The 56,853-nt window shown below is 46.3% G+C and carries 65 protein-coding genes and 1 riboswitch (2 of these 66 only partly in view); of the genes, 57 read left to right on the top strand and 8 right to left on the bottom strand.

Features of this window, described 5'->3' with window-relative positions; genetic code table 11:
* From AM231_RS11755 to AM231_RS11745, 3 genes are all read left to right on the top strand, one after another.
* On the top strand, positions 1-946 hold the 3' portion of the coding sequence (locus tag AM231_RS11755) for a 5-oxoprolinase subunit C family protein (protein ID WP_054402772.1). 56 nt of this gene lie to the left of the window's left edge; the window shows 946 of its 1,002 coding nt (coding positions 57-1,002); its start codon lies beyond the left edge, outside the window; it ends in the stop codon at positions 944-946.
* A 6-nt stretch (positions 947-952) separates the two neighbouring features.
* A complete protein-coding gene (locus tag AM231_RS11750; RefSeq protein ID WP_054402771.1) occupies positions 953-1,711 on the top strand; it encodes a LamB/YcsF family protein in 759 nt (252 codons plus the stop codon).
* 141 nt (positions 1,712-1,852) lie between these two features.
* Positions 1,853-2,491 carry a pyroglutamyl-peptidase I gene (locus tag AM231_RS11745; RefSeq protein ID WP_054402770.1) on the top strand — a complete coding sequence of 213 codons (639 nt, stop codon included), beginning with the start codon at positions 1,853-1,855 and terminating at the stop codon, positions 2,489-2,491.
* A 136-nt stretch (positions 2,492-2,627) separates the two neighbouring features.
* Here AM231_RS11745 and AM231_RS11740 read toward each other — a convergent pair whose 3' ends face one another.
* Together AM231_RS11740 and AM231_RS11735 are read right to left on the bottom strand one after the other, a co-directional pair.
* Positions 2,628-3,044, bottom strand: a complete 417-nt coding sequence (locus tag AM231_RS11740; protein ID WP_054402769.1) for an Imm7 family immunity protein — start codon at positions 3,042-3,044, stop codon at positions 2,628-2,630.
* A gap of 229 nt (positions 3,045-3,273) precedes the next feature.
* Positions 3,274-4,407: a phosphodiester glycosidase family protein gene (locus tag AM231_RS11735; RefSeq protein ID WP_054402768.1), complete on the bottom strand. Its 1,134-nt coding sequence runs from the start codon at positions 4,405-4,407 to the stop codon at positions 3,274-3,276.
* Positions 4,408-4,642: 235 nt separating this feature from the next.
* On the opposite strand from AM231_RS11735, the gene AM231_RS11730 reads away from it, so the two are divergent.
* From AM231_RS11730 to AM231_RS11720, 3 genes are read left to right on the top strand one after another with little or no spacing between them, the layout of a single operon-like run.
* On the top strand, positions 4,643-5,011 hold the full coding sequence (locus AM231_RS11730) for a GntR family transcriptional regulator (RefSeq protein WP_053492920.1): 369 nt from the start codon (positions 4,643-4,645) through the stop codon (positions 5,009-5,011).
* Positions 5,011-5,904: an ABC transporter ATP-binding protein gene (locus tag AM231_RS11725; RefSeq protein ID WP_054402767.1), complete on the top strand. Its 894-nt coding sequence runs from the start codon at positions 5,011-5,013 to the stop codon at positions 5,902-5,904. Before AM231_RS11730 ends, AM231_RS11725 begins: the two co-directional genes overlap by 1 nt.
* The gene (locus AM231_RS11720; protein ID WP_054402766.1) at positions 5,901-6,584 is read left to right on the top strand and encodes a hypothetical protein; all 684 of its coding nucleotides are present in this window, start codon (positions 5,901-5,903) and stop codon (positions 6,582-6,584) included. Before AM231_RS11725 ends, AM231_RS11720 begins: the two co-directional genes overlap by 4 nt.
* Before the next feature lie 16 nt (positions 6,585-6,600).
* On the opposite strand, the gene AM231_RS11715 is transcribed toward AM231_RS11720, so the two are convergent.
* Positions 6,601-7,926, bottom strand: coding sequence for a voltage-gated chloride channel family protein (locus AM231_RS11715; protein WP_054402765.1), 1,326 nt, complete (start codon positions 7,924-7,926; stop codon positions 6,601-6,603).
* 72 nt (positions 7,927-7,998) lie between these two features.
* Positions 7,999-8,059: riboswitch (Fluoride riboswitch) on the bottom strand.
* Between the two features lie 232 nt (positions 8,060-8,291).
* Here AM231_RS11715 and AM231_RS11710 point away from each other — a divergent pair.
* The 4 genes from AM231_RS11710 to AM231_RS11695 all read left to right on the top strand — a co-directional run bounded on the left by AM231_RS11710 (position 8,292) and on the right by AM231_RS11695 (position 13,225).
* On the top strand, positions 8,292-9,347 hold the full coding sequence (locus tag AM231_RS11710; RefSeq protein WP_054402764.1) for a FecCD family ABC transporter permease: 1,056 nt from the start codon (positions 8,292-8,294) through the stop codon (positions 9,345-9,347).
* Positions 9,348-10,385 carry a FecCD family ABC transporter permease gene (locus AM231_RS11705; RefSeq protein WP_054402763.1) on the top strand — a complete coding sequence of 346 codons (1,038 nt, stop codon included), beginning with the start codon at positions 9,348-9,350 and terminating at the stop codon, positions 10,383-10,385.
* Between the two features lie 93 nt (positions 10,386-10,478).
* Positions 10,479-12,194 (top strand): ABC transporter ATP-binding protein, encoded by a 1,716-nt coding sequence (locus AM231_RS11700; protein ID WP_054402762.1) that lies wholly within the window; start codon positions 10,479-10,481, stop codon positions 12,192-12,194.
* A 32-nt stretch (positions 12,195-12,226) separates the two neighbouring features.
* The gene (locus AM231_RS11695) at positions 12,227-13,225 is read left to right on the top strand and encodes an ABC transporter substrate-binding protein (RefSeq protein WP_054402761.1); all 999 of its coding nucleotides are present in this window, start codon (positions 12,227-12,229) and stop codon (positions 13,223-13,225) included.
* A 126-nt stretch (positions 13,226-13,351) separates the two neighbouring features.
* Here AM231_RS11695 and AM231_RS11690 read toward each other — a convergent pair whose 3' ends face one another.
* On the bottom strand, positions 13,352-13,756 hold the full coding sequence (locus tag AM231_RS11690; RefSeq protein WP_054402760.1) for a winged helix-turn-helix transcriptional regulator: 405 nt from the start codon (positions 13,754-13,756) through the stop codon (positions 13,352-13,354).
* A 192-nt stretch (positions 13,757-13,948) separates the two neighbouring features.
* Between AM231_RS11690 and AM231_RS11685 the strand changes: the two genes are divergently transcribed.
* From AM231_RS11685 to AM231_RS11635, 12 genes are all read left to right on the top strand, one after another.
* Positions 13,949-15,154: an MFS transporter gene (locus AM231_RS11685; protein WP_054402759.1), complete on the top strand. Its 1,206-nt coding sequence runs from the start codon at positions 13,949-13,951 to the stop codon at positions 15,152-15,154.
* Positions 15,155-15,255: 101 nt separating this feature from the next.
* Positions 15,256-16,101, top strand: a complete 846-nt coding sequence (locus AM231_RS11680; RefSeq protein WP_054402758.1) for an aldo/keto reductase — start codon at positions 15,256-15,258, stop codon at positions 16,099-16,101.
* A 117-nt stretch (positions 16,102-16,218) separates the two neighbouring features.
* Entirely contained in the window at positions 16,219-17,013 is a 795-nt protein-coding gene (locus AM231_RS11675; RefSeq protein ID WP_054402757.1) for an SDR family NAD(P)-dependent oxidoreductase, read from the top strand.
* 536 nt (positions 17,014-17,549) lie between these two features.
* Positions 17,550-17,777, top strand: a complete 228-nt coding sequence (locus tag AM231_RS11670; protein WP_054402756.1) for an RNA polymerase sigma factor — start codon at positions 17,550-17,552, stop codon at positions 17,775-17,777.
* A complete protein-coding gene (locus AM231_RS29035; RefSeq protein ID WP_165593391.1) occupies positions 17,752-17,916 on the top strand; it encodes a hypothetical protein in 165 nt (54 codons plus the stop codon). Before AM231_RS11670 ends, AM231_RS29035 begins: the two co-directional genes overlap by 26 nt.
* Positions 17,894-18,613 (top strand): hypothetical protein, encoded by a 720-nt coding sequence (locus AM231_RS11665; protein ID WP_054402755.1) that lies wholly within the window; start codon positions 17,894-17,896, stop codon positions 18,611-18,613. The genes AM231_RS29035 and AM231_RS11665 overlap by 23 nt, the downstream gene beginning before the upstream one ends.
* Before the next feature lie 225 nt (positions 18,614-18,838).
* Entirely contained in the window at positions 18,839-19,138 is a 300-nt protein-coding gene (locus AM231_RS11660; protein ID WP_054402754.1) for a hypothetical protein, read from the top strand.
* A 203-nt stretch (positions 19,139-19,341) separates the two neighbouring features.
* On the top strand, positions 19,342-20,661 hold the full coding sequence (locus AM231_RS11655; RefSeq protein WP_054402753.1) for a condensation domain-containing protein: 1,320 nt from the start codon (positions 19,342-19,344) through the stop codon (positions 20,659-20,661).
* A gap of 210 nt (positions 20,662-20,871) precedes the next feature.
* Positions 20,872-21,828 carry an acetamidase/formamidase family protein gene (locus tag AM231_RS11650; protein WP_054402752.1) on the top strand — a complete coding sequence of 319 codons (957 nt, stop codon included), beginning with the start codon at positions 20,872-20,874 and terminating at the stop codon, positions 21,826-21,828.
* Between the two features lie 77 nt (positions 21,829-21,905).
* Positions 21,906-22,646, top strand: coding sequence for an alpha/beta fold hydrolase (locus AM231_RS11645; RefSeq protein WP_054402751.1), 741 nt, complete (start codon positions 21,906-21,908; stop codon positions 22,644-22,646).
* A 25-nt stretch (positions 22,647-22,671) separates the two neighbouring features.
* Entirely contained in the window at positions 22,672-23,718 is a 1,047-nt protein-coding gene (locus AM231_RS11640) for an ATP synthase beta subunit C-terminal domain-containing protein (RefSeq protein WP_054402750.1), read from the top strand.
* Between the two features lie 229 nt (positions 23,719-23,947).
* Positions 23,948-24,421, top strand: coding sequence for a DUF3574 domain-containing protein (locus AM231_RS11635; protein ID WP_054402749.1), 474 nt, complete (start codon positions 23,948-23,950; stop codon positions 24,419-24,421).
* 84 nt (positions 24,422-24,505) lie between these two features.
* On the opposite strand, the gene AM231_RS11630 is transcribed toward AM231_RS11635, so the two are convergent.
* Entirely contained in the window at positions 24,506-25,486 is a 981-nt protein-coding gene (locus AM231_RS11630; protein WP_082341606.1) for a DNA-3-methyladenine glycosylase 2, read from the bottom strand.
* 148 nt (positions 25,487-25,634) lie between these two features.
* Between AM231_RS11630 and AM231_RS11625 the strand changes: the two genes are divergently transcribed.
* From AM231_RS11625 to AM231_RS11545, 17 genes are all read left to right on the top strand, one after another.
* Entirely contained in the window at positions 25,635-26,228 is a 594-nt protein-coding gene (locus AM231_RS11625; protein ID WP_054402748.1) for a bifunctional transcriptional activator/DNA repair enzyme AdaA, read from the top strand.
* Positions 26,218-26,763 (top strand): methylated-DNA--[protein]-cysteine S-methyltransferase, encoded by a 546-nt coding sequence (locus AM231_RS11620; RefSeq protein WP_054402747.1) that lies wholly within the window; start codon positions 26,218-26,220, stop codon positions 26,761-26,763. The genes AM231_RS11625 and AM231_RS11620 overlap by 11 nt, the downstream gene beginning before the upstream one ends.
* Positions 26,756-27,469 carry a 2OG-Fe(II) oxygenase gene (locus AM231_RS11615; protein WP_054402746.1) on the top strand — a complete coding sequence of 238 codons (714 nt, stop codon included), beginning with the start codon at positions 26,756-26,758 and terminating at the stop codon, positions 27,467-27,469. The genes AM231_RS11620 and AM231_RS11615 overlap by 8 nt, the downstream gene beginning before the upstream one ends.
* An 87-nt stretch (positions 27,470-27,556) precedes the next feature.
* Positions 27,557-28,375 (top strand): SPL family radical SAM protein, encoded by an 819-nt coding sequence (locus AM231_RS11610; protein WP_054403629.1) that lies wholly within the window; start codon positions 27,557-27,559, stop codon positions 28,373-28,375.
* A 268-nt stretch (positions 28,376-28,643) separates the two neighbouring features.
* Positions 28,644-28,859 carry a hypothetical protein gene (locus tag AM231_RS11605; protein WP_054402745.1) on the top strand — a complete coding sequence of 72 codons (216 nt, stop codon included), beginning with the start codon at positions 28,644-28,646 and terminating at the stop codon, positions 28,857-28,859.
* 210 nt (positions 28,860-29,069) lie between these two features.
* Positions 29,070-29,249 (top strand): hypothetical protein, encoded by a 180-nt coding sequence (locus AM231_RS11600; RefSeq protein ID WP_054402744.1) that lies wholly within the window; start codon positions 29,070-29,072, stop codon positions 29,247-29,249.
* A 157-nt stretch (positions 29,250-29,406) separates the two neighbouring features.
* A complete protein-coding gene (locus AM231_RS11595; protein WP_054402743.1) occupies positions 29,407-30,003 on the top strand; it encodes a histidine phosphatase family protein in 597 nt (198 codons plus the stop codon).
* 40 nt (positions 30,004-30,043) lie between these two features.
* Positions 30,044-30,322: a hypothetical protein gene (locus tag AM231_RS30340; protein ID WP_341271608.1), complete on the top strand. Its 279-nt coding sequence runs from the start codon at positions 30,044-30,046 to the stop codon at positions 30,320-30,322.
* The gene (locus AM231_RS11590; RefSeq protein WP_341271607.1) at positions 30,292-30,768 is read left to right on the top strand and encodes a DinB family protein; all 477 of its coding nucleotides are present in this window, start codon (positions 30,292-30,294) and stop codon (positions 30,766-30,768) included. The genes AM231_RS30340 and AM231_RS11590 overlap by 31 nt, the downstream gene beginning before the upstream one ends.
* A 46-nt stretch (positions 30,769-30,814) precedes the next feature.
* Positions 30,815-31,450, top strand: coding sequence for a zinc dependent phospholipase C family protein (locus tag AM231_RS11585; RefSeq protein WP_054402742.1), 636 nt, complete (start codon positions 30,815-30,817; stop codon positions 31,448-31,450).
* A gap of 64 nt (positions 31,451-31,514) precedes the next feature.
* The gene (locus tag AM231_RS11580; protein ID WP_207383564.1) at positions 31,515-31,976 is read left to right on the top strand and encodes an 8-oxo-dGTP diphosphatase; all 462 of its coding nucleotides are present in this window, start codon (positions 31,515-31,517) and stop codon (positions 31,974-31,976) included.
* Between the two features lie 97 nt (positions 31,977-32,073).
* Complete coding sequence (locus AM231_RS11575) at positions 32,074-32,892, top strand: GNAT family N-acetyltransferase (protein ID WP_054403627.1); 819 nt, start codon at positions 32,074-32,076, stop codon at positions 32,890-32,892.
* A 148-nt stretch (positions 32,893-33,040) separates the two neighbouring features.
* Positions 33,041-34,255, top strand: a complete 1,215-nt coding sequence (locus tag AM231_RS11570) for a vWA domain-containing protein (protein ID WP_165593390.1) — start codon at positions 33,041-33,043, stop codon at positions 34,253-34,255.
* A gap of 341 nt (positions 34,256-34,596) precedes the next feature.
* On the top strand, positions 34,597-35,019 hold the full coding sequence (locus AM231_RS11565; protein WP_054402740.1) for a hypothetical protein: 423 nt from the start codon (positions 34,597-34,599) through the stop codon (positions 35,017-35,019).
* 381 nt (positions 35,020-35,400) lie between these two features.
* Positions 35,401-35,928 (top strand): 2-phosphoglycerate kinase, encoded by a 528-nt coding sequence (locus AM231_RS11555; RefSeq protein ID WP_242615126.1) that lies wholly within the window; start codon positions 35,401-35,403, stop codon positions 35,926-35,928.
* 96 nt (positions 35,929-36,024) lie between these two features.
* A complete protein-coding gene (locus tag AM231_RS11550) occupies positions 36,025-36,510 on the top strand; it encodes a hypothetical protein (RefSeq protein ID WP_341271606.1) in 486 nt (161 codons plus the stop codon).
* A gap of 46 nt (positions 36,511-36,556) precedes the next feature.
* Positions 36,557-37,270 (top strand): metallophosphoesterase, encoded by a 714-nt coding sequence (locus AM231_RS11545; protein WP_054402736.1) that lies wholly within the window; start codon positions 36,557-36,559, stop codon positions 37,268-37,270.
* Between the two features lie 116 nt (positions 37,271-37,386).
* Here the strand turns inward: AM231_RS11545 and AM231_RS11540 are convergent, their stop codons facing one another.
* Complete coding sequence (locus AM231_RS11540) at positions 37,387-39,789, bottom strand: glycoside hydrolase family 18 protein (RefSeq protein ID WP_054402735.1); 2,403 nt, start codon at positions 39,787-39,789, stop codon at positions 37,387-37,389.
* A gap of 299 nt (positions 39,790-40,088) precedes the next feature.
* On the opposite strand from AM231_RS11540, the gene AM231_RS11535 reads away from it, so the two are divergent.
* The 5 genes from AM231_RS11535 (at position 40,089) to AM231_RS11515 (ending at position 43,134) form a co-directional block, all read left to right on the top strand.
* Complete coding sequence (locus AM231_RS11535) at positions 40,089-40,727, top strand: YkoP family protein (RefSeq protein ID WP_207383563.1); 639 nt, start codon at positions 40,089-40,091, stop codon at positions 40,725-40,727.
* A 187-nt stretch (positions 40,728-40,914) separates the two neighbouring features.
* Positions 40,915-41,550 carry a DUF4407 domain-containing protein gene (locus AM231_RS11530; protein ID WP_242615195.1) on the top strand — a complete coding sequence of 212 codons (636 nt, stop codon included), beginning with the start codon at positions 40,915-40,917 and terminating at the stop codon, positions 41,548-41,550.
* A gap of 22 nt (positions 41,551-41,572) precedes the next feature.
* Positions 41,573-42,100, top strand: coding sequence for a MauE/DoxX family redox-associated membrane protein (locus tag AM231_RS11525; RefSeq protein WP_054402733.1), 528 nt, complete (start codon positions 41,573-41,575; stop codon positions 42,098-42,100).
* Positions 42,101-42,109: 9 nt separating this feature from the next.
* Positions 42,110-42,649: a thioredoxin domain-containing protein gene (locus tag AM231_RS11520; protein ID WP_054402732.1), complete on the top strand. Its 540-nt coding sequence runs from the start codon at positions 42,110-42,112 to the stop codon at positions 42,647-42,649.
* A gap of 14 nt (positions 42,650-42,663) precedes the next feature.
* Positions 42,664-43,134 (top strand): hypothetical protein, encoded by a 471-nt coding sequence (locus tag AM231_RS11515; protein ID WP_054402731.1) that lies wholly within the window; start codon positions 42,664-42,666, stop codon positions 43,132-43,134.
* Positions 43,135-43,212: 78 nt separating this feature from the next.
* On the opposite strand, the gene AM231_RS11510 is transcribed toward AM231_RS11515, so the two are convergent.
* Together AM231_RS11510 and AM231_RS11505 are read right to left on the bottom strand one after the other, a co-directional pair.
* Complete coding sequence (locus tag AM231_RS11510; RefSeq protein ID WP_106406066.1) at positions 43,213-44,880, bottom strand: AraC family transcriptional regulator; 1,668 nt, start codon at positions 44,878-44,880, stop codon at positions 43,213-43,215.
* A 111-nt stretch (positions 44,881-44,991) separates the two neighbouring features.
* Positions 44,992-46,005 (bottom strand): ABC transporter substrate-binding protein, encoded by a 1,014-nt coding sequence (locus AM231_RS11505; RefSeq protein WP_054402730.1) that lies wholly within the window; start codon positions 46,003-46,005, stop codon positions 44,992-44,994.
* 472 nt (positions 46,006-46,477) lie between these two features.
* Between AM231_RS11505 and AM231_RS11500 the strand changes: the two genes are divergently transcribed.
* From AM231_RS11500 to AM231_RS11440, 13 genes are all read left to right on the top strand, one after another.
* Entirely contained in the window at positions 46,478-47,644 is a 1,167-nt protein-coding gene (locus tag AM231_RS11500) for a purple acid phosphatase family protein (RefSeq protein ID WP_054402729.1), read from the top strand.
* Between the two features lie 410 nt (positions 47,645-48,054).
* Positions 48,055-48,801 (top strand): GNAT family N-acetyltransferase, encoded by a 747-nt coding sequence (locus AM231_RS11495; protein WP_054402728.1) that lies wholly within the window; start codon positions 48,055-48,057, stop codon positions 48,799-48,801.
* 149 nt (positions 48,802-48,950) lie between these two features.
* Entirely contained in the window at positions 48,951-49,652 is a 702-nt protein-coding gene (locus tag AM231_RS11490) for a class I SAM-dependent methyltransferase (RefSeq protein WP_054402727.1), read from the top strand.
* A gap of 15 nt (positions 49,653-49,667) precedes the next feature.
* Positions 49,668-50,150 carry a GNAT family N-acetyltransferase gene (locus tag AM231_RS11485; RefSeq protein WP_054402726.1) on the top strand — a complete coding sequence of 161 codons (483 nt, stop codon included), beginning with the start codon at positions 49,668-49,670 and terminating at the stop codon, positions 50,148-50,150.
* A gap of 50 nt (positions 50,151-50,200) precedes the next feature.
* A complete protein-coding gene (locus AM231_RS11480) occupies positions 50,201-50,860 on the top strand; it encodes an HAD family hydrolase (RefSeq protein WP_054402725.1) in 660 nt (219 codons plus the stop codon).
* Positions 50,861-50,884: 24 nt separating this feature from the next.
* A complete protein-coding gene (locus AM231_RS11475; RefSeq protein ID WP_054402724.1) occupies positions 50,885-51,082 on the top strand; it encodes a hypothetical protein in 198 nt (65 codons plus the stop codon).
* Positions 51,072-51,770, top strand: a complete 699-nt coding sequence (locus AM231_RS11470; RefSeq protein ID WP_054402723.1) for a YjjG family noncanonical pyrimidine nucleotidase — start codon at positions 51,072-51,074, stop codon at positions 51,768-51,770. Before AM231_RS11475 ends, AM231_RS11470 begins: the two co-directional genes overlap by 11 nt.
* A 65-nt stretch (positions 51,771-51,835) precedes the next feature.
* The gene (locus AM231_RS11465; protein WP_242615125.1) at positions 51,836-51,997 is read left to right on the top strand and encodes a zinc ribbon domain-containing protein; all 162 of its coding nucleotides are present in this window, start codon (positions 51,836-51,838) and stop codon (positions 51,995-51,997) included.
* A 29-nt stretch (positions 51,998-52,026) separates the two neighbouring features.
* On the top strand, positions 52,027-52,674 hold the full coding sequence (locus tag AM231_RS11460; RefSeq protein ID WP_054402722.1) for an HAD family hydrolase: 648 nt from the start codon (positions 52,027-52,029) through the stop codon (positions 52,672-52,674).
* Between the two features lie 328 nt (positions 52,675-53,002).
* Positions 53,003-53,623, top strand: a complete 621-nt coding sequence (locus tag AM231_RS11455; protein WP_054402721.1) for a YqaA family protein — start codon at positions 53,003-53,005, stop codon at positions 53,621-53,623.
* A gap of 80 nt (positions 53,624-53,703) precedes the next feature.
* Positions 53,704-54,927: an MGDG synthase family glycosyltransferase gene (locus AM231_RS11450; RefSeq protein WP_054402720.1), complete on the top strand. Its 1,224-nt coding sequence runs from the start codon at positions 53,704-53,706 to the stop codon at positions 54,925-54,927.
* Between the two features lie 240 nt (positions 54,928-55,167).
* Positions 55,168-56,169, top strand: coding sequence for a Gfo/Idh/MocA family protein (locus AM231_RS11445; protein WP_054402719.1), 1,002 nt, complete (start codon positions 55,168-55,170; stop codon positions 56,167-56,169).
* Between the two features lie 22 nt (positions 56,170-56,191).
* Positions 56,192-56,853 carry the 5' portion of an AraC family transcriptional regulator gene (locus AM231_RS11440; RefSeq protein ID WP_054402718.1) on the top strand. It continues 286 nt past the right edge of the window, so only the first 662 of its 948 coding nucleotides appear in the window; it begins with the start codon at positions 56,192-56,194; its stop codon lies beyond the right edge, outside the window.

Raw genomic sequence — 56,853 nt, 5'->3', positions numbered from 1 at the left:
ATATGGATATGGCAAATTCGGGATAAGTCCGGCGGGAGCCATGGACAGCTTCGCTTACCTCATCGCTAATCGTCTGGTCGGCAATGAAGATGAACAGGCTGCTCTGGAAATTACATGGTCGGGATTCGCCGTGGAATTCGAGCGTTCCTTGTGGGTTGCGATAACAGGTGGAGACCTAACGCCAACCATTGATGGAGAGAGGGTACCGATGTGGCGACCCGTGTTGATCAAGGCTGGCAGCTGCTTGAGCTTTCAACAGCCGGTTGCCGGTTGTCGTGCATATCTTGCCGTGTCGGGCGGATTTGATGTTCCAATCATGATGAACAGTTACAGTACATATCTAAGGGCTGGCATCGGAGGTTATGAGGGGAGAGCACTGAAGAAAGGGGATACCCTGTCTGTGCGCCTTTCCCGGCTTCCACTGGAGGCTCCAGAACGCTTTCTTGATGAATATGGCGGTTTCTTCACTGTGAGATGGTTTGTCTCAGCAGGCGGGTATACGGACTCCAATCGGGAGATAGAGATACGTGTGCTGAAAGGACGTCAATATGATGACTTTGACGAGTTTAGCCAGCAGGCTTTGTTCGATGAATTCTTCACAGTAACTCCGCAATCGGATCGAATGGGTTATCGATTGTCAGGCCCGACGCTACAAGTAATTCACTCCAACGAATATATATCCGAGCCGGTAGCCGTCGGCACGGTTCAGGTACCTGCCGATGGCCAGCTGATCATTCTCATGGCGGATCGGCAAACGCTGGGAGGCTATCCGAAGATCGCACAGATTGCTTCTGTCGATATTCCACTGCTTGCCCAGCTGCCAGCAGGTGGTAAGATCCGATTCAGGGAAATATCCTTGCCAGAAGCAGAACAGCTCAGCAGTGCCCGCATTCGAGAACTTCGACTCATAGAAGCGATGATTAAAAGGAAACTGAAGGAGTGGTGAGTCAGCATGATTCGTGTAGACCTGAACTGCGATATGGGGGAAAGTTACGGTGTCTATTCACTAGGCAATGATACGGAGCTACTTCTCAGCATTACATCGGCAAACATTGCCTGCGGTTATCATGCAGGTGATCCGGCCGTCATGCGAGCAACGGTTCGCCAGGCAATCGAGAAGGGAGTCGCGATCGGAGCGCATCCCGGTTTGCCGGATCTGGCCGGCTTCGGTAGAAGAAGGATGGATATCACGCCCGAAGAGGCTTATGATATGGTAACTTACCAGGTTGGCGCGCTAATGGCTTTTGCGATACAAGAGGGCTCCGGCCTTCAGCATGTAAAGCCTCATGGTGCTCTTTATAATATGGCAGCCGCCTCCAGACCTCTTGCGGATGCGATTGCATCTGCAATCAACCGTCTTGATCCAACGCTTATCCTGTATGGACTGGCAGGCAGCGAGCTGATCAAGGCAGGGGAGGCGGCAGGTCTTCGCACGGCAAGCGAAGTGTTTGCGGATCGTGCATATCAGGAAGACGGTTCACTCACGCCAAGAAATATGCCGAATGCCATCATCACCGAGCTCGAGGATTCAATTGCACAGGTGATCAGGATGGTCAAAGAACGTACAATTGTTACAATGACGGGAAAAATGATTCCGATCCAAGCAGACACGATCTGCATTCATGGGGACGGGGTGAATGCTGCTTCGTTCGCCCGCACTTTAAGAGCCAGACTTGAAGTTGAAGGTGTGAACGTACAAGCTTTTTTCTAAACAATATAGTCTGCAAGATGGCCGACAGCCGTCTAAGCCGGGCGAATCAAGCATCGTGCGCACAGGGAGCAGTACAGAACTTTTTTCGGTTTAAAACAAGATAAGACTAACTTAACATCACAAGAACAGGAGTCAGAATGAATGAAAAAAATATTGATTTCGGGGTTTGAACCCTTTGGAGGAGATTCAGTTAATCCTACGGAAAGGCTTATTGAGGATATTAGATCTCATGCTTTTGCTGGGGCAGAGATTAGATCGATTCTACTTCCCGTTCATTACGATGAGTGTGCCGACATTCTCTTGAAGGAGATGAACCTATACGAACCTGATGCCGTCATCGCTTGTGGAGTCGCAGGTGGCCGTACAGCCATTACGCCAGAACGGATAGCTGTTAATATTAAGGATATACCTCCGGAATCTAGTATTGCGGATAATCGGGGAGCCAAACCGCAGGATGAAATCATTGATCCCAATGGTCCTGATGGATTATTCTCTACACTGCCGATCCGCTCCATGGTGACTCGCCTCAAGGAAGCGGGGATTCCAGCAACGGTGTCCAACACGGCAGGAACTTATATCTGTAACAATACGATGTATGCCGTTCTAAACGAAATCCGGATTCGGCAGCAAAAGACGCTTGGTGGATTCGTACATTTTCCAGCTTCGACCGAGATGGCCGTAGAGAAGCCGTCCTTGCCGACATTATCTCCTGAAATGATGCTGAATGGACTGCGAGTCATAATTGAGACCACGATTGACCAATTAAACGAACACTCGTAGAGCGTGCTATCAGAATTCAAGCACTATCCTGCAATCACAATTTCTGCACTTATATGAATATCATAAAAATCCCGCAATCCGCTCTCCATGAGATCATGGCAGGGCAGGGTTGCGGGATTTATTTATCTTATTAAATTCATTCTGACTTTCGCGAATCAGCGTGATCTTCGATCACCGGAAAGTAAGGGGAGAGGAACGGGTCGCGCTGGTCCTCTAATCGGCCACGGGACAATACCTGGACGCGGAATTCGTTATCGAAACCTTCCATATTGTCATCGTCCCTGGTATATAGAAGACCATATGAACCGGGAGCAATCTCTCCAATCCATTGGTACAGTTCTACAATCTCGGCAGCTTCGTCCCCCTTGCGGTTCGTAAAGCCTCCGACATGAAGATAATAGGAGCCGTTAGCGGCATTCAAGGATAGCAATCCGCTGCCCCAGGCAAACTCGGTAATCTTAAGCTGGATTTTCTGAATGATGATGTCGAGCTGCTCTTGATCCGAATCAGCAGGATTCTGCCGGATCGTAGCCCAGCCGTGAAATTCAAACATGAAATCGCTCTCCTCGTCGTTATAATAAATCGATCTGCCCTCAGCTCTACTACTGCTGCTAATAAACAGTTTTCCTTATACTTACACAACGGTGCTTCATCCTGAAACAGTTCCTTGATTCCCTGATGTGTTTTGTTTCAAAAATTGTCCCTATTTTTGTAATAGAAAAACCTTCTCTAGTCAGGTCCGGAAGAGAAAGTTCCAGACAGCCAGAGAAGGTATGGGTAGATCATTTATATTTGACGACAATTGCATTACTGATTTGCCGGCCAGGCGTTGTCAGGTAAGACCCGTTATAATACAATCCGCTGGAGGCTCCGCCATCCAGATTCATCGCTTGATATGCGCCAGCTTGTTTCATGATTTCTGCCAGTTGGGGAATGGTTGCCCCGCCAGTCGTTAACAGAATCAGCTTATGATCCTTCGTGATGCCAAGCGCGCTTCGTGCTCCGCCGCCTGTCAGAATTTTTGGATCCTTGAATCCTTCCTTCTTGACGTCTAGCGTCACTTTGCCATCTGTCAGCAGACGAGGGCCGGCTTGAAGTGCTCCTTCCATATGTCCGGCTTCGTAGACGGACTTGAAATCAAGTCCTGGCATCATAGAAGCCAGATTGTTGCTGTCATACGTGAAGATGGTCCGATTATCGCCGGAGGCTTTGTGAAAAATGTTTCCCTTACTTACCAAATAGCCATAAGGGGCTTTGTATGCGTCAGAAGTATAAGCATTAAAGAATGTACCGTTAATAGCCACGAGAGCATTACTGCGCTTGGCTATGCTGCGCAAATCCTCAACTTTTCCAGCTTTATTGCCTGCAAGAACAACATCCAGCTCTACTTTTGGGTGCAGAAGTGAAACGGTAACAACCTGTGCGCTGAACGAACGCGACCCTACTTTGAAAGTTTTCCTAGCCGTAGTTACGGGCTTGGATTGGCTGGATATCATGGTTCCCGATATAACAGGCAGGGTATTAGCCACACTACCATCCGTGATATTCAAGGTTGATCTGTTTTTGCTCCAAGATAACGTTAACCCCAGGTGTTGGCTGACAAATTGCAGCGGAACGTATGTTGAGCCGTTCTCGGAGAACGGTGCGGCGTTCGCTTGAACCTGCTTACCGTTAATATATGCTTTTCGACTGCCCAAATAGAGTGTAAGTGCCGTATCTTCGCGGGTAATGTCCAGCTTCTTCTCGGCAGGAGTATAAGCGACCTTTACACCATCATAGGTTTTCAGAACCCCAACCGAAATATAGGACTGGCTGTTCTTGTCGACGTAAGCTAGATTCTTGGGCGGTGATGCAGCATACAGTGGTGTGAAAACCATCAGCATAGCTAGTAAAACGATTGCAATGATTCTTCTCATGTTTCTTCTTAAGCTCCTTTTCTCATCTGTATCTGTATTGAGCCGCGCAGTTGCTGCGCCTATTTTTTATCGGATGATCAGGACTATTTGTTTAGTTCAAAAGTCTGGGTTCCCGTTTATTTTTGTTAAAAAGTTCCGGTCAACCATTGACAACACACTTTGCTTCTTGTATGGTTAATTACATAAGTAACTAACCAGTTATGTAAAGAGGTCATAAATGAAAGTGGTGAGGTAAATGGCATTTCAGATTGATGATAGCAGGCCGATATTCATGCAAATTGCGGACAAAATTGAAGACGACATCATTGAGGCACGACTGCCTGAGGAGACACAGGTTCCATCAACGAATCAGTTTGCGGCCTTTTACCAGATCAATCCAGCTACAGCTGCCAAGGGTGTCAATCTATTGGTAGATCAAGGGATTCTGTATAAGAAACGGGGGATTGGCATGTTTGTAGCTTCAGGAGCTCGTGAACAGCTAATGGAGAAACGCAAGACGGAGTTCTATGAACAGTATGTTGTTTCCATGGTTAAGGAAGCGGCTAAGCTGGGCATTACCAAAGATCAATTATCGGAAATGATCCGCAGAGGGGAGCAAGACTGATGAGCCAAACCGTGATCGAAGTCAAAAGTTTGAGTAAAGTATACAAGGATGCGACGGCTGTCGATAATGTGAGCTTTACCATCGAGGCGAATAAGATCTATGGATTGCTGGGCAGGAACGGCGCGGGCAAAACGACCATCATGCAAATGATAACGGCGCAGCTGTTCCCGAGCCAAGGGGAGATTCGCGTATTCGGGGAGCATCCATACGAAAATCAGAAGGTGATCCGGCAGGTATGCTTCATTAAAGAAGGCCAGAAATATCCGGATATCTTTACGGTCAAGGACGTTATGGGGATTGCCGCTAACGTTTATCCGAATTGGGATGCGGCATATGCGAACAAACTGATCGAGGTATTCCGGCTGCCTATGAAACGACTTGTAAAGAGATTGTCCCGCGGCATGCTCTCATCGGTAGGCATCATCGTCGGACTCGCCAGCCGCGCGCCCGTAACGATCTTTGATGAACCTTATCTTGGACTGGACGCCGTGGCCAGAGAGCTGTTCTATGATCATCTGATCGAGGATTACACGAATCATCCGCGCACGATTATTCTGTCCACGCATTTGATTGATGAGGTTAGCAGATTGCTGGAGCATATTATCGTCATTGATTCCGGCCGAATCTTACTTGACGATGCTACGGATGACTTGCGGGGACGTGCGTTTAAGATCGTCGGTCCTTCCGGAACGGTTGAATCGTTTATCCAAGGGCAGGAAGTGATACATCGGGAATCGTTCGCTTCCATGTTGTCCGTCACGGTGATGGGAAGCAGCGCGACAACGAAGTTGCAAAAAGAGGCGGAAGAATTGGGCTTGGAAACAACCCTCGTTTCCCTTCAACAATTGATCGTATATTTAACTAAGCGCGAAAAGGTGGGGATCCAACCATGAACGGAATTCCTGGCGTAATCCATATTTATTCGAGACAGAAACTATCCTGGTTTTACTTGCCCTGGGCCATCACAGTATTCAGCTTTCTGATCAACTACATTATCAGCGTATTGGTTAATGGTGAAGCTTTCTATGCCGGGGGATTGGCAACAATCTTTATCTATGTGTTTATCGCGGCTCTGGTATCTGTGCTGCAGCTGTTTCCCTTCTCCCTCGGATTCAGCATTCGAAGAACGGACTTCTATCTGGGCTCTGTTCTGATGGTGGTATCATACAGCGTCATAACGTCGATTATATTATTGGCATTAGCCGAAATTGAACGCTTTACGGGTTCTTGGGGAGACCGGCTATCGTTCTTCAAACTGCCGTACTTGAATGATGGCACGCTCTTAGAACAATTCATCATTTATTTCATATTGCTTCTTACATTTGCCTTTATCGGGATAGGAACCGGCGTGTTCTACCTTCGCCATCGCGGCATTAAAACCTTTGTCATGATTGCGGCCAATTTCATTATATTGTCGGGGGCCAGCGTGCTGATTACTCAATACGGCTGGTGGGGGCAAGTGATTGACTGGGTTGTCAAACATACTGCCTTTGAATTGTCCCTGTGGCTCACTCCCATCTCGGTTATCCTCGCACTCGTCAGTTACCGCTCGATTCGTAAAAGTTCGGTGTAAGGCAAAAGACGTCCGATTAATCGGACGTCTTTGGTTTATGCTTCGTTTTATTTAAAATCTTCGCTCCCGCAAGCGTTGTACCCTGAGGGAACAAGAGCAAGGGATGCTTGGAAGTGCCGATTTGCTGCGATGTATAGATACCAGTATGTCCCGAGAACAAGTAACTGATGATGCAGGCCATAAGCATATATACAGCGCCTTCCCCTCCAAACAGTTCAATTCCCATGATGAAGCAAGCAAACGGGGTGTTTGTCGCTCCGCAAAAAACAGCGATAAATCCCAAGGCAGCCAGGAAAGGCGCATACAATCCCATCCATCCCGATAACGCGTTGCCAAGTGTCGCTCCAATGGCAAACAGCGGAGTTACTTCGCCGCCCTGGAACCCTGCTCCAAGCGTGAGCGAAGTGAATATGATTTTTCCCAGAAAAGCAAACGGCGACACATCGCCAGCGAAGGATTCTTCAATCAGGGGAATGCCGAGACCCAAATATTCTCGTGTACCAAGCAGATAAACCAGGGCAATAATGATGACGCCACCTACAGCGCTCTTAACCATTGGATTAGCGAAGAAATAGCTGTACCAACGCTTCAGGGCATGCGTCAGCTCACTGAAAAGTCTACTTGTTAAGCCAAAGAGAATGGAGACTGCAATGACCTTTAGGATCACCATCAGGCTCATGGCCGGAATCTCTCCGATCGGATAGTGCAAATGGGTAACACCCCATAAAGATGTAGCGGTTATGTTTCCAACCACGCTGGCTACGAATGCAGGTAGCAATGCCTGGTGCGAAATCAACCCGATGGCGAGCACTTCTAGTCCAAACAGCGTTCCTGCAAGCGGTGTACCGAAGATGGATCCGAAACCGCCGCTGATCCCGCATATAAGCAGGATTTTCCGATCCAGCGGCTTCACGCGAAGAAGTTTGCCAAGCCCCTCCGATAAGCTGCCCCCCATCTGGACTGCGGTGCCTTCCCGCCCCGCAGAGCCTCCAAACAGATGCGTGATCAGTGTTCCGATCAGAACCAATGGAGCCATACGAAAGGGAATAGCTTCGTTTCCACCATGGATCTGCTCGATGATCAGATTATTTCCTTTGGTACTGCTCTTGCCATATTTGTAGTACAGGAAGCTGACGAATGCACCACCTAACGGTAGGAGGAAGAGCAGCCATGGGTTCTCCACGCGAAGGGAAGTCACGTAATCCAGACTGTACAGAAAGAAGGCGGAGGCGCTTCCGATCAACAGCCCAACCAAGCTCCCTAGAATTATCCACTTCACTAAGTATCCTGCCAGCAAGGCATAGGACCATTGATTTATCCGTTCAAACCATTTCTTCATCATGTAAGCTCACCCGTTTCTATAAATTCGCCGCTAACCCTTCCATACACAAACAGACTCCTACCAGGAAAGCGACCTCTGGTAGGAGTCATTAGCTATGAAAGCGGTTATGGCGAACTCCATCGCCTTATTCAATTAGCATTTATTGTAATGGAATAAAGGTTTCACTGTCAATGGCACAATCCATAGGAGTGCAGCTTTTTATTGAGTCCAAAGAAGTATCGCATTTATTTGGAAAAAAGCGCTTGACTTGGACATGGACTTTTTTCTGAAGAGAATTCCAAGATGTCCATGGACGAAGGAGAGAGCTTTATTTTATAGTTACAGATGATAATGAGAATCAATATCAAAGCATTGAGGGGAAAATGATGTCATCAAACACGTCCAATCCAAGTCTTACAGATTCCAAGACCCACGTTAAACTCAAGGGGCGACCCTGGGCTGCGACCCTGATTCTTACGGGAGGCGTGGCAGCGCTGGTGCTTGGCATAGCTTTATCGATATCGCTCGGAGCGGCTGATATTGATCTGCGAAATATATGGGAGGCGGTGTTCTTCTTCAATCCCGGTGTGACGGAGCATCAGATCATAAGGGAATTGCGCTTGCCGAGGGTTCTCGGTGGGGCAATGGTAGGCGCCTGCTTTGCCGTATCGGGTGCGATCATGCAGGGGATGACCCGAAATCCGCTCGCTGATTCAGGTTTGCTTGGTTTAAATGCGGGAGCTGGTTTTGCCATTGCCCTCTGTTTTTCGTTTTTTCCAGGGCTGCCTTATATGTATCTGATTCTGTTCTCATTCCTTGGAGCAGGATTAGGTGTGGTCCTCGTCTATGGGGTCAGTTCCATGGCAAAAGGGGGACTATCACCGGTACGCCTCGTTCTTGCGGGTGCTGCAATTAGTGCTTTGTTAAGTGCGCTTAGCGAAGGCATTGCATTGTATTTTCAGGTCGGACAGGACATGGCGTTTTGGTATGCCGGCGGCACCGCGGGGATTAAATGGTTCCACCTGAAGATTATGCTGCCATGGATCGTCGTTGCAATATTGGGAGCTATTGCATTGTCACGCTCCATTACCATGCTCAGCCTTGGCGATGAGATCGCCCGTGGGCTCGGGCAGCGGACGGGACTCGTCAAGCTGGCCGGAACGGTGATCGTGCTGGTGCTGGCAGGGGCTGCCGTCTCGGTTGTCGGTGCAGTAGGCTTTGTCGGTCTCATGATTCCGCACGTCACCCGGAAGCTGGTCGGTGTGGATTACCGCCTCATCATTCCTTGCTCGGCCGTTCTTGGGAGCTTGCTGGTGGTCATTGCCGACCTGGCAGCACGAATGGTGAACCCTCCATACGAGACACCGGTGGGCGCGATCATCGCGTTGGTCGGGGTGCCCTTCTTTCTCTACTTGGCACGCAAAGAAAGGAGGGAACTGTAGATGGAGACTGTCACAAACACCATGCATGTACGAAAAGACAAAAAGCGCAAAATCATCACCTTGTCTGTGCTGGTTGTATTGATCGTTTTGGTATTTCTGATCAGTATGAACACGGGCGTCATTCGTTTATCGCCACTTGAGGTCATAAAAACATTGTTTGGCAGCGGAACGGATAAGCAGGAGCTCGTGCTGTTCGAATTTCGCTTGCCTCGGATCGTCATCTCCCTGCTTATTGGGGCCGGATTAGCGATATCGGGATGTGTGATGCAGGGGATATCCCGTAATGAGCTTGCGGATCCGGGAATCCTGGGGATTAATGCAGGAGCAGGCTTGATGGTGATGCTGTTCATTTCATTTTTCCCAAGTACGACGGCGGCCCCTGTCTATCTACTGCCGGTGCTTGCATTGATTGGGGCTAGTTTAACCGCTGCATTAATATGCGTACTGGCCTATAAGAAGAATGAGGGCTTTAAGCCGACGGGGCTGCTATTAACGGGGATTGCCGTTGCCGCTGGCATTAGTGCGGCTATGATCGTGCTAACGCTGCGCTTGAGTCCTGAAAAATATCAGTTTGTTGCCACTTGGCTAGCGGGCAGCATCTGGGGTTCGAACTGGAAGTTTGTATTGTCATTGCTCCCATGGATCCTTGTGCTTCTGCCCTTCGTCATGTATAAAGCGCAGGTGATGAATGTTCTCAATCTTGGGGAACCGATGGCAATCGGGCTCGGTGCTTCTGTCACAAGAGAGCAGCTTAAGCTGTTGGCAGCGGCGGTCGGCTTGGCAGCCGCCTGCGTTGCGGTAAGCGGTGGAATTGGATTTGTTGGACTTATCGCGCCCCACCTATCCAAGCGGTTGGTCGGTGCGAAGCATCAGATGCTGCTGCCGGTAACGGCTCTGGTCGGTGCGTTGCTGGTCATCACAGCGGATACCCTGGGGCGTTGGCTCATTCAGCCATCTGAGATTCCGACGGGGATCGTGGTTGCGGTGATCGGTGCTCCCTATTTCCTATACCTGTTATCCAGGTCGAGAGCTAAATAAGGATAAGTTCGTCACGGATCTAAAAATGGGCGATTGTTAAAAGGAAGGACTTGCTCATTTCTATTACGGAATATCGGATGTAAGGAGGTCCTTATGCTACGTCGATTTTTTTCCTATTACAAGCCTTATAAAAGGCTGTTCATCCTGGATTTTTGCTGCGCTATCTTTGCGGCTTTACTTGAATTGATTTTCCCGGTTGCCGTCAATCGCGTGATCGACGACTTGCTGCCAAGCGGGAACTGGAAGTGGATTTTATACGCTTGTCTTGGGCTTCTCGGCATTTATGTCGTCAGTTCCTTCCTGCATTACGTTGTCACCTATTGGGGTCATAAACTTGGTATCAACATTGAAACGGATATGCGCAAAAAGCTGTTTGATCGGGTCCAAAAGCAGTCCTTTCGTTTTTTTGACAACAACAAGACGGGACATCTCGTCTCACGAATGACCAATGACCTGATGGATATCGGTGAGATTGCCCACCATGGTCCGGAAGATTTGTTCATCGCCGTCATGACGCTTGCCGGAGCGCTGGGCATCATGCTCGGGATCAACTGGCAGCTTGCTGTGATGACGTTTGTGATTGTTCCTTTGATGATCTATTTATCGCTGTATTTCAGTGGGAAAATGTCGGCTGCGTTCAAGCGCATGTTCTCCGATATTGCCGATTACAACGCACGGGTGGAGAATAACGTCAGCGGTATCCGCGTGGTTCAAGCCTTCTCGAATGAGGAGCATGAAATGGCTCGTTTTGCCGAGAATAATAACCGCTTCCGCGTAACAAAGCTGATTGCCTACCGCATTATGGCGTGGAACTCTTCGATCAGCTTTATCCTGATGAAATTCATCTCCCTGTTCGTGTTGGTGTGCGGTACTTGGTTCGTGATTGAAGGGCGTATGACCAATGGGGAATTTATCGCTTTTGTCATGCTGTCCAATGTGTTCCTCGGCCCGATCAAACAGATCAATGCGGTTATTGAGATGTATCCGAAAGGAATCGCTGGCTTTAAGCGTTATTTGGAGCTGCTTGAGAGCGAACCGGACGTTGCCGATTCGCCTAACGCGAAGCCCATTAACCATCTGCGGGGAGACATTGGCTTTCACGGTGTATCCTTCGGTTACGAGAATAAAGATCAAGTGCTGCAGGATGTCAATTTGTCCATTCGAGCCGGTGAAACCATTGCGCTTGTGGGTCCGTCTGGAGCAGGCAAGACTACGCTGTGCTCTCTGCTGCCGCGTTTCTATGATACAGTCGCTGGCCGGATTACGATTGACGGGATCGATATTCGCGACATGACGCTGCAATCCCTTCGTTCCCATATTGGCATTGTCCAGCAGGACGTATTCCTGTTTGACGGCAGCATTCGCGAAAACATTGCCTATGGCCGACTGGATGCAGATGATAGTGACATTATGAAAGCCGTGAGCCGTGCCCAGCTTGAGGATCTGGTCGCTTCGCTTCCGGACGGTCTCGACACATTGATTGGCGAGAGGGGCGTCAAGCTGTCCGGCGGACAGAAACAGCGCCTGTCGATCGCCCGGATGTTCCTCAAGAACCCGCCGATCCTCATTCTGGACGAAGCGACGTCTGCATTGGATGCGGAGACTGAAGCGGCGATTCAGCAGGCTCTTGCAGAGCTGTCTGAAGGACGAACGACGCTGGTGATTGCGCACCGGCTTGCAACGATTAAGAATGCAGACCGCATTGTGGTAGTCGCAGACAACGGGATTGCCGAGCAAGGCATCCATGAGGAGCTGCTCGCGGCGCACGGCATATACAGCCGATTACATCGAGCTCAATTCGGTGCTTGATTCAGCCATAAGCTTTAAAGGGGGATGAAAATATGTTCGCATCTAAATTTCGGATAACTCTCTCCATGCTCATCCTATGTTCGTTCTTGATTTCCGCATGTGGCGGAAATGGAAATACCACCAATAACGCTGGTTCTTCAGGCGAAACAGCTGCAGGTACGGACATGCCCCAGGTTGAAACCTCAGCTCCTACGACTAGAAAGGTGGAAACGATTAACGGAGAAATCGAAATTCCGGCCGATCCCAAGCGAATTGTAGTCGACGCCTACTTGCCAACCCTGCTGCTGTTGGGAGAAAAGCCGGTCGGCGCGACAGCGACCGATCTCGAGAACGTCCATATCCAAGACATGATTAACGACATAGAGAACACGGGGGCAAGCGCCCCTGAAAAAATATTGGCACTGAATCCCGACTTAATCATCAGCGCTAACTCGGACCCGGAATTATACGAGCAATTGTCCAAAATTGCGCCGACGGTCATTCTTCCCTATGAGAGCTATCGAGGCGTGCACGAAGAAGTGGAGGGACTGGGTGCCATACTAGGCAAGGAAAAAGAAGCGAAAGATTGGCTCGCCGGTTTCGATGAAAAAATAGAGGAGCTGCGGGCGAAGGTCAGCGGCGTGTTGGAAGAGGGGGAGACATTCTCGATCTTTGGCGCATTCGGTAAAACCTTCTACCTGTACGGCGATGGCATTTATCGAGGAGGCTTGGCGATTTACAAGGAGCTCAAGCTTACCCCTCCGGCAACGATCCAAAAAGAATTGATTGATGCCAACGTGACTTACAAAGAGGTTTCCTTGGAGGTGCTCAAAGACTATGCAGGCGATTATATCTTCTTTGATGAGTCTAACGGTGCCGAGATGGATAAGAAGGATAAGGTGTGGACTTCGATTGAGGCCGTCAAACAAGATCGCGTGTTTTACCTCGATGCCAAACGATTCTGGCCGTTTGATCCGATTGCTGTGCTGGCCCAGGCGGAGGAAGTGACGGATATGATCGTCAGCCAAAAAGAGAAAGAGAATGCGAAGTAACCACCGGTCTCGGTGCTAACGCATGGAATGTGCCGGAGGGCATTGAATGGTGTATATGAAAAGGGCAAGGTCCGTGATGACGGACCTTGCCCTTGTTGTTGCATCAGGATTGCTTATAAATCAGGTTTAGCGTGCATCTGTGGTTGTGGGCTCGTCCGAGACTTTCAGTTTATCATTCAGGATACTGTCCTCCAGCACGCTGAATTTGTCCCCGTATACCTTCGTGATATGTTTTTCGCCCCATGCACAGAGATTATCCAGAATTCCGCTCAAACTCATGCCGTACTCGCTCAGCTCATATTCCACTTTAGGCGGTACTTGATTATGAATAATACGATTGATCACGCCATCGTCCTCGAGCTCCCGCAGCTGCTGCGTCAGCATTTTTTGGGTGATGTGCGGCATGAGACGCTTCAGCTCGCTGGTTCTTTTGCGGCCATGGGTCAGATGGCACAAGATGACACATTTCCACTTGCCACCAATTACTTCCAATGTTGCTTCGACGGCGATGTTGTATTTCTTCGCTTGCATATCCATCCTCCTATTTCTAATAGGCACTAAAAAGTACCTAGGGTACTGTCAGGTACCTACATTACAAAAAAGTACGTTCTTCACACAAAAACTGATATAGATCATAATAGCATTTGCCAGCTGGATTACACCATACTCAATATTTTTACAATATACAAGCAAGAGAATAGGATAGGGGGAAATATCTACACCATGACGATAGATAAAAAAAGAAGTTTGCTTGCGCTGCTTGCGCTTGCGGTCAGTGCCTTTGCCATCGGAACAACGGAATTTATCAGCGTAGGGCTGCTGCCGTTGATTGCCGAGGATATGAGTATATCCGTGACGACCGCCGGATTAACCGTATCGATGTATGCGCTTGGTGTTACCTTCGGTGCGCCGATCCTTACGTCGCTGACATCAAGGATGTCCAGAAAGACTTTGCTGCTGTGGATTATGATCATTTTTATCACTGGTAACAGCTTGGCAGCGGGTGCAGCTTCCATTGGTATTCTGCTAGCAGCACGCGTGCTTTCGGCCTTTTCTCATGGCGTATTTATGTCGATCGGCTCGATCATTGCCGCAAGCGTGGTGCCAGAGAACCGCAGGGCATCAGCGATCTCCATTATGTTTACGGGCCTGACGGTAGCGACGGTTACCGGCGTTCCGCTTGGTACGTTTATAGGTCAACAGTGGGGCTGGAGACTTGCTTTTGTCGCCATTGTCGTTGTCGGTATTGTTGCGCTGATCGCGAACAGTATCCTGGTCCCTTCGGACTTGCCTAAGGGAGAACGCACTTCATTCCGTGACCAGGCTAAATTGCTGACGAATGGAAGACTGCTGCTTATGCTCCTGATTACGGCCCTCGGTTATGGCGGGACCTTCGTCGTCTTCACTTATTTATCCCCATTGCTGCAGGATATAACAGGCTTTAAGGAAAATACGGTGGCCATCATCCTGCTTGTATACGGGATCGCCATTGCGGTCGGCAATGTGATCGGCGGAAAGGCAGCCAATCGCAACCCGCTTCGAGCACTATTCTATATGTTCATCGCCCAAGCGCTGGTGCTGATCACGCTTACGTTTACCGCACCGTTTCAAGTGGCCGGACTGATCACGATTATTCTCATGGGATTTCTGGCATTCATGAATGTGCCGGGACTACAGGTTTACGTCGTCATGCTGGCTGAGCGGTTTGCACCGGGGGCTGTGAATATGGCTTCCGCGCTGAACATTGCCGCATTTAATGCCGGCATCGCCATCGGCGCTTTTCTGGGCGGCTTAATCACGAATTCCATGGGCCTGATTCATACAGCATGGATCGGGGCGCTGATGGTGCTCGGCGCGGTCGCTCTCACCGGATGGAGCTTGAAGCTGGAACGGAAAGAGACGGAGATACCGAGTAAGCAAGCAGCCTAAATGATCATTTTATGAAGGGAGGTGATGTCTAAGCGTATTATCGGAGATACTACAATATAGGTTTAACTTATTCATAATCAAAAAAACGGAGGTTTATCAACATGACAGCACAACACTTACAAGATACAACCACTTTATATAATGGTGTCAACATGCCTTGGTTTGGACTTGGCGTATTTAAAGTAGAAGAAGGACCGGAGCTGGTGAATGCCGTTCGCACGGCCATCCAGCATGGATATCGGAGCATAGACACTGCCGCTATATACGGCAATGAAGAAGGCGTTGGACAAGGCATTCGCGAGGGCTTGGAAGCTGCCAGAATCAAGCGGGAAGATCTGTTTGTCACATCTAAAGTATGGAATGCTGATCTTGGTTATGAATCGACATTGAAGGCTTACGATGAAAGTCTGCGGAAGCTGGGTCTGGAATATTTGGATTTGTACCTTATACACTGGCCGGTTGAAGGGAAATATATAGAGGCTTGGAAGGCATTAGAAACGTTGTACAAAGAAGGTCGCGTGAAAGTCATTGGCGTGAGCAACTTCCAGATCCATCATATTGAGCAGTTAATGAAGGAGACCGAAACCAAACCGATGGTGAACCAGGTGGAATATCATCCCCGATTAACGCAAAAAGAACTGCAGGCGTACTGCCGGGCGAATGGAATTCAGCTCGAAGCATGGTCTCCATTAATGCAAGGACAGCTGCTGGATCAAGAGGATCTTCAGCGCATTGCAGAAAAGCATCATAAATCCATCGCGCAGATTATTCTTCGTTGGGATTTACAAAACGGTTTCGTCACGATTCCGAAATCAACCAAAGAACATCGGATTATCGAGAACGCGGCAATCTTTGATTTTGAATTGTCCGATGAAGAGATGCAGCGCATCGACAGCTTGAATCAAAATCACAGAGTGGGACCGGATCCGGACAATTTTGATTTCTAAGAAGTCTGGGTTATCGGCAAGAGTGGAAGTGTAATGAATATTGTGGCTCTCCTGCACCGATGTCACCATGACAGGATCGGGAGGGTCCATTCCTACATAACGGAAGGAGAGAGGATAATGAATCTGGATCTGAAGGGAAAAGTCGCATTGGTAACGGGTTCGACATCCGGCATTGGCAAAGCAATTGCCATGTCGCTTGCAGCCGAGGGAGCTTCCGTCATTATAAATGGAAGACATGAAGACAAAGTAAAGCAGACGATTCATGACATTCATACCGTGCATCCGGATGCCGAGCTGCGCTTCGTTGTGGCGGATCTCGGAACAGAAGAGGGCTGTCATCAAGTCAGGGAATCTGCTCCGGTTGTCGATATACTTATCAATAATCTGGGGATTTTTGAGCCTGCTGAATTTTTCGATATCCCGGATGCGGAGTGGTTTAGGTTCTTTGAGACGAATATCATGAGCGGTGTTCGGTTAACCCGGCATTATTTGAAGAACATGATCAATCGCAATGAAGGACGAGTTATATTTATCGCGAGTGAAGCGGCTGTCATGCCGTCCCAGGAGATGGCGCATTACAGCGCAACCAAGACGATGCAGCTCTCCCTCTCCCGAAGCTTAGCTGAGCTGACGACAGGTACCCGCGTAACGGTAAATACCGTCATGCCTGGCTCCACTCTTACGGAAGGCGTTGAAACAATGCTGAATACTCTCTATCCGAATAAGGACCTCACCATTGAAGAAGCCGAGCAGCGATTTATGAAGGAAAATCGGCCGACGTCCATTATTCAGCGGTTGATTCGTCCGGAGGAAATTGCCGATTTTGTGACTTATCTTAGCAGTCCCAAATCCTCTGCAATCAACGGCACAGCGCTCCGAATTGATGGGGGTTTGGTACGAAGTGTATTTTGAGTGTGCCAGTGATTTGCGCTGGTATTATCGTTATGAACGGCATTCCGGCTTAGAGGATGTGGGTTTGACATCGTGTAAGTCAGCAAGCTCATCAATATCATCGTCAAGATTGATAGGTCCTTTTAAAAACCGTGTAAATCGCGGTTTTTTTGTTGGGAAGATCTGATTGAGCATTCACCATTCCATTATTTCAACATATGAAAAATTCATAATAGAAAAAACAACACTATTATGTCATCTAGATACTCCTCACGTATTCCGCCATACAACTTCACTAAGAGACATAACAAGTTTAAAAGGTGGTTAAACGCTGTGCCAGCTGAAAACGGTTATTGGATTTTTCGGTTTTGAATCAAACAGATATTGAACATGATCACTGGTTTGTCATTAAGGACCCGGACGGAAACTTGCTGATGCTATGCCAGGAGTAATATAAGCTGGCTTATCGTCAATGCTTAAATATTTTGCGGAAACGAAAAAGCTGGCTGAACTTAGTATCCCATTACAGGCGTCATATGCCGAAGCAGGAATCGAGTATGAAGGATCATTTGTTTGTTGAGGAAATGCTGCAGCAGCTAACGCCAAGTGACAGGAATTTGTTCATACTCCGATCGTTGGAAGGGTACGAGTATGCCGAACTCAGCGAGCTTCTGGGCATAACGCAAGGAACGGCCCGGAAGAGAGTGGAGCGCATCCGAAAACAGAGGAAGAACTTTTTAGCGAAGGAGGAAGAACAAAGTGTCGAGAAACTTGGGTACCGATGAAAGAGAGATTGAACGTTTTATTCAATTAAACCAGTCAGAGCTTGAAAAAATTGATGTGCGAGGCGCGGCCGTCTATGCTGCAACCAATAAAGTGGAATTAATCGACAAGGAGGGGAATGTTCTTCTCCACAGATGCTGAGGTCGAGCAAGAGATTCAAAAGATCAAAAGTCAATTGTCAAGTGAAGAGGGCCAAAGGCTATACTACGGATCAAAAGAAAAGCATAAGGAAAAAGGACGCTCTGAACACGGCTTAGTCATTCAGGGTTCGTATAGTTACGATACTATTGAGCAGTTTAATACCGAGTTAAAGAAATTTAGCGGCGTTGTTTTACAGGCGCCTGCGCCATTAGGGCCTATGAACGGATTTTCTTTCGAAAAAGCTACCGTTCTTACGAACAACCGGGACAGCGGTCGGGTATATAACAAAGACAAACTGGATTTTGATGCCTTAACGTATGTTAAGACTGCATCCGGGAAAGAATTCGGCTACGAAATTATCCCAGTGACCAAAAAGGCGCATATGATTGAGCTGAACTTCGTAAATGAGGAGCAGCACCATTTTAAATATTCCATTTTTGCTTCGGAGGGTGTCGTTACAGGTCATACCTATGTAAAAGACATTTCTGACGGTTCGAAGAAAACGATCCTTGGGAAAGAAGTTTACTTCTCACATGACAAGGGTACCGGGAAAATTTTCGCCACGTGGACGAATGGAACTTTCACAAAAGATGGAGTGGATTATTTGTGGAATAGTCAGGTATCAAGCGAAGATGCTACCGAAGTGGAATTGGTACAATGGATCGAGGAAGTTATGAAACAGTCCCCAACCTCATAAGTTTGGAAGAGCCGCGTAAGCTGAGAGCTTGCGCGGCTTTTCGTCAGAATGGATAGATCCTTACGAAGAACCGCGTAAAACGCGGTTTTTTTGTTGTTAAGATTTGACTGAATCTACACTAGGTGTTTACGTATCTTAGAAATAAACATAATATGTAGTTGTTGGGAAAATGGAATTAGCTCTGAGAGAAGGTGCTAAATTCAACTCGCTAAAGGAGGAGAACGAATGAGAATCAAAAGGAGGAGAATTTTTAATCTCTCAGCGTGGATCGCTCTGCTAACGATCTTACTCGCTCCTGGAAAAGTAATCATCGAGGGTGAAGACGTAGCACGTATTGAATATGGTTTTCCATTTAGATTCATTATTAAGTATTACCCGAATCATATGTCCAATTCTTTAGATACCAATCCTTGGTTAATCCAAGATATTCAGATTCAATTGTTATTGTATTTCTTCAATGTGATGCTGATTTATGGGATTATCCATATCATTTTGACTATCAGAAAAAGAATGAAGAATGGTTGACATGAGTTTGGGAAAAAACGGAGTGACTATTCCATTAGGATAGACGGAAGAAGATGCGCAATAAATGTGCATCTTCTTTTTTTATTTGATTTATTTAATTTTATAGACATAAATAAATATATCTATTATATTAATAGACGTAATTAAATGTTGTGAGTATAAATTTTATAAAAATGAATATTCACTGTGGGAGGTTGAACATAATGACGGAGCAGCATAAGGTTCATTCTTATCCGGTCACACCGCAAGATCGCATGAATTATTTGCTGGGAGTGTATTCGGCAGTACAGCAAATTGGCATCGTATTGAAATTCTCCGGGCAGCTTGATACTGACTTGTTAAAGCAGGTCTTACAGCTCACGCTTAAGAAGTATCCCATTCTGAGCTGCCGTTTTGTGGAGGATGAGATTCCGTATTGGGATAGATTCACTGGCAGAATTGAGGAATCTATTTTAAACGTTAAATTCTGTACTACAAGCGAAGAAGCTACTATGTTAAAAGCACATCTCGCTGAGCCCATGGAGTGGATATCAGGGCCAATGGTCCAGGCTACATTATTCAGGTCTGTATGTGATGTACTGTGCATCAAGATCTCGCATTTATGTTCGGATGCAGCAGGACTGAAGGAATATACCCATTTGTTAGCTTCCTTGTATACTCGCCTGTACAAGAAGGAGCCATACGAGCGAATTGAGAAAGAACTGCTTGGAGAGGAAGCGGGCTTTCGCGATCAAGGACCGCTGTTCGCCGCAGCAGGGATTACGGATATCTCATCGTTTCCTCTTCAGGAGCCGGGAACGGCTTCGCTCTGGTCTTTCCCTTCCACACTTGATAATCACGCTCCGGCAATCACAACCCGGACACTGGATAGGGAGCAGATGATCGGGCTGATTAGTATCACAAAAGCAAACGGAGCAACGGTTAATGACGGATTACTTGCTAGTTATTTTCGTTCCATCGCTAAACAGGCCATCTACATGGAACCACGCACCATAGAGAAGGCCATTGGCATCACGGTCGATCTGAGGCGTTATTTGCCGAACCGAACTACAGGAAACCTGTGTAATTTGTCTGCCATGGAAATGCCCGCCATCGAGATGGATGAAAATGATTCGTTTGAAGCAACGCTGTATAAGGTGAAACGTGCTATGGATATCATCAAGGAAAATAAACCTGGCCTCTCTTCTGCGGTAGGGATGGAAAGAATGGCTTCTATGCCGCTGTCATCGGCAAAAGCGATGTTTGGTAGTCAGGTGGAATTAGCCAAGCAGGCCCAAATGGCATTGCCCTTGTTGACGAATCTGGGCATAATTTCGAAGTCATCCATTTATTTTGGAGATGCCGAAGTGGTAGAGAGTTATATGACGGCGCCTATTATGTACTCTCCATTTTTTAGCATGGGGGCCAGCACTTATCAAAACACGCTTACCTTATCCGTTGGTTATCACACTCCAGCCGTTTCAGAGCAAGCAGTCAGTCGGTTATTGGATGACATGATCAGCGAGTTCACTACAAACGCTTAAGAACTTGAAATCGTCTTTATCTTTACCGCAAAAGAAGAGCAGTTCTGGTATATCCAGAACTGCTTTTTTATATTCAGAGAGTAATATAATTTACTATTCAAAGTAATTATTTATTGACTTTTGGAGTAATATAAATTACCTTATAAAGTAACAAGATAGAATTGCTCGATTGCATACTACATTCATTTTGGGAGCAAAGGAGGATATCAGATGTCTACGATACATATGTTAAAACCGGATATTCACACGCTGCATGGATTTTTCAGCAGGGAGTTGGAGCCGGCACTATATATTCAGCCGGGGGATACGGTGATATATCAAACGCTGGATGCGGGTTGGGGACTTGAGAAGCGGTCGGCTCCAGGGCAGCCGAGAACCAAGTTTACGGAGCGGAAGGCAGAGCGGCAGGAGAGGGAGTTTGGTCATGCGTTGATGGGACCCGTCCATATTCATGGGGCGAAGCCCGGGGGTACATTGGAAGTCCAGATCAACGAGATTCTTCCCGGATCGTGGGGGTGGACATCTGCCGGAGGCTTTCCCAGCTATTGGAACGAGAAACTGGGAATGGCCGATTGCGAGGAAGTCTTATTGGATTTTGAATTGGATACAAGAGCGATGATCGCCCGGAGTCAGTTCGGAAATTTCAAATACAGTGTTGGCCTGAAACCGTTTATGGGGATAATGGGCATGCCGCCTCCGGAAAAAGGTCAGCACTCGACATTTGTACCGCGTCCTTATGGAGGCAATCTTGATTGTAAGGAGCTAACCGCTGGCAGTACGTTGTACCTGCCGATTTCTGTAGATGGCGGGCTGTTCTCGACAGGCGACGGCCATGCAGCACAGGGAGATGGTGAAGTCAGCGGACCCGCACTGGAATGTCCCATGGAGAAGGTGAGTCTCACATTTCAAGTCCATGATGATATGCCATTAACGATGCCCAGAGCTAAAACAAACACAGGCTGGATTACGATGGGTTTGCACGAGGACCTGGATGAAGCGATGTGGATAGCCTTAAGCGGGATGCTGGATCTGATGACCGAGCTTTACTCGATTTCAAGAACGGAGGCGTATGCCTACGCCACCTTGGTTGTAGACCTGCGGGTCACTCAGATCGTGAATATTGTAAAGGGTGTGCATGCATATTTACCTTTTGACGCGATGAGATAGAGGAGAAGGTATTTCCCTGCTGAGAGAAATGATCTTGAAGATATATTCATTCCTATCATACTAAGGAGGACATATCGATGAACTTATATGAAACGATGGTTAATAACAATGGGGTTCTTATTCATGTCACGGAGGTGCATCGAGAACTCCGGAACGAACAGGTTCCGCTGGTCATTATTCCGGGGCTATCCGAGTCATCTGAAGATTATCTCTCGATTATGGAAAAGCTGTCGCCGAGGCATATGGTTGTCATAACGCTCCGCGGCCGGGGCCAAAGTGAAACTCCTGATTCGGGATATACGTTGGACGATCATATTAGCGACATCGAGGCCGTCATCCGGCATCTTGGACTTCATTCATTCGTTCTCATGGGTTACTCCCGGGGAGTGTCCTATCAGTTAGGCTACGCCGTGAAGAATCCTGAACGCATTCAAGGGCTGATCATCGGGGACTATCCAGCGGTTCATACCAAGCTACCAGAGGGATGGGTAGAGTTCTTAGCCTCGCTTCCGCCTTGGAGAGGAAAAGCGCTCTTTGATCGGATGAAACCACAGACATTACACGAGCTGCAGAAGGAGTCTGAGAAGGTAGAGCTGTGGGATGAATTGGCTCATTTGACTTGTCCCGTGCTGGTGATCCGTGGCGCTAAACCCAATTCCGCGTTATCATTAGAAGCAGCGGAACATTACAAGACAGTGCTGCCTCAGGCACAAATTATAGAATTTGAGCAGCATGATCACAATATTTTTGAACCGGATGCGGATATGTTTATCCGAACGGCCAATTCTTTTATGAGCGAAATTAGAAGTAACCATTAATCTACTATTAAAAGGGTGTACGCATGTGGATCATTTGAAGCTTAATGTATCACTTTTACGACAAAGGGTTCCGAACCTGACCAGCGCAGCCAAATCTGTTGGACTACGGCCAGCTACGGTCTCCAATCTGTGTACCGGGAAGATCCCTGTGGGACGTGCGGAAGTCCGTACGATTGCTGCTCTGGCATCCTTGGCTAAATGCAGCCTTGATGAATTGATTCTGCGCGGCGAGCGGGTAGACATGATCGAGACAGGCATCAAGCCGCTTGATCTGTTTGCTCCTCTGGCAAAAGGGGGCACCGTCGGGCTGGTTGCCCGTCCCGGCATGGGACAGCTGGTGCTGCTTAGCGAATTGTTTCATCACTTCAAGCAGGAAGGTTATCTGACGATCATTCTGAAGCCTGAAGGTGAATATCCCGGGTTGCAGGAGCTGCTGGATGATACTGAACGGATTGTCTATTCAATCGAAGAAGCCTATTCAATTGTGGCAGATACGAGTGCCAGTCGCGAGATCGTATTTGCTGCGGACCGGGAGCATGTCTTGACGGGCAAAATCTACGATCTTCAGGAACGTTTCCAAGAGGAAGGCATAACGCAGATTACAACTTTTCTGGTGGATCTTAAAGGCGCCGTTGTTGACGAAGATTTGCCTTACGGGCCACTGGAGACGCTCTGGTATTTCGATGCCGACCTTGCGGCAAGGCAAATGTTCCCGGCTGTGAACCCGTTATACTCCACATCATCCGTCCTGGAAGGTGTTCATCTGGAGCAGAACCACCTATCTATCCAGCAGCGGGCCCAGAAGCTGCTGCGCCGTTATCGCGAGCTCCGTTCCTTGGTTCAGGTACGTGGTATGCAGGCCATTCCGGCGTCGGAGACAGAAGTTTACGAGCGAGGTGAACGGCTTGAGGCGTATCTAACGCAGCCTTTTTTCGTTGCCGAGGCTTATACAGGATTGCCGGGGGAGCGGGTGCCGCTGCAAGATATGCTGCAAGATGTTCAGGCGATTCTGAATGGCAGCATGGATCATCGGACGGTGAGAGATTTAACCTGGATTGGGACTATAAAATAGAGGTTTTCAATCGTGGTAAGTTGATACATTCACTTTACCCATCGGGTTAGTTTGTATTTTTTTATTATTCCGACCAATATACTTCATTTGTCCCATAGCTGACAGATATAGTCCGGTATATAATATGGTCTAGTTCTTGCTACACAAGGATATCGAGAAGGCTGATGTGTATGCTTTGTTGATTGCTTGATTATGGAGGAACTAGAACATACATAGAGGAGAAATGGGAATGAAGAGAAAAGGTTGGCTTATCGCATTCGCTGCGACCGTACTGTTACTGTTTATTTTAATTCCGGTTCAGCAGTCCTACAGCGCAGAGGGAAATCCATCGGCGGCAGCGATCACACAGAGCGCTCTGAACGATCAGTTTCACTTGGATCATGTCGTAAAGATTTATGTGCCTTCGACCGTGAAGGGAGATATTCCGATTACGGATGCTGCTCATCAGAAGTTTGTAGATCAGACACTGAAGCAGTTGTCCACTTGGTTTGGCGGGGCGACTGCGATTCCAGGTGAAGGAGCGTGGGTGGACAACAGCAAAACGTTGATCAAGGAAAAAGTGACGATTGTTTACGCTTTTGCCGAGAAACTGGATAAGAATTCGCTCAATCAGGTGGTGGACTACGCGAAGAAGCTCAAGGACGATCTCGCACAAGAAGCGATTTCGCTTGAGGTTGACGGCAAGCTGTATTTTATTGAATAGTGACATTTAACTGAATAACGATGAGTAAGAGGAGATCTCCTAGCAGTCTGCCATGCAGAGCAGGGGACCTCCTCTTATTGTCTATTAATAGAGATACCTCCACAGATAGAAGGTCGCGTAGGACTCCCAATTCGCCCAGGCGGCTGACAACTCTAATATCTCCTTCTTGGTCGGCTTTGCTTCCAAGCCCATGAGGTGTTTGATGGCATTATGCAGCCCAACATCGTCGATGGGAAAAGCATTGGGAATGCGCAAGCAGCGCATCAGCACATAGTTAGCTGTCCACGGGCCGATGCCGCGGATGCTGACCAATTGTTTCTCCGCTTGTTTCAGGCTGCCTGCTGCAAGCAACTGCTCTTTCGTTAATTCCCCATCTGCTATCAGCTTCGCTACCCCGATGAGATACTCACATTTTTTCAATGTCATTCGCAGACCAGCCAGGTCTTCAACTTGCAATCGAGCAATGTCTTCAGGCTTCGGAAATAACCAAAAAACTTCATTTTCACACTCTACGCTGTGGCCGAAGGCTTCAACGAAACGTCTCTTTAATGTGTAAGCATAAGCCAGGTTAATTTGCTGTCCGAGAATTCCCCAGCACAAGGCTTCAAACAGATCAGGAATGCCCATGTTGCGAAGTCCGTAGAAGGATAGGATTGCTTGACTGAGCAGTGGATCTGTCTCAGCCATCGTATAGAACGGTACGAGATCCGTATTTAAATCGAACCAGTCCCGAACATAGGCCGCTACTTCGGCCCGCTTAACTGAATCGGTTGGTGCGGTGTCTCCCAGAAAACGAACCATGATGGCCTGTTCTTGAGGCGCTTCGCTGACTTCAATCACAGCAATGTCCTCCCCGAGCGGGATTGCCCGGCAGATGCTGTTGTTTCGTATTAGGTACAGGCATTCGTTTGGCGATCTTTGCAGATAATGGAGATTCTGCGTAAAGCTGAATTCCTGCGGCACGAACAGCTTTATTGAATGGACCAGGTCCTGCCAGCTGTCAGAGGGAAGCTGGTCATGTCTGGTATGGTGATTGTTGCAATGAGTCTGGTTGGGTTCCTGCATGGTCATCGTTTCCTTTCGGTTCCTATTCTCTTCTACACTAGTTGTACCATAACTATGAATGCTATCATTTTGTTATCTTGCTCTTCTATTCCAAAAAGCGTACAACAAGACGATCCTGTGGTTATAATGTTAGCGGAGGTGAGGTTACGTGGCAGAACGCATTAAGCCAACCGAAGACCAGTGGAAGGCCATTATCCATAATGACAAAGAAAGTGACGGCAAGTTTTTCTATGCGGTGCAGACTACCCGAATCTTCTGCAGGCCCTCCTGCAAGTCCAGACCTCCAAGGTTTGAAAATGTCCGCGTGTTTCAATCGGCCGATGAAGCGAAAGCGGAGCACTTCAGGCCATGTAAAAGGTGCAAGCCGACGGGTGAGCGTCTGCCCGATCATGAATGGATTGAACTTGTCACGGAATATATCACCCATCATTATACAGATCATCTGACACTAGCGGTATTGGCGGATGTGAGTCACGGCAGTCCATACCATTTGCATCGGATATTCAAGCGCGTCACCGGGTTAACTCCGATGGAATACATTCAGAACTATCGAATCGATCAGGCGAAGGAGCTTCTTAAGCATTCCAGCCTGGCGATCTCTGATATCGGCTCAAGGGTGGGCCTGGAGAATCCGGCTTATTTTATCACGTTATTCAAGAAGAAGACGGGGCTAACCCCCCTTAATTATCGAGGACAATATTCAAAAAATACGAGTACGGAGGTGCACGACCATGAAGATTAATCATTCAACTATAAGCTGGACTCTGCTGCATCATGATCAATGGAATGTATATATAGCTGCTTCAGAGCACGGATTATGTTACGTGGGTTCACAGAATAAGCCGTTTGATGAGCTGGCGGATTGGGTTAAGGTAAAATATCCAGCTAGTGAACTTGTACAGGACGATGCAAAACTGCAGCCGTTTGCCGCCGAGCTCGTGGAGTATTTTCAGGGAGCACGTACTCGATTTGAGATGGCTATGGATTATAAGGGGACCGCTTTTCAAAATGCGGTATGGAATGCGCTGTGCCAGATCCCATATGGACAGATCTTCACGTATTCGGACATCGCCAGCCAGATCGGAAAACCGGCGGCTGTTCGAGCCGTAGGGGCGGCTATCGGGGCTAATCCGCTGCTAATTACCGTGCCTTGTCACCGGGTGATCGGCAAAAGCGGTGCCTTGACGGGATATCGCGGGGGACTGGACATGAAGACTCGACTGCTGGAACTGGAGCGAGAGGATGTCTCATTGAGGGAGACAATGGAGTATGCCTAAATCGTTACCAAAGTGTATAGAAGAGCTGGATTGGCAGGCCTTACAAGCAACGTTGGATGAGCAGGGATATGCTGTACTTCCAAAGCTGCTGCTGTCTGAAGAATGTACAGACATGATGAACAGCTATTCGGATGAGGAACGGTTTCGCAGCACGATCCATATGGAGAGGTACCGGTTCGGGCGGGGAGAATACAAGTATTATCAAGCACCGCTACCGGAATTGCTGCAGCAGCTTCGCGAGGGCTTCTATCCCGAGCTTGCGCTGACGGCTAATCGCTGGTTGACCCAGCTTGGCCATGAGGAGAGGTACCCGGTGAGCTTAGATGAGTATCTGGAGATGTGCCATGAGCAAGGGCAGGAGCGCTCAACGCCGCTGATTTTGAAATATGAGGAGGGCGGCTATAATTGCTTGCACCAGGATTTGTACGGAGATGAGTTCTTCCCGCTTCAAGTGGTGTTTGTGCTTAATAAGAAGGAAATAGATTTCACTGGCGGAGAGTTCCTGCTGATGGAACAGCGGCCGCGGGCACAAAGCCGGGGACATGTGATCACCTTGGAACAGGGAGCGGGGCTGATCTTTCCGACCAGCCATCGTCCTGTTGAGGGAATGCGCGGGTATTATCGGACTACACTCCGGCATGGCGTCAGCACGATCACGTCGGGGACAAGATACAGTCTAGGGATTATTTTTCATGATGCTAAGTAAGGGGGCATAAGGGTGCTCATTCATTCGTTATGGATGTAAGGAGGGAAATAGTATAATAGAAGAAAGTGTAGAAATGGGGTGTCCAAGGTGAATCATGAGGTGCTCTATAAAACGCCGAAGACCCTGCTCAATAAAGGAACGGGATTCCTGAATGGATACAGCCATACCTTAAATCCGTATACGGGCTGTACCTTCGCTTGCTCTTATTGTTATGTCCGGCAAATGCCGGTATCGTTATTTCGGAAACAGGAATGGGGAAGCTGGGTTGATGTGAAGCTCGAGTCTTCTGACATCCTGCTTAAAGAGCTGCAGCGTGCCAAGTCCAAAGGACCTGTCACGATATTCATGTCATCCAGCACTGATCCGTACCAGCCGATTGAGGCCAAGGAAGAAGTGACCCGCGCTCTGCTGGAGACTATGGTTAGCGAACCGCCGGATTTTCTGTTGGTTCAAACGCGCAGTCCACTGGTCCGCCGAGATATCGATCTGCTGCAGCAGTTAGGGGAACACGTGCGGGTGAGCATGACGGTCGAAACGGATCGTGATGACATACGCAAGCATTTTACGCCGTCAGCTCCACCTATCCAAGCCAGACTAAAAACCCTCGAGCTGCTAAGGGACGCGGGGATTCCCGCTCAGGCAGCTATTGCCCCCGTGCTTCCGAGCACGGAAGATTTTCCTCATTTGCTGAGACCGCTCGTTCATCGTGTGTGTATCGACGATTATTTTATGGGGGACGGCAGCGGCGGTAAACGGACGAAGCGGCTGCCAGTTCAGGCGCTGTATGAGGAGCTTGGTGAGGAACAATGGTATAATCCTGCATCATATAAAGTGGTCTACGACCGTTTTAGCAAGGTATTTCCGAAGGAGCAGTTATTTGTAAGTCAGAAGGGGTTTGAGCCTTAAGGTGTGGATAGACTATTGGGTCTAGCAGATCAGTAATCAGTAGAGTAGGTATTTCAAGGATAGAAAAAGTACCGGCCAGAGCGGGGAGATCGCTCCTGGTCTTTTTTGTTGTGTCTGAGGGATGCTGATAGTTGTGTAATGTGATTGTTATTCTCTTAACATTCAAACGAATTGGAGGATTCCGTGAGACGGACCCGGGTATGATGTATTATGGTGTTAGGATACGTTATGATGGTGTACTACCATTACGTTAAAAAGGAGAAAATTTATGAATACTACTAAGTGTATTGAAGATATTTTAGTAGATAGATTCGCTCAGCTTGGGTTTAATTATGAGAAGTCAGATACGGGTTGGAATTTTACTAGAGAGATTGATGGGGTAGAGGAACTCATCGAAATTGAAAAAAACGAATGTTATAAAAATGCTATAAGTTGTGAGTATCGGAAGGGTACTTCCTCTCGAAGGTGGATACATATGCAATAAGCTACTGTTTTGGAGAAATTATAAAACAGAACATTGATGCAAAGTGGGAGTTTAGTTCAGAAGATGGGCAGGTTATTAAAAAAATTGCAGGTAGAAAAAACGTTGAACTCAAACCATATATTCTAGTCAGGAACATTCATGACCAGAGTCCCGGACCATACAGCAATGGTTCCGAGGAACAATGTTTATTTGAATAATAAGGAGGCCTGGTTGCTGCACAAGAAGCAGGGTGTATTAAAGTTCTTGTCACAACAGGATCTGGTCAGAGGGACCTTGAACAATATAGAAATAATAGTTTTTGGTGGTTGGTTAGAAGCTTACCCTGACTTTATCGCTAAGAATGTAAATGAAGCCGTGAAATGGATATTGGAAAATAGCAGCGAAGAATAATGACTAGCCCTAATATTTATATTGAATGGCTTCCACAGTCTGGTAGCCCTATGTATAATTATGGAAGGTAATCGGTCGATAATCCCCTTAACCTAGTGCAGTATTTTAAGTAGGCAGACAGGTCGTGACCATTATTCATCTGAAAAGAGGTGACTCTGTGGAAATCATATTCATTCGTCATGGACATGGTGAACATCTCGAAGACTACCCTGATCGTTTACATACCTTACATCCGAGCCTTACGGAATTAGGAAAATTGCAGGTGAGCCAACTACGTGAACAATTTGAATGGACTAGCGATGACATGATCGTTGTGAGCCCGACAAAACGAACGATAGAAACGGCTCATATCCTTACGAACCACACTAATTTCATAATTTCTCCTCTTGTAGGTCCGAGAATGTTCCCGCTTCATCCGGAGTTTCCTACATTGATGTGTGATCAGATTTACTCAAGAGATGAGCTTGCTGGCCTTCATCATGGAATTGAAATCCTTGACTTCGGTTTGGACTGCTGGCGTGAAGGAATTAATACAATGGATCAGAAGCTTTTTGAGACATATGCCTTGTTATTATTAAGCTCGTGCCAAGAAAGGCAGAAGCGCCTCATCATCATTTCCCATGATGGCACGATCACAAATTATCGTATGTTGTTAGGGGAACATGGACTGACAAGGGGAGATTTCCTTGGAGAAGCCGGAGTACATAAAACGAAATGGTTTCTCGATCGAGACCCGAAAAGGGATTCAGTTTGATGTACTTGTCAAAATCCAAACCAGAATAGGAAGGTTTCAGATGGATTTAAATCAAAGAAAACAATGGAATGTGAATCATAAGAAACTGACAAACATCATTTTGAAACCAGCTGAGCATCAGGCTGCTGTGGATTTGTTTCTGAAGCAGCATAGTTTGCTGCATGCATCGGAGATGAGTCATTCACCCGTTGCTACGTTGGAAGATGAATTAGTGACGAATCTGGGAGAAGAAACGTGGCGAACTATCCTGTATCGGCCCCGGATACGAAGAATTCGATTATATGGCATATGTGGCATATTACCCGAATTGAAGATATGACCATGAATGTACTGGTCCATCACGACCAGCAAGTTTGGCACTTGGGAGGATGGGGCAAGAAACTTCAAACCCATTATGCGCATTCGGGAAATGAAATGACAGAAGCCGAGATTGCTGATTTAAGTGCGAAACTGGATATTCAAGCTCTTATGGAATATCGTAGGGAAGTTGGACGTAAAACTCGTGAAATCGTGAGCTGCTTATCCCCAGGTGATTTTAAGCAGAAAGTCGAAGCCAACAGAATCAATGAGCTTAAAGAGCAAAATGCTGTTAAGGACGAAGCTTTATGGTTGCTTGATTATTGGGGGTATAAAACGATAGCAGGATTAATATTGATGCCAGCAACAAGACATATCTTCTTGCATCTGAATAAATCGATACGCATTAAACATAGAATGCAAAAAGCCAAGAAAGCTCTACATCTCGTGGAAAGCGCTAACATCTAGTAATATCGTATGGAGGTTTCTCTACAATAAAAGGGAGATGGGAACCATGGGTTCAAGAATTATGCACTTAATCATAGCCAATCGAATCGCAGAAAGCTTGTCAATCGAAGAGCGAACATCATTTTTGGTGGGAAGCGTTGCTCCAGATGCGGTCTCGACTAAAAACGAATCCCACTTCTTCCAAGGTGAGGTACAGAACTATACAAGGTATGTTGATTATGAGGGGTTTTTAGATACATACCAATCGGAGAGGAGTAGTCCCTATGTATTGGGTTATTACACACATTTAATTGCTGACGATATTTGGTTAAGAGGGTTTAATCTTCCCTGGCTAAGAAACAGAATGGAAGCTGATCCACAATTATATGATGTATCTCATCAGGATTTTCGATTATTAAACGGTAAATTATTGGAGCATTATGGATGTACAGATGAGCTGAAAAGAGTGCTTAGTCATGTCCCAGCTATCGTGGATTTGGAAGAGGTCAAGCGTGAAGACGTGAAAAGCTTCATACCCTATGTACTAGGTGATATGGAATACGACAAGGATGCAATAAACGAAGACCTGCGTCTTTTTACGATGGTACAAATTATCGGCTATATCGAGACAGCGGTTGAATTGGGGATCATGAAATTAGAGCCTGTTCTGAGCACGATGGAAGCGGGCAGAAGCCGGATATAATCTGATGCTGAATGCGAATGTATAACAAACAACATGTAATGATTATATGAAAACAGAGGATTCTATGAATAACATTAACTATAAAGTATGGACCTTATGCATGATCCAAGATGGAGATCGGGTTCTCATGCTGAACCGAAATCATGATCATTTCCAGGGGTATATTCCACCCGGCGGGAAACTGGAGTTTCCAGAAAGTCCTGTTGAAGGGGCTATAAGAGAAGTTAAAGAAGAGACCGGATTAGATGTAAGAAATCTACGATTCAAAGGGATTTATGAATATGTGAATGAGAAAGCAAGAGATCGACATATCATATACAACTATTTGACCCGGGAGTTCTCTGGAGAATTAATAACAGAATCTGAAGAAGGAAATCCAGAATGGATTCATATTAACGAACTTGAATTTGTGCCCATGCAGACATCCATTAGAAGGAGGATTCCGTATTTTTTTAAGGAAGGCACCTTTGAAATACATGTAGTGTGGGATGAAGGGGAGAAGGAAGTACATATTAGAGAAACTTAGTTCAACTTTTTTACTTATTCAACAACAAGGACCTATTTTTAGACTTTGGAGATATAACGGAGAACATATGACATATGATGAGAATTGGGGTTATAACATGATAGTAGAGTTAAATAAAGAAGAGTATTACAAAATAAGTTATATTGCTGATCAGTGTAAGAACATCGAGGTCAGAGCAGTGGTACAGGGGAACAACCCGGGACGTGTCTATGTAGATCGGGAAACCGAACCAACAGCGGCCTTGATTTGGATTCAAGGTCAACAAGGGTTTCAGATTGTTGGGGATCCGCAGAGTGAAGGTTTTTTAACAGGCTTGAACGACTATATGATCACTCACGTTGAACCTGTGCTAAAGAAGCAAAATATCAGCGTCGTGGAGATGGGTGCGAACTTGGATACATGGGATAGCACGATCTCTACCATATTTAATAACCGCAATGTTCTAAGCGATATTCAACATGTATTTTATTCAGAGGGCAATTTACTAGCGAGAAGACCTGACTTGTCTGATCCTCCTGCCATACATAGAATCGATAGAGACCTGCTGGAATCAAGACGATTGGACAACCATTCATTTTTGGAGAAGAAGCTGCTTCATTTTTGGGATTCCATGGATGCCTTCTTACAGCAAGGCTTCGGGTATTACGTCGAAGAAGATAATAATCTAGTGAGCTTATGCTTCTCAGCTTTTGTTGCCGGTCAAACGCATGCGATCGACATCGAAACCATTGAAGGATATAGAAAAAGGAATTATGGCGTGCAAGCAGCCACAGCCTACGTGAAAGAATGTAGTCAAAAAGGAATTCAACCTTATTGGGACTGCTCTCCGGATAATACAGGGTCTATTCGAATTGCCGAAGGGATTGGTATGATCCCGGATTTTGATTACAGAATATTCTGGTATGGTATAACGTAACAACAGGTTTCTATCTATAAGGCGGCTGTCTCTCGGTAGGAAAGGGGGCAGTTGCCCTTTTTTATTCTCAAAATAAGTATTTGCTGGTTCAATGCATGAGATTATGGGTAATGATGGGGAAATTTTGGAAAGGTATGAGGATGAATTCATGAACAGGAAATGGTTGGTTATCTTTGTCTTTGGATTGTTATTGTTAGCACTGGCAGGCTGTACTTCGAAAGAGAAGGAGCCTGTGGCTGATCAAAAGATGGAGACGGCAGAGCAGGTGAACAAAGAATCTACTGAATCGGTGGTCGAGGAAGACTCCCGAGATGATCATATAGAAAGGCTGTATCAGGAGCTAAAAGAACAATTTCCGGCTGATCTGGCAGGCTGTGAGCAGGAGGATGTAAAGAAAGAAGGAGAATGCAAGAAGCCGTCATCATTGAATGGAGATTTAAAAGAGAACATTAACATACAGATTATTCTGGACTCTTCCAAAAGTATGGATCAGAAGCTGGATGGTCGGATGAAGATGGAAATCGCCCAAAAAGAGATTGCCAGGTTCGCCAGTCGATTCCCGAAGCAAGCCAATGTGTCTCTACGAGTATATGGTCATGAGGGAGCTAATGATTTGGCACTGAAGGAGGCTTCCTGTGCCGCCACGGAGACGGTATATCCATTTCAGCCTTATGCGAAGGAAGAGTTCAAGGAAAACTTAAGTCAAATACAGCCAGCGGGCTGGACAAACATAGCAAAAGCGTTAGAAGAGGCCAAGGAGGATTTTGCAGACTACGATAGTGTGACCAATACCAACATTATCTATTTGGTTACAGATGGATTGGAGACCTGTGGTGGCGATCCAGCAGCTGCGGCAGCTGCCTTGGCGGAGTCAGGAATCGAGGGTGTTGTGAATGTCATTGGATTTGATGTATCGGAGAGTACAGAGAGTCTAAAAGAAATCGCTGCTCAGGGGAAAGGAAAGTATTTTGATGCCAGGAATGCAGAGGAGTTACAAAAGATTTTTGAGGAATCCTTCGATTGGGTTGCATGGACCCAGTATTATAACTGCATATGGCTCAAGGAAACAAATTACAGCAATTCCATCTGGATCAAAGAAACACAGGTGGCTAACTGTAAGTGGGTGGAGCTGACCAATCAGACAACTAAAATACATGCAGAGGTGCAGTTCCGGAAGGCTCGCAATGACGAGGAAGCCAAGGCCTACGGGGAAGAGGTAATTAAGCGGGTTCGAGCAGAAAATGATGCGTTAGTCAAACAAATACGAGAGCAAAAAGATTCAATTGTCGATGAAACTTGGGAAGAGCGTGATAAGGCGGTCAGGGATAGCAGGAAGGAAAGGGAGAACAATATGAACCCATAGCAATCAAGAGTGAAGTGAGGCTCCAATGCAGGAGTTATGAGAGGATGGCTCTGCTGCAAATGCAGCGGGGCTTTCTTTTTCTTATATTACGAATAGCTAAAGAGGATATTCATGAGGTATAAATACGGTATACTTCTTATAACAAGATTAATGAGGGATGAAATATGAACACGTTCCGTATAAAGAATATTTTTAAGCAAGTTATGAAAATCATTTTAGTTATTGTCATCCTATTGTTTATGATGTTGTTCTTGTTTGAAATCATATTTTTTGTTAGCTTATGGTATTCGGAAACATATATGTGAATAAACGAAGATGTATTGTTTAATGGGAGGGAATTTATGAGAAGCAAATTAGAAGAAGATATAATATCGACAGCAGAGAGTTTTAAGAATAACTTTTCCGACAAGGGAAATCTTGATTTGAGCATTGAAAGCCTACAGATTGTTGAGGATATTTTAGACGAGTTGTGTGATTATGAACTTGAAGAGGACCATGTAAACTCGGTTTCTTCTATGGTGGGGTGTTACATTATGGAAGTCGCAAGAAGAATACATGGCGGGAAATATTATTGGAGTGAAGAGAGAAATCAACCTGTATTTGTTACGGGGGAACCGGATTTTTCAATATCCATATTAGCTTTTGATAAAGTAAGAGGAAGAATTCTAAATGGTACCGAGGATCATATTCCTTTCTATTTCGAAGGATACATGCAGGCGGTTATAAAAGGTAAAGAACAGGGTTACTGTGCAACAATCGTATAGTAGAGATCTCTATTTGTTAGCACTTGGGTCAAGCATTGACTTTACGAGGTGATCAAAATTTCAAAAATACAAATGAAACTATGTCGTGTTCCCGTTCACGAAGACGGAGATCATATTGTTCTTGAATATGAATTCAACCATAGTCTCATGAAATTGCTTCAGAGTGTAATTGATCTCCATGTACATGCTCACGTCTATCAGGTTGAATCGGATCAGGATGCCTTTAATGATGAAGATGAGGTAAGTCCTGTAGAATTATTGGATAACTATAAAAGGTATTTTGAGTAGCAAACGTAACGACTATCACATGACTTTGCCGATACGGGAGGATTGTTCTTGATCATATTAATCAGTGGGAATAGTTGCACAGGTAAGACTTATATGGCTCAACGATTACTTGAGAAATATCATGTTCCATATCTGTCGATCGATCATCTGAAAATGGGGCTGTATCGAGCCGATAAGAACTGCGGATTTACGCCGATGGATTCAACCGAGGATATCGGAGACAAATTATGGCCGATCCTTAAGGGAATCATCATGACGAACATCGAGAATAAGCAAAGTCTTATCATCGAGGGCTGCTACATACTGCCGCATCATCTTGAGGATATTGAATCATCATACAAGGAGCAGATCATTGCCGTTTTCTTAGGGTTCTCAACCCCATACATTCAGCAGCATTTTCGCTCCAGTATCATTCGCCATCGAAATGTTATCGAAACACGAATGTACCCAGAAGAGGGGACAGCCGTTGAATATATTAAAGAGCATGTAACATTTCGAGAAAAGTGTCTGGCATCCGATGTCGCATATTTTGAAATTCAGAATAACTACGAGGAAGAGATACTCAAAGTATATGACTACATAGACAGGGAAAAGAAGAAAATCGGCAGTTATTCGATGTGAAAAAAGTCAGGTGAAACGAGGTTAAGCATGGCATTGTTTTTATATCATTACTATGATGTAGCAACGGGTCCCTTTCGGAATTTGTCCGCACTCCCCTTGAATGAAGCGCAGCAAATACAAAAAGGACTGAAACAAAATACAGATTGGTATGCGAGTCGACGAGCGGATGATTATGTGTCCATTCGGCGGAAAGTAGAACTACTGGCAAGAGAGCTATTCATAGCAAAGGGTGGCAGACCAACGAAGGAATATCCGCATTACATGACCCTTGGCCCCTGTGAGTGGATTAAACGCTGGTACCCGAATGGTGAGGAAATTAAGCTTCTCTTGGATGATGTTGACCCTGAGATCATAAGTTTTACTTATGGCGACTTATTTCCCACCATGCGTTATAAAGACGACAAGCCATACAGAGGAAAGGTTTACTTAAAGGATGAAATCCTTGGGCTGGTGAATGAATATGGTTGGCCACAGGATTGGAATAAACATGGAGATCTAGGACCTGAACGCTATATTGAAGCACAGATATGGGACGATCATTCAATCCGCCCTTTTTTGGAATCCTGGGCTTCATCAAGATAAATATTTTGATAAATGCCTTTATATCATAGTGATGGAGATGATCTTTTTGAACAGAAAGCTTATGATAAGTGATATTCATGGCTGTTATGAGGCGTTTCTGAAACTGCTTGAGAAGGTAGATTATCACCCTGATCGTGACACCTTGGTACTGCTTGGCGATTATGTGGATCGGGGGCGTATGAGTAAAGAGACGGTGGAACAAGTGAGAGACTTGGTGCACGATCATGATGTTATTGCCCTTCGAGGTAATCATGATCAGCGGCTGGTCGATTTGATTCGGACGGATGATGCTGCCGTTCAGGCCAAGTTCTTGGAGCACGGAGGACTGCAGACGCTCCAAAGCTATTGCGATGTTATTGGCACGGATGTTGATCAAGAGTTACTTAATCAAGCAAGAATACATATTCAACAAAACTTCATAGATCATATTGAGTTCCTGGAGACCCTGCCGTTATATCATGAGGATTCGCATCATATATACGTGCATGCTGGTATTAATCCGAGCTATGCGGATTGGCGCACGCAGCCTGATTATGACTTCATGTATATTAAAAAGGTGTTTCATGATGCTCGGCTAGATTTGGACAAACCGGTAGTGTTTGGTCATACCCGAGCCATTGAACTCCATGATTCGGCAGATGTCTGGTTCCAGGATGACAAGATCGGGATTGATGGTGGTTGTGCATATGGCTTGCAGTTGAATTGCTTAATCTACGAGAATGGAATTTATTCGACCGTCCACATCAACAATCCCAAGTAAAAGGTTCAGGTGAGACGAGACAATTGGTGGACCAATTCTATCGAAAACAAATAAACCCAGGCCACGGCCTGGGTTTATTCTGGTCTGTATTAGAAAATTCCGCAGCGTTGTTCGTCTTATGGCTCCCCCCATATTACAGTCGGATAAGGAAGCTGGTCATAGGCACTAGCCCAATAATAGGAGTCCGCCATAATACGACGCGGCAGAAAGCCGATTTCACCACGAAGCGCTGGGATTGTCTCAGACTGTGCTTGGAAAAGACCTTCTGCGTTTGTTGCAGCATTGACATACTTGCCTGCCATATGGGTGAAACGCCCGCTGATTTTGGCAGTAACAGGCTCTCTTGTTACCATGTCGACCATTTTCACGGTTACGGTTGCAATGCCAGAAGAGTACACGATGTTCATGTGGTCAATAACCATCGGCTTCATGCTTGATGGCGCCGTCGTTGCCGATACAGCCATGCTGGGAGTCCCTTCATTGCCGCCGATATCGACTGCAGTGATTTTATAATAATATGTGGTGTCAGGAAGCAACCCGCTATCTTTGTAAGAAAGTCCTTTTGAAGTTCCCGCGTAAGTATTGGGTCCGATATGAAAATCGGCTTCGGTTCCACGATAGATACGATACGAATTCACGGCTGCATTATCCATTGCCATATCATACGTGATATGAATCCGCTGGAAATCAAAAGCTGCTGCGGCCGCCCCCTGGACCGTACTTGGCGGTTCATCGTCAGCAGGAGGCTGCCAAGTGTAGCCTCCAGGTCCCCACTCACTAGGAAAATCAAGAATCGATGAATAATGATGGAGCGCAATACCGCCAAACGCCGAGTCGTTCAGGAACACATCGTAGACCTTGTTTAACTCTTTCTCCATATAGGTTCGACCTTCTTCATGAAAGCTTATGGTTTCCGGATCCCCGCCATCTGCGATGTCTTTGGTTTCAACACCGATGACAACCGACTTTAGCTTGCCAATCTTATTAGCGTAGGCTAGTTCATTTAGCGCTTGCGCGATAATGCCTGCACTACCTTCCGCCTGATCACGGTAATTCATAATCGAGATATAATCGGCAGTATCTTGAATATGCTCAGACAACCATTTGGTCTCTCCATTCCAGGGGATATCGCTGGCATCTGCCGAAGTGTCATACCATCTTGGAATGGCTGCGCCAACCGACAAGTGGAGGCCCGACGCCTCTTTGCGCTCCATGAGAAGCTGCAGCATATCCAGATACTGAATTTGCACGGAAGGCTTTGCTGTTTTGAAATCCGGAAGAATATAAGGTTCGGTATCCACATTTACACCATCAAAGCGAGCAGACGTACCTGAAGCCAAGTTGTAATTTAAGATTTGCTCAAATTCCTTTACAGCTTGGGTATGATAGCGCTGGTAAGCTCCAAAATAGGGAGGGGATGTACCGCCGGCAATTAAGGCTTGAACCTGAAAGCCCTCCCTATGCCCCCATTCGATGAATTGTTGAACTTCCTTCCGATTATCTTCCAGCATTTTTGTTCCGTTATATTGGCCTACTGCCAAATACAGTGTTGTAATAGGACGCTGCTGAAAGGTTGTTGTATCCTTTGCCATAGAAGAGAGGACTTCCCGGGAATTAGGATTCAAGATTAGAGGATAAGATGCATTTTCCCAAATCCAGATTGCGCGATCCTGATCCGGCAGCGGATACGAGCTAGAGATGCTGCTTGTTGGCGCTTCAGGTTTGTTCTCCATGGAAGCATTGTCCCCCTCCATTAGGCCAACAAGAGCTGGAGAAAGTATTTGATCTTGATAGACATTCTCTGTTACTGACGCAGGATTGCTGCTGTTCTCACGGGGATGAGGACTGACTCTGGCATAGAACGTTTGGCTATAGCCCGTATTGCCAAATGTATCGGTAGCTCTGGCTTCTAAACTGTAAACTGCCTGACGAGAATGAGGCAACTTGAATTTGTAATGATATCCTTTCTTAGAGGGAGGGACTTGGAGCCATTCCCCTCCGCCTACACGGAGCTCAACCAGCGATAGCGGATTTCTACCTTCGACAGTTATGTTGATGTCTAGCTTGTTAAGCTGCTGGGAAGGTCCGGATGAACTTGTAACTTGTACTTCGGGAATATGAGCGGCAGGATTATCAATGTTGAGGTGGGTCCAAGGAGACCAAATGCCATAGCGCGAAACCGTATCATTACCCTTCAAAACCAGCTCAATCGTACCGTCCAGTTGACTAGTGTCCAGCTTGTATGACCAAGACCCTATATCATCGCCATTCGGATCATCCATCAGAACATCAGCAATGATCTTACCGTTTACGATTAGTTGGAGATCATATACGCCGGAATAAGTCCCGAATAATTCTGCAACACCCGGTTGAATTGCTTGTCCATTCTGATGAGAATCCAAGGTGATGAACGCGCCAGCCTGAGCATGCGATATTGGAATTCGTACGCAGATCCCAGGAAGTAGTAGCACTACTGCCATTAACACGAGGACGTACTTGCGTATTTGTAAGAGCATCATGTTATTCACATCCTTTATCAGTTTGGTGTAATTTGAATCAACTTTACCGGCGGCCAGTATAGCTTGTTGAAGGAGGAAAGACTGTTCCTCGTATTTTAAAAGCGCTTACTTTCTTATATTGCAAAAAAAAGAAAATAGAACCCAAGTGCCGATAAAGCGGATCGACAGAGCATCGCTCATTACGTTTATCAGTCCCAGGACCGAGCCCGATTCTATACCTCAGACTGTGTAATCCCATACGCGACTCCTCTATGATGGGAATAGCTAGGAAAAAGGTGGGATAGAGATTTCAATAATTTATGAGCGGGGGAGTTTATCTGCTGCAAAAACTACTGAAAACTGTGATGCAATCAACCTGGATGATATGGGAACGCCTTTTTAGCTTTTTATCGAGATTTCGCAGCGTCCATATTTCGCGCTTTGGCATATGCACGGTCATTATCAAGAAGCACCGGGGGGAATCTATCATTTGTGAGGATTCAACGGTCATCCAGAGTGGAGATTTGGTAGGCGAGCTTCATTTGGATAATGAGACCATATTGAAGCTCATTCGATCGGAGGGACCGGATCGTGCAGCACTCAAAATAGCGAGACTTGGGAGAAAGTCCATGCAGCAGATTAGCCGCGCTTATGAAAGCCAGTCCGAATTTAGGAAGGTCAACGCCTTGGTGGGAATTACATTGCTGCATCGCGGGTTAACGCATGGCCTCGGTTTTGAGCATCGGACAATGAAATCGGACCTGTTTCAAAAGTTGACCACTTCCTACCTGCGCATCTTGTTGTCTGTTATGCACCCGGAGGGGAAAAGCCGAATCGATCGCAGAACCGAGCAACTCGTACCGATGATGTTGATTCATACCCGTTCCTCACTGAAGAAGAGGTTTTCAATATCAGACAGAAGACAATTGGAGCAAGAGGAGCAAGTCGCCATACTATAGAAGCGTCTACGGAGAAGTCCGTGGACGTTTTTTTATTCTAAATAAAGTTACTTATGGTCCCATATCATCTTAAGCCACGCCTCTTAAATATTGTGCAAATAATCGACAGGCTGTGACTCATAAGATGAAGAAGTGAAGGTTCATTTCAATACAAAAGGTGATGGGGAGGTGGCGTAACTTGCTGTCGATGCTGCTCTTTATATTTGCTGTTTCTGCCGCAGTGGCCAGTGTGGACACCACCTGCGGCCTGAATGTGTTGGGCAGTCTGGAGAGCACGAAGAGCAGTAGATCCAAATATGCGCTGGTGTATATTTTCTCTTGTGCCCTGGGCGGCGCAGTGACTGGACTGGCGATTGGACTGATAAATTTTTTGCTGAAATTAACCGTTGTTGATTTATTTCAAAACTATATTTTGGTTGTGCTGTTGGCCTTACTCCTGTGCGTGGAGTTCGTTCATAAGACGGGCATTCTTCCATCCGGCAATTTCATCGTTCCCTCCGAATGGATCAAGCACGCGGGATACCGTTCCGCGGTATTATGGGGCATGATTCTAGGTTTGGGTTTCATCACCCTGCAGGTGGGTGTTCTCTTTCATGCTTATATCCTGGTTTCCTTATTCGCTGCTCCATGGTGGCTTAGTCTGCTGGCAGGGGCCATATTTGGAATTGTTCGCGGCACGGTGTTCAGTCTCCCGCTGACCCGATCCATCGTGTTCCGTATGCTCGAAATAAGGGTACGCAACCTCACCTTGCTCTCGACCGTGCGACAAGCCGCCTCCAAGCTGCTGCTCATAGGTTCCATCATCTGGATTATCTTCTACTGAAGAGAGAGGAGCATACAAGCCCATGCATGAACTGCTCGCGATATCCGTGACATTGCCCATGCTGTTGTCGGTGGTGAGTTTTGGCTGGAGCCGTGTATTCGGTGATCCGGATCTGTTCCCTGGTGGCCCCCGTCTCCATATGATGCTCATCCTATCGCAACTACTGTTGGTTACCATGGTGTATTGCTTTCCCTCGTGGATCAGTTTCCTTGGCATCTCTTTACTCTATTTCGTTCAAGGATTGGGCGTCGCTTATTTCATTCGGAAAAAAGGAAGAGTAGACTGCGGCTGTCTCGGACCTCAGATCAACTCCAAGCTTGGCTTTCCATTGATGTGGTTTAATCTGGCGATGGGTCTTATGGGGTTGGCCTACAGCCATCCTGTCTGGTTTGAGCATAGTCACTCTTTCGCTGTTATCGGTCTGCTTATGGAGGGAATGATGTTGCTGCTATCGCTCTTTATCATAATAGGGGTTCCGGATGCGCTGTATGCGATCCGAGTGTACCGTGAGATTGCTGCACCTTATGTATCCAAAATAAAAAGGTTGTAAGGAGGAGCAATGAACACGATCTTCTGGATCTCATATATATCGCTGTGGATTCTCGTCGTACCCTTGGTCATTCTGAATCTGGTCCTATTCCGCCAGTTGGGGATCATGGTGATGGGTACCGCTAGGGGAGTGAATCAGTCCGGGATTCCGGTTGGCAAAAAAATACCCAGGGCCACAACGACGACCTTGCAAGGAGCCGAGTGGTCCACGAGCGAGTTGATTGGCACGCCTTCCATCATGCTGTTTGGATCGCCGACATGTAAGGAATGCGCCGATATTTTGCCGGATTTTAGACGGATCGCCAGGATGAATAACGTGAAACCCATTCTTTTGTTATTCTCGTCCGTGGATTTAGCATCGGATTATGTCCGAAAAATGGCTTATGACGATGAGGTGCTGATCGCAAGTTCAGAGTTTGCGAATCATCTGGATGTGCAGGTCACCCCCTATGCCTATGCAGTGGATCTGAATGGCGTCATCAGGCATAAGGGATTGGTCAACAGCCGGGAACAGCTTGAAGCATATGCGATAGCATCAAGGGCTTCTTAAGATGAGGTGAGAGTATGTGGCGAAAGCCGGAGAACAAGGACGAAGAGACGCAGGTGTTGATCAGTCGGGTTACCCGGAAGATAAATCGGAAGTCGCTACTGAATAAATTTGCGCAAAAAACGGCCGAGACGCTTGCCAAAGTATTGGTCCGGCCCGATGAAAACGATATCGTCAAAATCTCGTTTGCTGCGGGGCCCTGCCGGCCTCCGCATGGTCAATATTGCTCGGGCTGCGGAGCAGATGCTTCCTGCCCGTCCGATTATATTATTTGTACGCCCAAGACGGTGATCGACGACTGCAAAGGTTTATGTCCTTATCCCGCCGGCTGGTGGTATACGAGCGACCCGGCGGGACACCGGGCAAAGTGCCAGGATTGCATATCGCGCTATGTACATCCTTATATCGGACGTAATTGGTGTTATCAGGGAGCGCAAATCTATGGGCGGTATGTGATCTGTGCATGCAGGTCAACCGAGTTGTATTAAATAGTAGAAAAAGGTACGTGATGTATGCCATTTATGATGATATCAACTTTGCAATCCAGTATTTCGATTGAGAAACTATCAGGTGGTACAGGAAGTTGACCATAATAGTTCAGGCAGCAGGTTCAGAAGCTTTGATAGCGTATAGGCATCTCCGTTGTTCCAGCGTTCTGCCTCCAACACATGAACATGCCCATTCCGAACAGCCGGCAGGTTGCCCCATAGCGAGGACTGCATCATGACTTTCGCGACTTGCTTGGATATGGTATTGACCGGAATTAGCATAAAGATACGGTCACCGGCGTAGAAGGGCAGCTCCTCAGTCGAAATTTCCTTATAACCCAAACCGTCGTTCAGGATGTTGCGAATAGGCTCCGTCGGTTGAAATCCATGCTTGTGATATAGTCCTGTCGACAGACCGGACATTCCCATAACGAAGAGACGAGATCCGTGGTCAAATACGAAGATGGACGCGGTTTCGCCAGGCTCCATGGCTTGCTGCAGTTCCCTCCACATGTTATCGGTTCTGGTTCGATACCATTTCATCCATTGATCCGCCTCATGCGCTCTTCCAAGCCAATCGCCAAGCGTATGTAAACGCTGGGCTAGAGGAGCGAATGAATTGAATGTGACGGTAGGGGCGATTTTGGAGAACCTTCGGTATTCTTTTTCATCCGCATGCGCCAAAATGATCAAATCCGGTTTCCATTCGATGGTTTCAATTGATTTCTTCCGATGGCTGATATCAAGCGCATACTGAATATCAGCCTGCTGGTTAAGCGTATTGTTCGAGCAAGGGCCTGCCATTGGCTGCATTCCGATCGCGAGCAGATCACCGAAAGTTTCGCCGTAATACAGAATGCGCCTTGGTACTCTCGGAATATCGACTTCATGTCCGGTCCAGTCGTTTACGCGTTTACTGACGTCCATGCGTTCGGCGTATTGCTTCGGAGACATTCCTGTAATTTGGCGGAAACGGCGGCTGAAGTAGTATTCATCCGTATATCCAATCTCTTGGGCGATGTTTCGCAGCGGTTCATTCCTTTGCGCTAGAAGTTCTTTGGCGCGGTTAATGCGCAAATCGGTTAAGTAATGCAGAGGTTTTTTTCCGGTTCGTTCCTGGAATATGTGCGTGAAACGCCAGGTCGATAATTCAGCCATGTTCGCCAGTTGTTTTACCGTCAGATCAGGATACATGTAGTGCTCGTTAACATATTGAATAACGCTCTCAACGGCTTGCACAGAGGTTGGGGCATGGTCTGATTGGATATTTTGCTGAAGCAAAAAGGCGAGCAATTCATGAAATCTCGCATGCTGCTGAATCCAGTGGATATGAGATGTATATTCGTGGTTGGAATGTAACGATTCAATCAGCCCAAGCAAATGAGAGCTAGGATAGGCACATAATTCAAGCTTTCCCGGAATAAGTTCGCCTTTATATGTCATATGCTGCTGCTCATCGACTTGAATGACGGTGAAGGTGAGCATTGAGTATTGAACGGCATTGTCCGTTCCGTTATGAACCTGATAAGTGGTGTCGGGGCCCAGTAAATAACACTTGCCAGGCGTAATAGTGAGGACATGTTGACCGACATGCAGACTGCCTTTACCTTTGGCAAAGATCAACAAGGTATGGGAATTCGACGTCAAACTACCCGATGTCCATCCAATGGACTCCGTTCGGCTATCCGCATCCACTAAATGATAAGTTAAGGAGCGATAGGGGATCTGAGAGGGATTCGCCTTCATGATGGCAACAACTCCATAATATTTAATGATAATGATAATCAATATCGATAATTGTAAATAGAAAAACGAGACAATTCAATAGGGAAGTATTGAACTGTCTCTTATAGGTGGTCAGTTATTGGTTATCATTTTCGGAAGCTCTTGAAGTAACCATTCCCTTGTAGCTGCGTCACTACCTGATTTTGCAATGTCGATGGTATACACATACCCAGCCTTGACAGCAGGAAGGTTTGCCCAGATCGGACTGTTCATCATGTCTTGCGTGGATTTCTGCGCTTCGGGCTGAACGGGGTTCAGGATAAAGATTCTGTCTCCTGCAAACTCCGGAAGTTTCTCCATCGAGATCTCCTTAAATCCAGTTTCTTCATCCAGTAACTGTTGAATATTAGGCGTGGGCTTAAAGCCGCTAGGATGATAGAGTACTTGAGATAAGCCCGTGCTGGCCATAACAAAAAGCCGATCCCCCGGATAATACGTGAAGACGGAGGCCGTCTCATCGGGTTGCATGCCGACGGATTTCAACTGCTGCCACATGGCGTCCGCCTTAGCTTGATAATCAGTTACCCATTGTTCAGCTTCCGGCTTTTTGCCGAGAATATCGCCAAGCTCAGGCAAACGTTGTTCCAAAGGAGCAAATGTATCAAACATAAGAGTGGGGGCAATCTTGGAAAGCTGTTCGTACGCCGTTTCGTCCGGGTTTGCGACAATAATCAAATCCGGATTAAGAGCGAGTACCTTCTCGTAGCTGATCGGAAAGCCAATGTCTTCAACGTTTTGAGTCTTATCTTCATAGACGGATCCTTTTACCCGGTCCATATCAGTACCGATCGCCTGAACACTCAAGGCGAATAAATCGCTATAGGTTTCCCCAGAGAATATGATGCGCTTTGGTGATACAGGGATTTCAACATGATGTCCTTTATAATCGGTATAGGAACGGTTGGCATCTCCCTTGTCAGCTTCAGATCGTAGGGGATCGTTTGAACGGGTGGTTGGCTGAATGGTTGTGCCAGCCGTATCTTGCTGAACGGGAGCTGGCTCACTGCTCCCATTGCATGCCATTAGCATGAGACTCATCAACGTCAGGATGCTGATGGTTAAGGGGAACTTTTTAGTAGTTTTCATGGTTTCTCCTCCACAACGGTTCTCTATAGCTAGAGATAATGATAATCATTCTCGATAGAAACATCATAGCGGATGCTGATTCCGGACTCAATGGACAAAAGTAAAAAAAACCTTTCCGTTTGTACAAGTCGTATGGCGTAGGTGGAAAAACGTGACAAAATTCATTTCGATGGTTTCGCGCATACTTCATACCTGGGTTCCAGAGACTGTTCATGTCAGGAAGAAGCATGTGGTCCAAAATAAGACGTGGAGATATGATCCTGTTTGCCTTGATCCTATTCTTTGGCTCCTTTACCTGGCTGCAGTGGTGGAAGCATAGCCATATAGATGAATACGGGATCCAAATGATACGACATTGGTGTGAATATAAGGTTGGGGTAACTTTTTAGCTAAAAAGATAGTTATAATTAGAGAGGTAGCGAAGTCAGGCAATCATCATTTTCCGAATAATAGATTCGAAGGAGGCTGTAACATGCTTTCCATTGTGAAAGGGCCGTACCTGCAAAACCCGACCGGACACACCATGACCGTAATGTGGGAAACGTCTTACCCAGCAATTTCCAGGGTGGACGTCTTGCATGCCGAGAGAATACATAGCGGACATCAAGGGAACTACAAGCAGCCTGTAGACCTATTCGGTACTTTTGCTGAAGAGTCTCCAACACGGATACACCAAATCACCGTGGAGGACCTCGAGCCTGGAACCACTTATTATTACAAGGTCTACTCCCAGCATGAATCGGATGAGATTGAGTCGGACTTTTATATGTTCAAGACAGCAGCAGGACAAGGTAAGCCATTCTCTTTTACGGTGACCAGTGAAACCGGAGGTTATAGCGGGTTCGATTCGTCGGGAGGACATATTAATCAGAGAATTTTCAGCTTGATGAAGCAGTATCGACCAGATATAGCCTTGTTTATTGGAGATATCGTTAATGATGGGAAGAATGAGGAAGATTGGAACAAGTACTTTTTCGATCCAGGCCGCGATTTTCTTGTGAATACACCCCTTTATAGCTGTTTGGGGAATCACGAGGATAACGCCTCCTGGTATTATGACCTTTTTGCATTTCCGGAACCGAAGAACTTCTACGCCTTTCATTATGGGGATGTTCATTTCATCTGTTTGGACAGTACGGATTTGATTAGAAAAGAGGATTATCCTCACAGCTCAGGCGGGATGAGTCCGGGGAATGCACAGTATGATTTCTTGGTGCGTGAATTATCGAGCAGTGTTTCCAAATGGAAAATTGTATTCTTTCACTATCCGCCTTATGTTTCAGGTGGTTATCAGGTCGAGGATTTACGTCAGCTATGCCCGGTGTTGGAGAAATATGGGGTGGATCTGGTTCTCAACTCGCACACTATTGTGTACGAACGAAGTCACCCGGTGACTGAAGGAAAAGTAGATTATGACAACGGGATTGTCTACGTCGTTGTGGGCGGTGCCGGTGCCATGCCGAACTGGCTCCTCCCTAAGCGAGAGTGGCATACATCGCAATCATTGGCGGTGCCTCATTTTCTGCAGGTCATTGTAACGGAGAATCGTTTGGAGATACGCGCTATCGACGATGATGGTCGGCTGTTTGATCAGCTGTTGATACGGAAAAATGCCGAGGGTGAGAAGGACTACATCTAACAGATTGATTTCGAGCCTTCAATCGTGTAGGAGGGAGAAACATTGGAGATCATCGCATTAATACTGGGAGTTGGCTTTGTATTTGTAATTGTATATTTAAGAGCGATCTGGGTCGTATTGCAGGACATCTTAAACGAGTTAAGGAAAGATAGGGATACATATCACTGATTGGAGAAAACAAAATATATCCAGGATAACTGATAGTCGGGAGATATCGAAAAGATTGATCCCTCCAGTTGCTCTGGTGGGACGAGCCCGGAGTGGTAAAACCTCTATCTTATTTGCTGGATATGTTGGGAGGGATTGTGATTCTCAAGAATTAAACATGCAAGAAACTCGTGAAATAGGATTTGAGTAAAAATTCATTATAATGTATATTTATTCCTAACTTATGAACGGGAGTGATATACATGCACAAACGGATCGAAGAATTGACACTGAATGCTTGGCCAGCACTTCAAACCGTGGTTCATCATGGCTGGTTGTTACGATTTGCTGAGGGGTATACGAAGAGAGCTAATTCGATTAACGCCCTGTATTCAGAGAAATCGATGGACCTGCACACACAGATTCATCAATGTGAGAAGTATTATGCCCAAGCCGGACTCGATGTTATTTTCAAAATTACTCCTTTTAATCCTCCCGGTTTGGACTCTGCTTTAGATAGTATGGGTTATTCATTGCTTGAGCCATCCAGCGTAAAAGTATTGGATGATCTGAATGATATCGCCATGCCAATACATAGTGAAATCCTGATTCAGGAGCATTTAGACGAGGGCTGGCTATCAATCTTGGGGGAAATAACGGGACTGTCAGATAGGAATCTAGCGATAACTAGAAAACTATTAAGTCAATCCGTCATACCGTATGGTTTCTTTACGCTTTATGATCAATCTATACCTGTAGCATGCGGAATAGGCTCAATAGAAGAGGGGGTCCTGGGCCTCTATGATATTGCTGTACTGCCATCCTCAAGAAATCGGGGCTTCGGCAAACAACTGATGCTGCATGTTCTTCAATGGGCCAAAGCGAAAGGAGCTTCAAGTAGTTATCTGCAAGTGGTTCAGCAAAATGTTCCGGCTAACCGCCTATATGATGGTCTACAGTATAAAGAGATTTATACATATTGGTATAGATGTAAGCAGGTTGAGGACTAAGTTTTAAAGTGAAACCGCCTCAATATTTGTGTTACGTTGGGTATCCCGTTTGACAGCAGATGTATAATCATGGAAAAGACTATGCCGATGAGCTAAGCTTGGATTATGCTCTCTAAACCGGGTCTATTCTAGTAGAAAGAGGTTATATTATGTTCCATTTATCTTCCAAATATTATGATGTCATTTATAGCTCTAAGGATTATGAGCAGGAAGCACGGCAGGTTCGTGATTATCTCGTGAATCAGGGAAAAGAGTATGGGGCTATACTTGACGTTGCTTGCGGAACAGCAGAGCATGCTGTTTACCTGAAACCATATTATGATGTGGATGGAATCGATCTAAATCCCGAATTTATCTCGATTGCAAAGTCAAAACATCCTCAGGGTCATTATACAGTTGCTGATATGACCCAATTTCGCTTGGAACGGAAATATGATGTAGTCATGTGTCTATTCAGCTCTATCGGTTATGTGAGGACGCTGGATCTGCTGGTCCAAACCCTTATACAGTTCAAGACACATCTGAACGAGGATGGAGTCATTCTGGTTGAGCCATGGTTTACTCCGGATGTATGGACTGTTGGAAGAGTGGATACGATCACGGTTGAGCGTCAAGGAATCCATATGAGCAGGATGAGTCATGCGGATCGCGAGGGGAATATCTCTATTATGAAATTTGAGTATTTGTTTGGCAGCGAGCATGGAATTGAGCATCATACGGAGGAGCATCGCCTGGGGCTCTTCACCGTGGAGGAAATGATCTGGGCATTTCAGGAAGCGGGACTGGATGTGGAGCATGATCCACAAGGATTGATTGGAAGAGGTATGTATATTGCCCGAGTGACGAAGTAAGAAGGAGGCTGCGACATGTATACCTATAGGCCGCTGATAGACGAAGATCTACCAGCGATATGTAACTTTCCCCAAACGCCAGAAGAGCTGCTGTATATAAGTCCCAAGTCGAAGTTTCCTTTGACACCCGAACAAATCCTGAGTTTGCTTGAGAATCGTTATGAGCCTACGGTTTTGATAAAGGAAACGACGGGACAGGTGATCGGTTATGCGAATTTTTATGAAGAGACGGGTGGGACACTGTGGCTTGGCAATGTTATCATAGCTCCATCCTATAGAGGGCGGGGAGCAGCACAGAAGCTGTTACAGACCATGCTAAGCATTGCCAGGGACAAATATGGAATGAAACAGATTCATCTTAGCTGCCATAATACGAATTCAAGAGGGCTTGCTTTTTATCATAAACTTGGCTTTAAGCCTTACGATGTACAAGTTACAACTTTAGATGATCATCATCAACCGATCATGACTATTCAGATGAGACTGAATTTGGTTTAAGATGAAAATGTGAATTTCATCTGCTATTAGGGTGAAAGGGGGAACTAGGTATGAGGACCGTGCAGGCAGTGTTGTTTGATTTTGATGGTACATTAGCCGATACGCTGCCAGTCTCGTTTAATGCCTTCCGGGCAGTTTTCTTAAAATATGAAGGCAAGCTGCTGACAGATGCAGAAATCGTGCAGACCTTCGGTCCGACGGAGGAAGAAATTATTGCGAATCATATTTCCAATCCGGCGCACGTAGATGAAGCTATCGAATATTATTACGAGGTCTTTGAGAAGGATTTACAAGAACATGTTCAATTGTCAAAAGCGATCCAAGAGCTTGTATTGAAGTTATCCGCTTTACGAATACCCATGGTCATTATTACGGGTAAGAGTAGAAGATGCCTGGATATTTGTCTGCAAAATCTTAAGTTGACGGGTTATTTTGTCGCTACGATCGCGGGAGATGAGGTCAAGCGATCCAAGCCTGACCCGGAAGGGATATTCAAAGCACTTGAGATACTGAATTTGAGCACGGAAGATGTGGTTTTTGTCGGCGACAGTGATGCGGATATAACAGCAGGCAAATCAGCCCAGGTATTGACCATAGGAGCGCATTGGTTTGATACCGTTCAGAATGCACAATTCGGCGTTGAACCTGATGATATTTATACGCGGCCCGATCAGTTGATCGCGCTCGTTACTGGGAGCCAAAGTAATTAAACGAGTGCATACAGAAGGACTATTTTGAATAACAAGCCTACTAACGATGTCCCAGATAAACCCTTTGCCATAGAGTGTGAGGACATCCTGCTCAGAGAGTATATGATGGAAGATCTTGATCCGATCTACGAGATCACACATGAACCGGAGATCAGAGCATTTCTGCATGGCAAATTTGTAACAGGTAAGCAGCATGTAAGGAGGCACAGCATTGCGATATAAGGTCATATTATTTGATGCGGATGACACGTTATACGACTATGCCAAAGCGGAGGCATTCGCACTATCTGGGGTATTTGGCGAGATAGATCAGGAATGCACAGATGCTATCGTCGACAGTTACCGAAGCATTAACCAGAAGCTGTGGAACGAATTTGAGCAGGGGAGCGTTACGCAAAGTGAATTGCGTACGGCCAGGTTTGAGCGGCTGCTCGCCGAACACAGCATCCAATGTGCTTTGGACGCTGAAGGTTTCAGCAATGCCTACATAAAGTATTTAGGACAAGGCTCCTTTCTGACGGAAGGGGCAGAAGAGATTTGCAGGCAACTGGCCGAACGCGGACAACGAATGGCCATCATCACGAATGGAATCAAGGAAGTGCAATTTAACCGAATCAGCAGGTCGCCGCTCTGTGATTCCTTTGAATGTATTATCGTCTCAGAAGATGCCGGGTCACAAAAGCCTCACGAAGGCATTTTTGATTATGCGTTTGACAAGCTGAATTCCCCTGAGAAGAAGGATGTACTCATTGTTGGCGACTCATTAACTTCAGATATACTAGGAGGCATTCGTTACGGGCTTGATACTTGCTGGTATAACCCGCAGCGCAAGCCAAATCCGACGTCCATTAAGCCCAAGTATGAGATTCATACGCTTGGAGAGCTGCGTGATATCATTTCATCGGAATGATAACGTAGGGGAGAAACAGGACATGCTGATGGATACATAATCGGGGGGAAGGTTAGGAGGTCAGCATGAGCGGCACGGGGTTAAGCAAAATCTTTGATATCGATTATCACCATTATCTCTTCGTATCCTGCACTCAGTGCGGGTTCGTGGAAGTATTCAATCCCGATGTGCTTAGAGGCCATAAATCCGGTGTGCTCGGAACGGTGTTAGATATCATCTGGCGTTAACATCATATTGCAGAATAGGAGAATGAAACATGATACAGGCATTTATCTTTGATATGGATGGCGTCATTATTGACAGTGAGCCGCTGCATTTTGAAGTGGATATTCAGGTGATGAACGACTTTGGGTCAGCCATTACTCATGAAGATCTGGAGAAGTATGTAGGCATGACCAATCCTGAGATGTGGGCAGTCATTAAAAATGAATATCAGCTTACCCAATCGGTTGCCGAAATTATTGAGTATCAATTGTCCAATAAAATAGAAATGCTCACCGCAAGGGAAATGGAGCCGATTGACGGCATCCACGAACTTTTGGCGGAGCTCAAAGCGCGTCAAATCCCAGTTGCGATTGCATCATCATCGCCACCCGTATTTATTACGGCCGTATTGCGCAAGTTCAATCTCCTGGATCAGTTCGAATGCGTAGTGAGCGGTGAAGAGGTGGATAGAGGAAAACCAGCACCGGATGTATACCTTAAAGCTGCGGAAATGTTAGGTGTGAAACCCGAGCACTGCATGGTGCTGGAGGATGCCCGGCATGGCGTCGCAGCAGCAAAGGCAGCCGGAATGAAATGCATTGGCTTTGTAAACCCGAACTCGGGCAATCAGGATTTGTCGCAAGCTGATTATGTCGTGAAGTCGATCCGGGAAGTTCCGGGGATTTGTGAATTTGAATAGTTAAGAAGACTGAATTTTGGCAGTTTGGCCGCGTATTGCGGCTAAACTGTTTTTTTATTTGAGTCTTAAGGTTATAAACCCAACTTTTTGATCATACAACTCGTTTATACTATATCTACTATATTAGATCTACTATTAGTATCTAGACCTAAGTCTAGGTTCAATTTCGTCTGAAGACGGAAGGCATCCTTTTTCAAACATGATATCCTTACATTAACATGGTACGAGAGAGGAATGGATCGAATGAGTTCGAACTTGAGATTGATTAGCGGGGTCACGCAATATACGTGCTGCTTGATCGGCAGCCAAGCATAGGAGAACAGCCCGGATGGATTTTTTACGTAACTTAGGCGATATCGGATTATTCATTCATGCCATGATCGATGCGATTATTTTTCCGATTCCAGCGTTGTTCTCGCAGCTTTCTTTAAGTGCATTGAGTCCGGATCGTGCGATCTGGCTAGCCTCAATCGGTTTTGTCGGGTGCTTGATCGGAACGCCAATCGGATATGGAATTGGCAGAGCTTCCGGCAGCCTGGTATTAAACAAGATCATGAAGCGAAAATGGTATGATTCTGCTACCGCCTTATTCACCAAGCATGGCGAAGCTGCAATTCTAGTCGGTGCATTTACACCGATACCCTTCAAAATTTTCACCATATTATCCGGTTGTATGAGTTATCCCTTATGGAAGCTTCTCAGTTATGCAGCTCTCGGACGTGCCGTGAAGTTTTATACTGTGGGTGTGCTGTTCTACGTGTATGGCCGTGCAGCTGAGAATATGGTGGACAGTGTGTTAACCATTATACTTCTGTCCGTTGGTGCTCTGATTGGGGGTATTTGGCTAACCGTACGCTACGTCAAGAACCGTAAGAAAAAACGTTCGGATACCCAAATCATGCAAGGACAAGAGGATTCAATGAACCTTACGACAGGTAAGAATGAATGATTAAGGAAGCGCGAAGAGCGATCTTCGGGTATCCCCTTTGATTGCAATTATCATATAACGTTAGATAAGGAGTAATATCCATGAGATCCATGAATGAGCAAAAAATCATCGTATTAACCGGAAGTCTGGGAGAGGGTCATAACCAGGCATCAAAGGCCATTATGGAATCCGCAAAAAGAAACTACCCTCATCTGCGCGTTAAAGTTATTGATTACATGGAATTAACTCATCCACGGCTGCATGTGGCCGGACAGTTTTTCTTTGTGCAGTGGATGAAGCATTTTCCATCTGTTTACGGATATCTTTTTCAAAAAACTCGTGAAGAAAACGCGCTAATCCATATGCTGAAACGTTTCAGCACCTTTAGTCTGCATAAATTGGGAACGATGCTGGAGGCGGAGAAGCCGGCTGTCGTGGTTAGTACGTTTCCTCCGGCAGCGGCGGGGATGTCCCTATTGAAGGCGATGGGGTACACAGATGTACCGACAGTTACCGTGATGACGGATCACACAGATCACAGTTACTGGATTCATTCGCATACGGATTATTATATGGTGGGTTCTGAGCGGGTACAATCAGCGTTGGAACGCAAAGGCGTACCAAGCGCCAAAATATCCATGACCGGTATTCCCGTCCATCCGCTTTATAGTCAACCAGTAGATCAGGATCGGCTTCGGGCGTATTATGGCTTGAAGACATCCGAGCAGGTAGTCCTGATTATGGGCGGCGGGGAAGGGATGATCGATAAAGAAATTATCGAGCTTATGAAATCAAGGATATATCCTCATCATGTTCGTTTTATGGTTGTATGCGGTCGCAATATGAAGTTATATCAAACCCTGCTGGAGGATTTCGCCGATCATCCACAAATTACGGTCATGGGTTATGTGGACAGTATGCATGAATTGATGGCGATGGCCGATTTGATGGTGACAAAGCCGGGAGGACTTACGATTTCCGAGGCGTTGACGATGAAGTGCCCCATGCTGCTGGTTAAACCATTGCCGGGCCAAGAGCAGGATAACGCAGACTATCTGGTTGGCATTGGCGTGGCACGGCAAGCGATGGCAGGAGAACTGCAGCATCAATTATTGACTTTAATGACGAGTCCCTCCATTTTGCAAGAGATGAAGCGAAGAGCGGCTATAAACACGCATAAGGATTCGGCGCGATCGGTTCTGACAAGATTAATGGATATTCAGCAGAATTACCGCCCTTCGCGAGAGTGGGCTGATATGAATCCGGTGCCATATGAGGTGCTTAACAGGGAAGTTTATGCTAACGAGTCTCACAATCATTACTAAATATGCAGATGATTAACGGCATAACATAAGGCATATTTTTCATTGAATTGTTTTCGATTTCATGCTGTATGGGCACCCTCATAATGAGTTTACTGCTCCGCCTAGTGGCGGAGTTTTTTTATACAGTTTCGGATGTCGTAATATCTAACTTGGTTGTCGCAATCTTACACTGGGAATCGGGCGATTCGTATGATAGATTAATTGCATGATGTCTTAATATTAGATACTGAGGTGACCACAATGATTAGAATCGGTAAAATTAGTTATTGGCATGTGCATGCATGGGATTATACGAAACAAGCGCAGGAGCATCCAGATACTCAAATCGTAGCGGTATGGGATGAGAATCCTGAGCGCGGAAGAGAAGCTGCTGAGAAGCAGGGCGTAACTTTTTATGAATCTTTGGATGAAATGCTGCAAAGCGACGATATCGATGCTGTGATCGTAGATGCTCCCACATCGATGCATAGAGAAGTGATGATGAAAGCTGCTGCGGCAGGTAAACATATTTTCACGGAAAAAGTAATTGCTGCTACCCTGGAAGAGGTCAATGACATCATCCATGCTGTGGATGAGAATCAGGTTAAATTAACGGTTTCGCTGCCGCGTCTGAACGACGGCTATACATTGGCAATTCGCAAGGTATTGGAAGAAGGATTACTGGGCACTGTAACGCTTGTCCGGGTACGTTTATCTCATAATGGAGCAACAGCCGGCTGGCTGCCTGAGCATTTTTACAGCTTGGAGGAATGCCGAGGGGGAGCGTTGATTGACCTTGGATGTCATCCGATGTATTTGGCACGCCTGTTCCTTGGTGAGGAAGCGGTCGATGTTCATGCCAATTTCGGATACATTACGGGTAAAGAGGTTGAGGACAACGCGGTAGCTACTCTCTCCACGGCTTCAGGTGCTGTGGGTGTGGTAGAGGCCGGTTTTGTGAACAGCTTCTCGCCTTTTACAATCGAAATTCATGGAACAGACGGAACGATTCTGTATGGAACTCCGGACGAAAAGCTTCTGATTCGTACAACGAAGAAAGAAGAGTATTCGAACAAGTGGGTGGAACTGCCGGTTCCTGCTAACCGTGCAAGTGCTTTTGAACAATGGGTGACACATATTCAAGAAGGTACATTGGCAGAAGAGAATATCGCTTATGCGGTTGAGTTAACCAAACTGATGGAGGCATCCAACCGTTCTGCTAAGGAGCATCGTGCGGTACGACTGGATGAATTGCAGGGATAAGAATTAGGGATGATACTGCCATATGAATAATCACTTTTCGTATGAACGAATGAAAGACCGGCAGGATGCTTTGGAACGACTTGATTTGAAGGTATATTGGGGTCGCTACGAGATCCGGGTTCTTCGGTTCCATCTCACGACCTTCCCGCCCGGAAAGATCGTGTCCTTCCATAAACATGCAGAGTATGAATTTCATTTCATACCACGCGGCAAAGGAACGGTTATTATGGACGAGCAGCCGTATGCTCTGCGTGAAGGCATGTTCTATCTCACGGGTCCGAATGTGCTTCATTATCAGGAGGCTGATCAAACTGAAGCGATGGATGAGTTGTGTCTGCATGTGGACATCATTCCGCTTGAAGAGGTAGCTAATGAGACCAGTCAGGCACGGCCGGTGTCGGACCCATGGGAAATTACTGAAGCTGATGATTGCATGGAGAAGCTGCGGGGGATGCCTCTGAAGCCAACGATGGATATCCATCGTGCGATGCCTTATTTTCTTGAGGCTTATCAAGCTTCTCAGGAGAGGTATCCGGGTCTGTACACCACAATCAAGCAGTGCATTATCCAGATATTGCTGCGTGCAGTACGTGCATATGAATCCGAGCCAACGGAGGCCGAATTACCCTCAAGAGATATGAAGGCTTACCGTTATCAACTGGCGCTGGAATATATTTATGCGAA

It is taken from the genome of Paenibacillus solani, from assembly GCF_001277345.1.
GTDB lineage: Bacteria > Bacillota > Bacilli > Paenibacillales > Paenibacillaceae > Paenibacillus_AQ > Paenibacillus_AQ solani.
Note: the sequence above shows the minus strand (reverse complement) of the source record. Positions and strands in the feature narration are given on the sequence as shown.

Bases quoted from the DNA above. Each gene is read 5' to 3' on its own strand.
- AM231_RS11750 (WP_054402771.1), top strand. From the start codon at position 953: ATGATTCGTGTAGACCTGAACTGCGATATGGGGGAAAGTTACGGTGTC.
- AM231_RS11745 (WP_054402770.1), top strand. From the start codon at position 1,853: ATGAAAAAAATATTGATTTCGGGGTTTGAACCCTTTGGAGGAGATTCA.
- AM231_RS11740 (WP_054402769.1), bottom strand. From the start codon at position 3,044: ATGTTTGAATTTCACGGCTGGGCTACGATCCGGCAGAATCCTGCTGAT.
- AM231_RS11735 (WP_054402768.1), bottom strand. From the start codon at position 4,407: ATGAGAAGAATCATTGCAATCGTTTTACTAGCTATGCTGATGGTTTTC.
- AM231_RS11730 (WP_053492920.1), top strand. From the start codon at position 4,643: ATGGCATTTCAGATTGATGATAGCAGGCCGATATTCATGCAAATTGCG.
- AM231_RS11725 (WP_054402767.1), top strand. From the start codon at position 5,011: ATGAGCCAAACCGTGATCGAAGTCAAAAGTTTGAGTAAAGTATACAAG.
- AM231_RS11720 (WP_054402766.1), top strand. From the start codon at position 5,901: ATGAACGGAATTCCTGGCGTAATCCATATTTATTCGAGACAGAAACTA.
- AM231_RS11715 (WP_054402765.1), bottom strand. From the start codon at position 7,926: ATGATGAAGAAATGGTTTGAACGGATAAATCAATGGTCCTATGCCTTG.
- AM231_RS11710 (WP_054402764.1), top strand. From the start codon at position 8,292: ATGTCATCAAACACGTCCAATCCAAGTCTTACAGATTCCAAGACCCAC.
- AM231_RS11705 (WP_054402763.1), top strand. From the start codon at position 9,348: ATGGAGACTGTCACAAACACCATGCATGTACGAAAAGACAAAAAGCGC.
- AM231_RS11700 (WP_054402762.1), top strand. From the start codon at position 10,479: ATGCTACGTCGATTTTTTTCCTATTACAAGCCTTATAAAAGGCTGTTC.
- AM231_RS11695 (WP_054402761.1), top strand. From the start codon at position 12,227: ATGTTCGCATCTAAATTTCGGATAACTCTCTCCATGCTCATCCTATGT.
- AM231_RS11690 (WP_054402760.1), bottom strand. From the start codon at position 13,756: ATGCAAGCGAAGAAATACAACATCGCCGTCGAAGCAACATTGGAAGTA.
- AM231_RS11685 (WP_054402759.1), top strand. From the start codon at position 13,949: ATGACGATAGATAAAAAAAGAAGTTTGCTTGCGCTGCTTGCGCTTGCG.
- AM231_RS11680 (WP_054402758.1), top strand. From the start codon at position 15,256: ATGACAGCACAACACTTACAAGATACAACCACTTTATATAATGGTGTC.
- AM231_RS11675 (WP_054402757.1), top strand. From the start codon at position 16,219: ATGAATCTGGATCTGAAGGGAAAAGTCGCATTGGTAACGGGTTCGACA.
- AM231_RS11670 (WP_054402756.1), top strand. From the start codon at position 17,550: ATGAAGGATCATTTGTTTGTTGAGGAAATGCTGCAGCAGCTAACGCCA.
- AM231_RS11665 (WP_054402755.1), top strand. From the start codon at position 17,894: ATGTTCTTCTCCACAGATGCTGAGGTCGAGCAAGAGATTCAAAAGATC.
- AM231_RS11660 (WP_054402754.1), top strand. From the start codon at position 18,839: ATGAGAATCAAAAGGAGGAGAATTTTTAATCTCTCAGCGTGGATCGCT.
- AM231_RS11655 (WP_054402753.1), top strand. From the start codon at position 19,342: ATGACGGAGCAGCATAAGGTTCATTCTTATCCGGTCACACCGCAAGAT.
- AM231_RS11650 (WP_054402752.1), top strand. From the start codon at position 20,872: ATGTCTACGATACATATGTTAAAACCGGATATTCACACGCTGCATGGA.
- AM231_RS11645 (WP_054402751.1), top strand. From the start codon at position 21,906: ATGAACTTATATGAAACGATGGTTAATAACAATGGGGTTCTTATTCAT.
- AM231_RS11635 (WP_054402749.1), top strand. From the start codon at position 23,948: ATGAAGAGAAAAGGTTGGCTTATCGCATTCGCTGCGACCGTACTGTTA.
- AM231_RS11630 (WP_082341606.1), bottom strand. From the start codon at position 25,486: ATGCAGGAACCCAACCAGACTCATTGCAACAATCACCATACCAGACAT.
- AM231_RS11620 (WP_054402747.1), top strand. From the start codon at position 26,218: ATGAAGATTAATCATTCAACTATAAGCTGGACTCTGCTGCATCATGAT.
- AM231_RS11615 (WP_054402746.1), top strand. From the start codon at position 26,756: ATGCCTAAATCGTTACCAAAGTGTATAGAAGAGCTGGATTGGCAGGCC.
- AM231_RS11605 (WP_054402745.1), top strand. From the start codon at position 28,644: ATGAATACTACTAAGTGTATTGAAGATATTTTAGTAGATAGATTCGCT.
- AM231_RS30340 (WP_341271608.1), top strand. From the start codon at position 30,044: ATGGATTTAAATCAAAGAAAACAATGGAATGTGAATCATAAGAAACTG.
- AM231_RS11590 (WP_341271607.1), top strand. From the start codon at position 30,292: ATGTGGCATATTACCCGAATTGAAGATATGACCATGAATGTACTGGTC.
- AM231_RS11585 (WP_054402742.1), top strand. From the start codon at position 30,815: ATGGGTTCAAGAATTATGCACTTAATCATAGCCAATCGAATCGCAGAA.
- AM231_RS11580 (WP_207383564.1), top strand. From the start codon at position 31,515: ATGAATAACATTAACTATAAAGTATGGACCTTATGCATGATCCAAGAT.
- AM231_RS11575 (WP_054403627.1), top strand. From the start codon at position 32,074: ATGATAGTAGAGTTAAATAAAGAAGAGTATTACAAAATAAGTTATATT.
- AM231_RS11570 (WP_165593390.1), top strand. From the start codon at position 33,041: ATGAACAGGAAATGGTTGGTTATCTTTGTCTTTGGATTGTTATTGTTA.
- AM231_RS11565 (WP_054402740.1), top strand. From the start codon at position 34,597: ATGAGAAGCAAATTAGAAGAAGATATAATATCGACAGCAGAGAGTTTT.
- AM231_RS11555 (WP_242615126.1), top strand. From the start codon at position 35,401: ATGGCTCAACGATTACTTGAGAAATATCATGTTCCATATCTGTCGATC.
- AM231_RS11540 (WP_054402735.1), bottom strand. From the start codon at position 39,789: ATGATGCTCTTACAAATACGCAAGTACGTCCTCGTGTTAATGGCAGTA.
- AM231_RS11535 (WP_207383563.1), top strand. From the start codon at position 40,089: ATGAGCGGGGGAGTTTATCTGCTGCAAAAACTACTGAAAACTGTGATG.
- AM231_RS11530 (WP_242615195.1), top strand. From the start codon at position 40,915: ATGCTGCTCTTTATATTTGCTGTTTCTGCCGCAGTGGCCAGTGTGGAC.
- AM231_RS11525 (WP_054402733.1), top strand. From the start codon at position 41,573: ATGCATGAACTGCTCGCGATATCCGTGACATTGCCCATGCTGTTGTCG.
- AM231_RS11520 (WP_054402732.1), top strand. From the start codon at position 42,110: ATGAACACGATCTTCTGGATCTCATATATATCGCTGTGGATTCTCGTC.
- AM231_RS11515 (WP_054402731.1), top strand. From the start codon at position 42,664: ATGTGGCGAAAGCCGGAGAACAAGGACGAAGAGACGCAGGTGTTGATC.
- AM231_RS11510 (WP_106406066.1), bottom strand. From the start codon at position 44,880: ATGAAGGCGAATCCCTCTCAGATCCCCTATCGCTCCTTAACTTATCAT.
- AM231_RS11505 (WP_054402730.1), bottom strand. From the start codon at position 46,005: ATGAAAACTACTAAAAAGTTCCCCTTAACCATCAGCATCCTGACGTTG.
- AM231_RS11500 (WP_054402729.1), top strand. From the start codon at position 46,478: ATGCTTTCCATTGTGAAAGGGCCGTACCTGCAAAACCCGACCGGACAC.
- AM231_RS11495 (WP_054402728.1), top strand. From the start codon at position 48,055: ATGCACAAACGGATCGAAGAATTGACACTGAATGCTTGGCCAGCACTT.
- AM231_RS11490 (WP_054402727.1), top strand. From the start codon at position 48,951: ATGTTCCATTTATCTTCCAAATATTATGATGTCATTTATAGCTCTAAG.
- AM231_RS11485 (WP_054402726.1), top strand. From the start codon at position 49,668: ATGTATACCTATAGGCCGCTGATAGACGAAGATCTACCAGCGATATGT.
- AM231_RS11480 (WP_054402725.1), top strand. From the start codon at position 50,201: ATGAGGACCGTGCAGGCAGTGTTGTTTGATTTTGATGGTACATTAGCC.
- AM231_RS11465 (WP_242615125.1), top strand. From the start codon at position 51,836: ATGAGCGGCACGGGGTTAAGCAAAATCTTTGATATCGATTATCACCAT.
- AM231_RS11460 (WP_054402722.1), top strand. From the start codon at position 52,027: ATGATACAGGCATTTATCTTTGATATGGATGGCGTCATTATTGACAGT.
- AM231_RS11455 (WP_054402721.1), top strand. From the start codon at position 53,003: ATGGATTTTTTACGTAACTTAGGCGATATCGGATTATTCATTCATGCC.
- AM231_RS11450 (WP_054402720.1), top strand. From the start codon at position 53,704: ATGAGATCCATGAATGAGCAAAAAATCATCGTATTAACCGGAAGTCTG.
- AM231_RS11445 (WP_054402719.1), top strand. From the start codon at position 55,168: ATGATTAGAATCGGTAAAATTAGTTATTGGCATGTGCATGCATGGGAT.